Origin of the sequence: Lyngbya sp. PCC 8106 (assembly GCF_000169095.1) — a bacterium.
In the GTDB taxonomy this organism is placed as follows: Bacteria; Cyanobacteriota; Cyanobacteriia; order Cyanobacteriales; family Microcoleaceae; genus Capilliphycus.
Genome location: NZ_AAVU01000048.1, coordinates 1 through 52,818, shown reverse-complemented (window position 1 = coordinate 52,818; position 52,818 = coordinate 1). Strand labels below are relative to the sequence as shown.

48 protein-coding genes and 1 pseudogene are annotated in these 52,818 nt (G+C 40.5%); 25 read left to right on the top strand and 24 right to left on the bottom strand.

Annotated features, from left to right (window positions below; translation table 11 throughout):
• Positions 1-65: 65 nt before the first annotated feature.
• From L8106_RS24485 to L8106_RS24460, 6 genes and pseudogenes are all read right to left on the bottom strand, one after another.
• On the bottom strand, positions 66-629 hold the full coding sequence (locus L8106_RS24485) for a Uma2 family endonuclease (protein WP_009787192.1): 564 nt from the start codon (positions 627-629) through the stop codon (positions 66-68).
• Positions 630-711: 82 nt separating this feature from the next.
• Positions 712-1,947: an LL-diaminopimelate aminotransferase gene (locus L8106_RS24480; RefSeq protein ID WP_009787191.1), complete on the bottom strand. Its 1,236-nt coding sequence runs from the start codon at positions 1,945-1,947 to the stop codon at positions 712-714.
• A 221-nt stretch (positions 1,948-2,168) separates the two neighbouring features.
• Positions 2,169-2,603 (bottom strand): bacterioferritin, encoded by a 435-nt coding sequence (locus L8106_RS24475; protein WP_009787190.1) that lies wholly within the window; start codon positions 2,601-2,603, stop codon positions 2,169-2,171.
• A 211-nt stretch (positions 2,604-2,814) separates the two neighbouring features.
• Positions 2,815-3,105, bottom strand: a pseudogene (locus L8106_RS24470) (adenylate/guanylate cyclase domain-containing protein); the annotation flags it as partial.
• A gap of 129 nt (positions 3,106-3,234) precedes the next feature.
• Positions 3,235-3,756 (bottom strand): response regulator, encoded by a 522-nt coding sequence (locus L8106_RS24465; RefSeq protein ID WP_009787188.1) that lies wholly within the window; start codon positions 3,754-3,756, stop codon positions 3,235-3,237.
• 28 nt (positions 3,757-3,784) lie between these two features.
• Complete coding sequence (locus L8106_RS24460; protein WP_009787187.1) at positions 3,785-6,868, bottom strand: GAF domain-containing hybrid sensor histidine kinase/response regulator; 3,084 nt, start codon at positions 6,866-6,868, stop codon at positions 3,785-3,787.
• 257 nt (positions 6,869-7,125) lie between these two features.
• On the opposite strand from L8106_RS24460, the gene L8106_RS24455 reads away from it, so the two are divergent.
• The 3 genes from L8106_RS24455 to L8106_RS24445 all read left to right on the top strand — a co-directional run bounded on the left by L8106_RS24455 (position 7,126) and on the right by L8106_RS24445 (position 8,901).
• The gene (locus L8106_RS24455) at positions 7,126-7,305 is read left to right on the top strand and encodes a hypothetical protein (protein ID WP_009787186.1); all 180 of its coding nucleotides are present in this window, start codon (positions 7,126-7,128) and stop codon (positions 7,303-7,305) included.
• A gap of 284 nt (positions 7,306-7,589) precedes the next feature.
• A complete protein-coding gene (psbP, locus tag L8106_RS24450) occupies positions 7,590-8,132 on the top strand; it encodes a photosystem II reaction center PsbP (protein ID WP_009787185.1) in 543 nt (180 codons plus the stop codon).
• An 82-nt stretch (positions 8,133-8,214) separates the two neighbouring features.
• Positions 8,215-8,901, top strand: coding sequence for a nucleoside triphosphate pyrophosphatase (locus tag L8106_RS24445; RefSeq protein ID WP_009787184.1), 687 nt, complete (start codon positions 8,215-8,217; stop codon positions 8,899-8,901).
• Between the two features lie 91 nt (positions 8,902-8,992).
• On the opposite strand, the gene L8106_RS24440 is transcribed toward L8106_RS24445, so the two are convergent.
• The 4 genes from L8106_RS24440 to csaB all read right to left on the bottom strand — a co-directional run bounded on the left by L8106_RS24440 (position 8,993) and on the right by csaB (position 12,429).
• Entirely contained in the window at positions 8,993-9,988 is a 996-nt protein-coding gene (locus L8106_RS24440; RefSeq protein ID WP_009787183.1) for a homogentisate phytyltransferase, read from the bottom strand.
• 174 nt (positions 9,989-10,162) lie between these two features.
• On the bottom strand, positions 10,163-10,723 hold the full coding sequence (locus L8106_RS24435; protein WP_009787182.1) for a hypothetical protein: 561 nt from the start codon (positions 10,721-10,723) through the stop codon (positions 10,163-10,165).
• Between the two features lies 1 nt (position 10,724).
• Positions 10,725-11,357 carry a tRNA (guanosine(46)-N7)-methyltransferase TrmB gene (gene trmB, locus L8106_RS24430; protein WP_009787181.1) on the bottom strand — a complete coding sequence of 211 codons (633 nt, stop codon included), beginning with the start codon at positions 11,355-11,357 and terminating at the stop codon, positions 10,725-10,727.
• A 22-nt stretch (positions 11,358-11,379) separates the two neighbouring features.
• The gene (gene csaB, locus L8106_RS24425; protein ID WP_009787180.1) at positions 11,380-12,429 is read right to left on the bottom strand and encodes a polysaccharide pyruvyl transferase CsaB; all 1,050 of its coding nucleotides are present in this window, start codon (positions 12,427-12,429) and stop codon (positions 11,380-11,382) included.
• A 172-nt stretch (positions 12,430-12,601) separates the two neighbouring features.
• Between csaB and L8106_RS24420 the strand changes: the two genes are divergently transcribed.
• The 4 genes from L8106_RS24420 to L8106_RS24405 all read left to right on the top strand — a co-directional run bounded on the left by L8106_RS24420 (position 12,602) and on the right by L8106_RS24405 (position 14,836).
• A complete protein-coding gene (locus tag L8106_RS24420; RefSeq protein WP_009787179.1) occupies positions 12,602-12,907 on the top strand; it encodes a DUF2499 domain-containing protein in 306 nt (101 codons plus the stop codon).
• A gap of 15 nt (positions 12,908-12,922) precedes the next feature.
• Positions 12,923-13,216, top strand: coding sequence for a DUF3593 domain-containing protein (locus L8106_RS24415; RefSeq protein WP_009787178.1), 294 nt, complete (start codon positions 12,923-12,925; stop codon positions 13,214-13,216).
• Entirely contained in the window at positions 13,216-14,130 is a 915-nt protein-coding gene (locus L8106_RS24410) for a WD40 repeat domain-containing protein (RefSeq protein ID WP_009787177.1), read from the top strand. The genes L8106_RS24415 and L8106_RS24410 overlap by 1 nt, the downstream gene beginning before the upstream one ends.
• 205 nt (positions 14,131-14,335) lie before the next feature.
• On the top strand, positions 14,336-14,836 hold the full coding sequence (locus tag L8106_RS24405; RefSeq protein WP_009787176.1) for a GNAT family N-acetyltransferase: 501 nt from the start codon (positions 14,336-14,338) through the stop codon (positions 14,834-14,836).
• Positions 14,837-14,838: 2 nt separating this feature from the next.
• On the opposite strand, the gene L8106_RS24400 is transcribed toward L8106_RS24405, so the two are convergent.
• From L8106_RS24400 to L8106_RS32570, 5 genes are all read right to left on the bottom strand, one after another.
• Positions 14,839-17,496: a PAS domain S-box protein gene (locus L8106_RS24400; protein ID WP_009787175.1), complete on the bottom strand. Its 2,658-nt coding sequence runs from the start codon at positions 17,494-17,496 to the stop codon at positions 14,839-14,841.
• 18 nt (positions 17,497-17,514) lie between these two features.
• A complete protein-coding gene (locus tag L8106_RS24395; RefSeq protein ID WP_009787174.1) occupies positions 17,515-18,648 on the bottom strand; it encodes a response regulator in 1,134 nt (377 codons plus the stop codon).
• 159 nt (positions 18,649-18,807) lie between these two features.
• Entirely contained in the window at positions 18,808-19,656 is an 849-nt protein-coding gene (locus tag L8106_RS24390; RefSeq protein WP_009787173.1) for a M48 family metallopeptidase, read from the bottom strand.
• 158 nt (positions 19,657-19,814) lie between these two features.
• Positions 19,815-20,648, bottom strand: coding sequence for an EAL domain-containing protein (locus L8106_RS24385; RefSeq protein WP_009787172.1), 834 nt, complete (start codon positions 20,646-20,648; stop codon positions 19,815-19,817).
• A 214-nt stretch (positions 20,649-20,862) separates the two neighbouring features.
• Positions 20,863-21,024, bottom strand: coding sequence for a hypothetical protein (locus tag L8106_RS32570; protein WP_009787171.1), 162 nt, complete (start codon positions 21,022-21,024; stop codon positions 20,863-20,865).
• A 318-nt stretch (positions 21,025-21,342) separates the two neighbouring features.
• Here L8106_RS32570 and L8106_RS29970 point away from each other — a divergent pair, with 318 nt between their 5' ends.
• The 3 genes from L8106_RS29970 to L8106_RS24370 all read left to right on the top strand — a co-directional run bounded on the left by L8106_RS29970 (position 21,343) and on the right by L8106_RS24370 (position 23,516).
• Positions 21,343-22,587 carry a Ycf66 family protein gene (locus L8106_RS29970; RefSeq protein WP_009787170.1) on the top strand — a complete coding sequence of 415 codons (1,245 nt, stop codon included), beginning with the start codon at positions 21,343-21,345 and terminating at the stop codon, positions 22,585-22,587.
• 34 nt (positions 22,588-22,621) lie between these two features.
• Entirely contained in the window at positions 22,622-22,999 is a 378-nt protein-coding gene (locus L8106_RS24375; RefSeq protein ID WP_009787169.1) for a YkgJ family cysteine cluster protein, read from the top strand.
• A 79-nt stretch (positions 23,000-23,078) separates the two neighbouring features.
• Positions 23,079-23,516 carry a TMEM165/GDT1 family protein gene (locus L8106_RS24370; RefSeq protein ID WP_009787168.1) on the top strand — a complete coding sequence of 146 codons (438 nt, stop codon included), beginning with the start codon at positions 23,079-23,081 and terminating at the stop codon, positions 23,514-23,516.
• Between the two features lie 74 nt (positions 23,517-23,590).
• Here L8106_RS24370 and L8106_RS24365 read toward each other — a convergent pair whose 3' ends face one another.
• Positions 23,591-25,765 (bottom strand): serine/threonine-protein kinase, encoded by a 2,175-nt coding sequence (locus L8106_RS24365; RefSeq protein ID WP_009787167.1) that lies wholly within the window; start codon positions 25,763-25,765, stop codon positions 23,591-23,593.
• Positions 25,766-26,789: 1,024 nt separating this feature from the next.
• Here L8106_RS24365 and L8106_RS24360 point away from each other — a divergent pair.
• From L8106_RS24360 to L8106_RS24310, 10 genes are all read left to right on the top strand, one after another.
• Positions 26,790-28,232, top strand: a complete 1,443-nt coding sequence (locus L8106_RS24360; RefSeq protein ID WP_039897131.1) for a cytochrome ubiquinol oxidase subunit I — start codon at positions 26,790-26,792, stop codon at positions 28,230-28,232.
• Positions 28,233-28,242: 10 nt separating this feature from the next.
• Positions 28,243-29,256, top strand: coding sequence for a cytochrome d ubiquinol oxidase subunit II (gene cydB / locus L8106_RS24355; RefSeq protein WP_009787165.1), 1,014 nt, complete (start codon positions 28,243-28,245; stop codon positions 29,254-29,256).
• A 491-nt stretch (positions 29,257-29,747) separates the two neighbouring features.
• Entirely contained in the window at positions 29,748-30,248 is a 501-nt protein-coding gene (locus L8106_RS24350; protein WP_009787164.1) for a DUF2231 domain-containing protein, read from the top strand.
• On the top strand, positions 30,248-30,850 hold the full coding sequence (locus tag L8106_RS24345; protein WP_009787163.1) for a DUF2231 domain-containing protein: 603 nt from the start codon (positions 30,248-30,250) through the stop codon (positions 30,848-30,850). The genes L8106_RS24350 and L8106_RS24345 overlap by 1 nt, the downstream gene beginning before the upstream one ends.
• A 236-nt stretch (positions 30,851-31,086) precedes the next feature.
• Positions 31,087-32,028, top strand: a complete 942-nt coding sequence (locus L8106_RS24340) for a cytochrome c oxidase subunit II (RefSeq protein ID WP_009787162.1) — start codon at positions 31,087-31,089, stop codon at positions 32,026-32,028.
• A gap of 140 nt (positions 32,029-32,168) precedes the next feature.
• The gene (locus L8106_RS24335) at positions 32,169-33,863 is read left to right on the top strand and encodes a cbb3-type cytochrome c oxidase subunit I (RefSeq protein WP_009787161.1); all 1,695 of its coding nucleotides are present in this window, start codon (positions 32,169-32,171) and stop codon (positions 33,861-33,863) included.
• 180 nt (positions 33,864-34,043) lie between these two features.
• The gene (locus L8106_RS24330; RefSeq protein WP_009787160.1) at positions 34,044-34,664 is read left to right on the top strand and encodes a heme-copper oxidase subunit III; all 621 of its coding nucleotides are present in this window, start codon (positions 34,044-34,046) and stop codon (positions 34,662-34,664) included.
• 131 nt (positions 34,665-34,795) lie between these two features.
• Positions 34,796-36,292 (top strand): GMC oxidoreductase, encoded by a 1,497-nt coding sequence (locus tag L8106_RS24325; protein ID WP_009787159.1) that lies wholly within the window; start codon positions 34,796-34,798, stop codon positions 36,290-36,292.
• 1,687 nt (positions 36,293-37,979) lie between these two features.
• Positions 37,980-39,947 carry an acetate--CoA ligase gene (acs, locus tag L8106_RS24315; RefSeq protein ID WP_009787157.1) on the top strand — a complete coding sequence of 656 codons (1,968 nt, stop codon included), beginning with the start codon at positions 37,980-37,982 and terminating at the stop codon, positions 39,945-39,947.
• A gap of 306 nt (positions 39,948-40,253) precedes the next feature.
• Positions 40,254-40,766 carry an SH3 domain-containing protein gene (locus L8106_RS24310; RefSeq protein WP_009787156.1) on the top strand — a complete coding sequence of 171 codons (513 nt, stop codon included), beginning with the start codon at positions 40,254-40,256 and terminating at the stop codon, positions 40,764-40,766.
• Positions 40,767-40,791: 25 nt separating this feature from the next.
• Here L8106_RS24310 and L8106_RS24305 read toward each other — a convergent pair whose 3' ends face one another.
• The 3 genes from L8106_RS24305 to L8106_RS24295 are packed head-to-tail and all read right to left on the bottom strand — an operon-like array spanning position 40,792 to position 42,713.
• On the bottom strand, positions 40,792-41,211 hold the full coding sequence (locus L8106_RS24305) for a PIN domain-containing protein (RefSeq protein WP_009787155.1): 420 nt from the start codon (positions 41,209-41,211) through the stop codon (positions 40,792-40,794).
• Positions 41,208-41,498 carry a hypothetical protein gene (locus L8106_RS24300; RefSeq protein WP_009787154.1) on the bottom strand — a complete coding sequence of 97 codons (291 nt, stop codon included), beginning with the start codon at positions 41,496-41,498 and terminating at the stop codon, positions 41,208-41,210. Before L8106_RS24300 ends, L8106_RS24305 begins: the two co-directional genes overlap by 4 nt.
• A gap of 45 nt (positions 41,499-41,543) precedes the next feature.
• On the bottom strand, positions 41,544-42,713 hold the full coding sequence (locus tag L8106_RS24295) for an endonuclease NucS domain-containing protein (protein ID WP_009787153.1): 1,170 nt from the start codon (positions 42,711-42,713) through the stop codon (positions 41,544-41,546).
• 77 nt (positions 42,714-42,790) lie between these two features.
• Between L8106_RS24295 and L8106_RS24290 the strand changes: the two genes are divergently transcribed.
• From L8106_RS24290 to L8106_RS24280, 3 genes are all read left to right on the top strand, one after another.
• Positions 42,791-43,732: a thermonuclease family protein gene (locus L8106_RS24290; RefSeq protein ID WP_009787152.1), complete on the top strand. Its 942-nt coding sequence runs from the start codon at positions 42,791-42,793 to the stop codon at positions 43,730-43,732.
• 45 nt (positions 43,733-43,777) lie between these two features.
• The gene (locus L8106_RS24285; RefSeq protein ID WP_009787151.1) at positions 43,778-44,281 is read left to right on the top strand and encodes a heme-binding protein; all 504 of its coding nucleotides are present in this window, start codon (positions 43,778-43,780) and stop codon (positions 44,279-44,281) included.
• Between the two features lie 262 nt (positions 44,282-44,543).
• Entirely contained in the window at positions 44,544-46,493 is a 1,950-nt protein-coding gene (locus tag L8106_RS24280) for an alpha-amylase family glycosyl hydrolase (protein WP_009787150.1), read from the top strand.
• A gap of 148 nt (positions 46,494-46,641) precedes the next feature.
• Here L8106_RS24280 and L8106_RS24275 read toward each other — a convergent pair whose 3' ends face one another.
• Entirely contained in the window at positions 46,642-47,064 is a 423-nt protein-coding gene (locus L8106_RS24275) for a secondary thiamine-phosphate synthase enzyme YjbQ (protein ID WP_009787149.1), read from the bottom strand.
• Positions 47,065-47,290: 226 nt separating this feature from the next.
• Between L8106_RS24275 and aspS the strand changes: the two genes are divergently transcribed.
• Positions 47,291-49,093 (top strand): aspartate--tRNA ligase, encoded by a 1,803-nt coding sequence (gene aspS / locus L8106_RS24270; RefSeq protein WP_009787148.1) that lies wholly within the window; start codon positions 47,291-47,293, stop codon positions 49,091-49,093.
• 115 nt (positions 49,094-49,208) lie between these two features.
• Here the strand turns inward: aspS and L8106_RS24265 are convergent, their stop codons facing one another.
• Positions 49,209-49,769 carry a hypothetical protein gene (locus L8106_RS24265; RefSeq protein WP_023064592.1) on the bottom strand — a complete coding sequence of 187 codons (561 nt, stop codon included), beginning with the start codon at positions 49,767-49,769 and terminating at the stop codon, positions 49,209-49,211.
• Between the two features lie 778 nt (positions 49,770-50,547).
• Here L8106_RS24265 and L8106_RS24260 point away from each other — a divergent pair.
• A complete protein-coding gene (locus L8106_RS24260) occupies positions 50,548-50,766 on the top strand; it encodes a hypothetical protein (RefSeq protein WP_009787145.1) in 219 nt (72 codons plus the stop codon).
• Here L8106_RS24260 and L8106_RS24255 read toward each other — a convergent pair.
• From L8106_RS24255 to L8106_RS24250, 3 genes are all read right to left on the bottom strand, one after another.
• Positions 50,741-51,676, bottom strand: coding sequence for a phosphoribulokinase (locus L8106_RS24255; protein WP_009787144.1), 936 nt, complete (start codon positions 51,674-51,676; stop codon positions 50,741-50,743). The genes L8106_RS24260 and L8106_RS24255 overlap by 26 nt on opposite strands.
• Positions 51,677-51,796: 120 nt before the next feature.
• On the bottom strand, positions 51,797-52,090 hold the full coding sequence (locus L8106_RS33935; RefSeq protein ID WP_050779173.1) for a helix-turn-helix domain-containing protein: 294 nt from the start codon (positions 52,088-52,090) through the stop codon (positions 51,797-51,799).
• 41 nt (positions 52,091-52,131) lie between these two features.
• On the bottom strand, positions 52,132-52,818 hold a 687-nt coding region (locus tag L8106_RS24250; RefSeq protein WP_009787142.1), incomplete at its 5' end, for an RQC domain-containing protein.

Here is a 52,818-nt window from a genome sequence, read left to right as displayed (position 1 = left end):
TCTATTGTGTCACATTAAGCTACTCTTTTAAAGAAAACCCCGCTACGGATTGAGAAAATAACCTTCTATTCTAACAACCAATCAAAGACTTGACCTAACGTGAGTTGTAGTTCATGTGCAAACTCAGGAACCGGAAGTTGTTGTTCGGGTTCATCAAAGACTGCGGGTGCTTGTGTGGGAAGATAAACGAATATTGTTTTTTCTTCTGGGTCAATTAACCAGCCCATTTGAGTTTCAAATTTAAAACAATTTAATATTTTTTTCGTTACTTTTGTTTGACTTTGATTGGGTGAAAGGATTTCAATAATCCAATCTGGAGCCAATGGAAATATATTAGCTATTTCACCTATTTCATCACGAGCAATTCGACTCTGTATAAATACAGAAATATCTGGTACTATTGATCTTTGACTAAACGTACATCGCAACTCTGAAAAAGCCCGAGCAATTTTTTGGGGTTTTAATACAGTATTAATTGTAGTTGATAATTCGGTTTGAATAGTGCTATGTTTTCCTTGTGGCATTGGTTTTTGAATAATCTCCCCATCAAAATACTCGCTTGCAGGTTCAGTTTCTTCTAACTGGATAAATTCATCTAGCGTTATTTTTTTTGTCTGTGTTTGTACCATTTTTATTATTGATTTAATCTTGAAAAAAGTGTTTTAATTTCAGTCCAAAAATGAGGTGGGCATTGCCCACCCTATCTTAACACTAAACCTTAAACTTCTCCGTAATTCGTTTCATCGCCTCATTGACATTTTCTCGGCTATTAAAAGCAGAAATGCGGAAATATCCTTCGCCCGCAGCCCCAAATCCAGAACCCGGCGTTCCTACAACATTACAAGTTTGGAGTAACTTATCAAAGAAATCCCAACTCGATAAACCATGAGGTGTTTTTACCCAAACATAGGGCGCATTAACACCACCATAAACGGATAGACCTGCTGCTTTTAATTGTTCACAAATAATCGTGGCATTCTTCATGTAGAAATCAATTAAAGCCCTGACTTGTGCTTTGCCATCAGTGCTATAAACCGCTTCTGCACCTCGTTGAACCACATAAGAAACTCCATTAAACTTCGTAGACTGACGACGGTTCCACAACTTCCAAATCTCCACATCTGAACCATCAGAAGCCTTCGCCTTTAAGCTTTTGGGAACCACTGTTAAAGCACAACGAGTTCCGGTAAATCCTGCATTTTTAGAAAAAGATCGAAACTCAATTGCACAATCTCGCGCCCCGTCTATTTCATAGATAGAATGAGGTAAACTGGAATCCGTGATAAATGCTTCATAAGCGGCATCAAAGAAAATAATTGCGCCGTTGGCTTTGGCGTAATCAACCCAAGTTTTTAGATAGTCTTTAGTCGCTGTTGCGCCTGTTGGGTTATTGGGAAAACACAAGTAAATTAAATCAACTTTTTGACTAGGAATTTCTGCCGTAAAGTTATTTTCTGCGGTGATTGGGAGATAAACTAAACCGTCAAATTCACCTCGTTCATTAACCGAACCTGTATGACCCGCCATAACATTTGTATCGACATAAACCGGATATACGGGGTCAGTAACAGCAATGATATTATTTTTGCCAAAAATATCAAGAATGTTGCCTGTATCGCATTTAGAACCATCAGAAATAAAGATTTCTGACCCATCGACTTCACATCCTCTCGCTTGAAAATCCTCTTGGGCAATTTTGTCCCGTAACCACCCATAACCCTGTTCCGGGCCATAACCTTTGAACGTGTTGCGATCGCCCATTTCTTCAACCGCTTTGATCATCGCCGTGCGACAGGCTTCGGGTAAAGGTTCGGTGACATCACCAATTCCAAGTTTGATGATTTTGGCGTCAGGATTTGCTTCGATAAAGGTATTCACCCGTCGGGCGATTTCAGGAAAGAGGTAGCCTGCTTTGAGTTTGAGGTAGTTGTCGTTAATCGTTGCCATTTTGAATTCTTACAAATGCTGTTAAATAGCTTACAACCAACTGTTACCGATTCATCAAAAATCTCGCGTTTTCTGTAACTGGGCGTTCAGTTGGGTGCTGATTTGTACTATTGTGCCATGCCAAGCTACCTCTAGTTTCAGCGATCGCCAATTTTTGTTTAAAATGAGTCATCAAATGAGTCATCAAATTAGCGATCGCCTTCTCTATCAATCTCTAAAAACTAGGCAAAGTCTCGTAACATTTTTTTGATTTCTATGCTATGCAATTCTTCTTGACCAATCAATGTTCGAGCATATTCTTCGATATAAATACTGGAATCTTCTACCACATCAAGCAAGTCTTTATAGAGTGAAAGTGCTTTTTTTTCATGGCTGAGACTTTCCTGTAAAATATCTTTGACTGTATGCTGAAATGTTTCCTCAATGGGAGCAATTTTTTGGCTGGGGTGTCCTTCTAAACCCGTGAGAATTTCTCCCGCTTGTTGAGCATGAAGTAGAGATTCTGTAGCTTGTGCTTGAAAAAATTGTACAATAGACAAACGATTTGGCCCCGTTACCATTAAAGAATAATGTGTGTAGCGGACAACTCCTGCAAGTTCAAATTCCATGATGGTATTGAGCAGGTTGATTGTTTTTTCTGTGTCAAGTTCTTTCATCAGTCTTGTTTAATGTGGGTGTACTGCAAGTTATGGCAAATTTTTTCAATCATAGGCTGAATTTTCCCTCGTAAGCAGTGGTCTATGATACGAGCGGAAAATACGAGCAGTTGAGGCTAAATTTGCTAGACTCTACCTGTGGAAATGGTTTATCATGCTTTGAGATTGTTTGCTCAAAATATAATAAAGTCTTAATGGAATATCTGAACTTTCACCTTTTTTCCAACCAATAAGTCGTCATTTCTCCCCAACCTTTAACTTGAATTTGTCCACGTTTCTCAAATAAATATTTATTTTTTAAGCGTTCGTAGGTTGTTTCTGTCACTTGAATTTTGTTGGGTAAGCCTGATGATTCCATCCTAGAAGCAATATTAACTGCATCTCCCCAAAGGTCATAAATAAACTTTTTCATCCCAATCACACCCGCCACAACTGACCCCGTGTTAATACCAATTCTAAGTTTTAATTCTTCATTGTATTTGGCATTAAAGTGAGTAATTTCTCTTTTTAAATAGGGCGCGAAGTTCGGCTTCGGATGCTTCTAAGTTGGCTTGAGTTATTTGTTTCGATTGGGAAGTTCGGTGAGTGAATCATGTAATGCCATTTTCAACAATTTTGAATGAGAAAATTATCAAGTAGCTTGAATGTGGTTTTTAACCTGTTGTTCTATTTGCTGTTTGAGTTGAAGAATCGTTTGTTGAGCGGTAATAATTTTGATCTGATGTTGAATTCTAGCTAAGACTTCCTCGACATAAAAAGGTTTGGTAATATAATCTGCCCCCCCAACTTTAAAAGCCTTTGCTTTGTCTTCAATCTCATTGGTTGCACTCAAGAAAATAATCGGAATATGAGCAGTTTTAGGATTAGATTTAAGTGTTTTACAGATTTGATAACCACTCATATTTGGCATTCTAATATCAAGTAAAATCAGAGTCGGTTCAATACTTTCAATGGCTCTCAATGCCATCACGCCATTTGTTGCTTTTCGAGTTGGGTATCCATGATCTGCCAAAATACTGGACAACAGACGAATATTTTCAAGTACATCATCCACAATCAAAATATCGACAGTCATTTCGACTAAAAGGTTGTCATCAAACATCTTCATATCATTCGTTACTTTTTCTGAAATTAGTTGAGTTGAATATTGCATGAGTTTTCCTTAAATACATTCTCCAAGTTTACGGATGAATTAATAACATAATTTCGTCAAATTGATAGGATTCCACTAAGGCTGCTAACTCTTGAATCAATACCGAGTGTTCAGAGGGAACTTGCTTAATCAGATTTAAACAGATATCATCACTACCTTGAGCAGCAGCCTGGTAAAATTGATCAATCCATTCTGAGGACATCATCGCTAAATCTATTCTTTTTAACGGGTGATTAGATTGATTTTGGGTAGACTCGATCTGATCTTTTTCAGTCTGCTGATAACAATATTCAGCCCCTAGATAAAGGCTTAAGGTTTCTAACAGTTCTTCTCGCTGAAAGGGCTTACTGATAAAGTCATCACAACCCAGAGTTAAACATTCCTCTCGCTGTTCAGTAAATGCACTGGCGGTAATTGCAATAATGGGGATATGAGGATGATCTGGTGTGAACTCTCGCTCAAATTCTCTGATTTTTTGAGTAGCTTCATAACCATTCATAATAGGCATTTGCATATCCATAAAAATTAAATTTGGATGCCACTCTTGCCAAATCTTAATTCCCTCTTGACCCTGTTCAGCGACTTTGACCTCAAAACCAATTTCACTTAATAAAGTCAATAATAAAAGACGATTGACTGGATGATCTTCAACAATCAAAATCCGATAATTGGGTTGTCCCGGTGCTAAACCTGACACCTGACTAATATCAGGAGATGGAACAGTTGGGGTCGCTTCAACGACAGAAATAGGAAGCGCAAAGCTAAAACAACTCCCTTTTCCGACTTCACTCTCAATGGTGATTTTACCACCCATCATCTGCACAAAATTCTGTGAAATTCGTAACCCTAAACCCGTACCCTCTTGGGATTCTCGCCCAGTTTTTGTTTGTTTAAACGCCTTAAATAAATCCTGAACTTCTTCCGGGGGAATTCCTGGCCCTGTATCTTCGACAGCAAAAATCAGAGTATTTAGCTGTTCTAATTCTTGATTTATAACTCGCAGGGTAACATTGCCTTTGTTTGTAAACTTAATTGCATTACCCAGAAGATTAATCAAAACCTGACGAAGTTTATTTTCATCGTTTTTAATAAATGGCGGAACCTGAGAATCAATCTCAAACCTTAGAGATAAATTTTTGGCTTGAGCTTTAAGTTTCAACAGGGTTTCTAGAGAACACAGCAACTGATAGAGATCAAACTCTGTTTCATTTAAGGTGGTGCGTCCGGCTTCGATTTTAGACAATTCTAATACATCATTAATTAACCCGAGTAAATGTTCACCACTTTTGTTGACAATCTTAATATATTGTTGATGATCGGCTTTCAAAGAAACATCTCGCTGCATCAGTTGAGTGAAGCCCAAAATAGCATTGAGAGGAGTACGCAGTTCGTGACTCATATTGGCTAAAAACTCACTTTTGGCTTTATTAGCCGCATCCGCTGCTTCTTTTGCTTGTTTGAGTTCTTCAGCCTGGTGTTGAGTGTGAGCAAACAGTTCGGCTTGTTGCACTGCTACCCCAAGCTGATTACTAATTTGGGTAATAATCTTTACTTCTTCTTCTTGCCAAGCGCGGGGATGACTATTTTGATAAACCCCTAACAATCCCCAAAGTTTTTTACCACAAAAGATTGGTGTAATGGTATAAGCTCGGGCTTGTAATTGTTCTAAAAATTCTAGATAACAAGAGTCAAAGCCGGCTTGATAAATATCAGGAACCCAGGAATAATTGTTTTTTAGACGATCAATTCCGCCTTGATTGTTTTGTAGATAGGTGTCTTGAATGAGTCCATCAGAACTTTGAAATTTAGCCACTGCACAATCATCTTTATTGACTGTAACCTGAGTTAGTTCAGGGGTATTGGCTTGATCTGAAAATAAGATCTTCCAACCCGGAGCAACCGACTCGGAAACGATATTTCCACTCCAGTCAGTATTAAAGCGATAAATTAACACCCGATCACAGCCAATTGCCTGAAGTAACTCTGCTGTCGTCACCTGAAAGATAGTTTCTAAATCTAGAGTTTGACGCATTTTAGAAATAATACGAGTGGTTGCCTTCTGTCGTTGTACCATTAATTGGATCGCTGCTTCTACTACAATTCTTTCTCTAATTTCGGTTTCGAGAGTTGTATTTGCGGCTACCAGTTCTGCGGTTCGTTCCTCGACTCGAAATTCTAACTGTTCATAAGCACGACGTTTCTCTTCTTCGGCCCATTTGCGTTGCAATTCAGTCGCCGCACGCGCTGCAAAAACAGACATAATGGCTCGGGTTTGTTTATCTGTCTTTAGGGGGTTGACATCAAGAATAGATAGGTTACCAATTACCTTTTGATTCGCATCCAACAAAGGAACACCGATGTAGCTTTCGGCGTTGAGTTGTCTGAGTAGTGAATTATTGGGGAAAAACCGTTGCAAATCTTTTGGATAATAACAAAATTGTTGAGTTTTGATGACAATATTGCAGGGTGTCTCGTTGTTGCATTCAAAATTGCTGGTTAGATGATCTCCAGACCAAAATGCAACGCTACGCAAGCTCTGTGTCGGTTCATTAACTTTCTCACAGACAAACACATAGGGAACATTTAATGCGGTGGCAAGGTTCTCCACCAAAGCCGGAAAGAAATCTTCCCCAGTCACTGAAGCGGTTCCCGATAAGATACTTTGCAGAGTTTCATCAATTCGTTGTCGTTCGGCAATTTCCTGTTCTAACTGTTGATTAACTGCTTCGAGTTGTTCAGGCGATCGCAAAGCGAGAAATTTCGGTAATAATTCAACTAATTGTAAAGCGGTGTATACAGAAACCAACGCCGTCAAAGCCCGTTCTAGCCCCGATATCCAATAATACGGATACCAAAGCGTCAAAATATCGAGTAAATGCCCAACACCGCAAAGAATGATAAAAGCACCGAATAAGACAAAGACGCTGGAAAAAGGCAGATCACTCCGTTTGCGAACAAAGTAGATCAACATCGCCGGAATCGAAAAATACGCAATGGCGATCAGGGCATCACTGACCAAATGCAATCCCACAAGAGGAGTCTGCCAAAGATAACAATGGCCGTGTGGTATGTAAGAATGGGCAGATAACAGATTTTCTAACCCGTGTAACACTGTTGTCTTCTCCTTAAAGATTCTTTAAACTCATATCAAGGCAAACGGCTCAAACGTTTTGATATCCACACCCTTCTATTTCTAGTCTTCATTCTAGCTTGGCATTGAAAAATACTGATGACCATCCCAGATAGAACTTTAAGTCGGAAACTTAAGAATTGAGTCTTGATTATACCGATGGGAGAGACAGAAATTTGTACAATTTATCTCAATGATGATATTGAATGTTATAAACAATTTTGATTTGTATATTGCCTGTGCTTCCTTCTGAAAATATTCCTGAACCCGAACCCAAGCGAAAAAGAGGTGTCATCCTCAGTTCAAAAGGTTGGCAACGTCTACAAGCAGCAGAACATCTATCGTCTGTACGAGAAAATGCAGGTCATGGCTATACTTTAGAACAGTTAAGCACTCACACCGGGCTGAGTACCAAATGAACAACGACGTAATTTAAGACGACAACAGTTATTATTAGGAATCGTTAGTTTAATGATGATCATCGCCGTTGGACTCGGACTCTTTGCCAACCATTGAATCTGACAATGCTAAACTTTGTCAAAGAATGAACAAAAAAGAGTAGGAATTTCTCTCCATCATCTCCCCCTAAATCTCATCTCCCTCTGAACTCTATTAATCATCTGTCGCAAATAATTACCAATTTTCTATACCCTAAGCAGACTTCGTGAGACAATGGTTAGAGACAAAACTGGGAAATGCTCAAATGTTTAAACGAATTACAGCTATACTTTTTGTCATTATCAGCCTTACCCTCGGTGGTTGTGTTTCAATCGGTGCCGCCGGGTTGAATTCTTTTGTCGATACGACAGATGGCTACGAATTTCTGTATCCCAACGGTTGGGTTCAGGTGAACGTTTCTGATGGGCCGGATGTCGTTTTTCACGATATGATCGAACAAACTGAAAATGTGAGTGTCGTCATTAGTCCCATTCCAGATAACAAAACCCTGGATGAAATTGGTACCCCGACTGATGTTGGATACAAACTCAGTAAAAATGCGATCGCACCTCCGGGATCAGGGCGGTCAGCGGAATTAGTCAATGCAGAATCTCGTCAAAAAGGCGAAAAAACTTACTATTTGTTGGAATATGCGGTGACACTTCCGAATCAAAAACGCCATGATTTTGCCAGTGTTACAGTGAGTCGAGATCAACTGTTTACTTTGAATATTTCAACTCCTGAAAAACGTTGGGAAAAAACCCATGAACAACTTGAACAAGTTGCAAGATCCTTTAATGTCTATTAGTGGAGACGTTTTGTGAATGATCAGACGTTCCTTGTGAACGTCTAAACTCTTTATACAATTTAGAATCACAAGTTTTCAGCAGATGGCAACGGAAAATCAGATCACTTTTATTTTAGCCTCTGCTTCCCCTGCCCGTCGTCGTTTATTACAAAATCTTGGCATTCCGGCGAGAGTTTGTCCGAGTGGTTTTGATGAGTCACAAATTCAGTTAAATAATCCGGCTGAACTTGTCAAAACTCTCGCCCGTTGTAAGGCGGAAGCGGTAGCCAATCTACTCACAACAACATTATCAGATTCGATTCCTCATTCAAACTCTGCTGTGATTTTAGGCTGTGATTCGGTTTTAGAAGTAGATGGGGAAATCTACGGAAAACCTGAAAATAAAACAGAAGCGATTGCCCGTTGGAAAGTTATGCGATCGCACTATGGTAGACTATTTACAGGTCATGCGTTGATTGATGTCGGACAACAAAAAACTCTCGTTTATTCTCAGGTGACAACGGTTTATTTTGCGTTAGTTAGTGATGCTGAAATAGAGGCTTATGTCGCCACAGAAGAACCCCTAAATTGTGCGGGATGTTTTGCGATCGAAGGAAAAGGAGGGGTATTTATTGAGAAAATAGAAGGTTGTCATACTAATGTGATTGGGTTGAGTTTGCCTTTACTGCGAAAAATGTTGCAGGAATTAAAACATGATGTGACTGAGTTTTGGCAAGCTGAAAATCCAGAGAAATTCTATACTTCTAACGGTGATCCGAAGTTTGATTGATAACCTTAACAATTCTCCCCTTACCTTTGAGAATTGGGGGTTGGGGGAGATGTTATCGTTCTAGGTTGACTGAAATCTTAACAAGTTTTGACTATCCTAACAAACAAGCGAGGGGAAACAGGAAATATTCTAAGAAAAACAACTTCCAAATAAACTGATAAAAATCAGCAATGGCTTCTTTTTTTTCGAGATCAACTTTTGTACTTCGCCACCACAATAATGCTAATATAACAACATGACTACTGACTAAAAAGATCGAATTCACCCAATTTTGTAAAAAGAGTGGCGAGAGGATGATCCCGAGATAACAGACTGTTAACACCCAACGGGATAAATTAAAAACGGCAACCGTTCCTAAACGGATGGTAAAAGTGGTAATTTTATATTGGCGATCGCCTTCGATATCGGGAATATCTTTGAAAATTGCGATCGCAAAGGTGAAGACTAAAATGAACAGCGTTAATGTTAAAATGGGGGGAGTTAAACGGGGAATTTCTCCGGTGATTCTTCCAGATAAAACCCAACTCAAATGCAAATAAAGCCCTAAGTTGACAATCACACCCCGCACGGTGAAAATGCACAACGCTGCCCAAAACGGAAATCGTTTGAGGCGAATTGGCGGTAAGGAATAAGCAGTTCCCATAGCAAGGCTAATTCCGACTGTTGCTAAGAGAAACTTGCCTTGTAACGCGGCTAAAGTAATCGCGAGTATTCCGGTGGTGATGATGATTGCTTTGGCTTGAAAGGGCGAATATTCACCGGATGCTAAGGGTAAATGAGGCTTATTAATCCGATCTATTTCAACGTCTTCGAGTTGGTTGAGTCCCACAATATAAATATTGCCACACACACAAGCTAACCAACTGAAAATCACACTAACGAGGACAGTGGGTATAAAATCTCCATTATCCCATATTCCATTAATTTTATCACTCCAGGCAACAAGAGTCAATCCCAACACACTAAAAGTTGTCCCCAAAATTGTATGAGGGCGGGAAAATTTCCAAAAGGAATAAAGCCAAGGCGTGTATTTTTGGACTAGATTAACTTTAGAAATAGTCAAGGTTTGCTTAGAACTTTCGGCCATAATTGAGTGATGATTTAAAGAACTGAACCTAGATACTATAGCTTATGTTTTACTTGATGTATAGTAAACTCTACAGAGGATTATAAAGAATAAAAAATACTTAAGATACAGAGATTCGCTTGCTTTGTGTCTTGGTGATGAGTCTCCCCCTCAAAGCAATGTTCTCGTGGACTTTTATTCCGCCACTGCCCCTAAAAACATTTCCTTGACTTGATTATTTTGAAACTCAAAAATCAACCCTCCATAAACCGAACCAGCGACGAAATAATCAGAAGAAATTGGGGCGGCTGCATCTTCTTCTGGGGCGTAGGCTTGTTTAACTTTTGCTGAAGAATCTCCAATACCAACACCTCGCCTAGTTTTGAGTTGAGAAGGGGCTTGAACTCGAATAGAACTAACAATAGCAGAACCTTCTTCGGTTTCGGCTGCCATATTTAAGGTAATTCCTTGTTGGGGATAATTCCAGTTTTGATGATACAAACCATCCGCCCCCCAAAATTGTTGTTCTCCTTTGCTTTCGACTTCTCCGAGGGTTTGCGTGACTTCGGCTGCGGTTAAACCAATTTTCAATTCTCCAAATCCTTCCGAGTTGAATAAATCAAAATTTTGAGAAATTTGAGACTCTAAACGTGAGGATAAAGCAACAGTATTTAAGGCTAAAGCCGTCGATAATCCGAGAAAAAAGGTAGTTTCTGTTAGCAAAAATACAGTCATTAAAGTCGAAAACTTTTTCATGTTAACGCCGTTCAAATAAAACACGATAAACAGGTTCTCCCCGAGATATAGTCGAACGTTCTCGTTCAGAGGGAAGGGGAAGGGGATTTTCATAGAGCCAATCTTTTCCTAAACGTTGAAACCCGGGATGTTCAGAAAATAAATCGCACATTTGTTCAACGACTTCTTTAACATCTGACTGAATAAAGACTTCACCGTTAATTGTCAGATAATCGGCAATTTCTGCAACCAACTCCGGTTGAACAATACGACGGCGTTGATGACGTCTTTTGAACCAAGGATCAGGAAATTGAATACTCACTCGCTGTAAAATCCCCGCAGGTAAAGTTTCGAGGATCGGTTTTAAAGAATTATTAGCATTACAAAATAAATAATGTAAATTCGTTAATCCTTCTTCATCTCGCCATTGATTCGCTTCATCAACTAACGGTTCTCGAATTTCCAGTCCGAGATAGTTCCAACAGGGTTCGATTTGCGCTAAATTCCAAAGTAACCGCCCTCGACCACAACCGAGATCCAGATGTAAAGGCTGATGAACTTTAGCATAAATTTTCGTCCAGTCGGGCGGATGAATTGGAACTTGATATTTTTGAGCTAAGGGATTAACGTGTTCACGAACTCGAACTCTTCCCAATGGTTATACCTCCAGATCAACTTCAGTTAAACGACCAAAAAGCAGAATGCAAAACTTCCTGATGAATTTGCGATCGCTCGACTAAAAATTCTATTTTAGCGGTTGAGAGTGCATCGCCGTTAGCATAACATTCAAGCCAGGTTTTTGTGATCACATTTGCATCTAAGGGGAGTTGGGAGAGTTCCCATCCCGGAAATTCTAATTCTTCCATTAACTGCGTGACTTTGGGATCATAACTGAGGGCAAAACATCGACATTCTTGTGTTGCTGCCATAATTAAACTATGAAATCGCATCCCAATCACCATTTCTACACCCCGAAAAACACCCTTGAGTTGACGTGGATCTTCGAGGATCAAAATTTGACTATGATTTGGAAGAGCGCGATGAAAAAGTTGGGCGATCGCTAAATCTTGACTAGGTTGAAAGGGAAGGAGTAAAATAAAAGCCTGGGTTGCTTTTTGAAACGAAACTAAAGCCTCAGTTAGAAGACTTAAACGTTCAGGAGTCAATTGGGGATGAGGACGCAACGTTAAAGCCACACGAGGAGCAGGTAAATCCCATAAACCAGGAACCGGTTGAGAGTCCAATGCCCAAACCGGATCGGGGGCGATAGTAAACGGAATTTGCCAGTCCGATAATAACTGCGCCGAAGCGCGATCGCGAACGCTAATCGTGGTACATTCAGAAAAACAACGTTGAGCTAATTTACGGGTAATCGAACGTCGTAAAGGGCCGATTCCCTGCGCCCAAGCAATTGTTTTCAAGCCCATTTGTTGCGCCAAACCCATTAATCCACCATAATAAAAAGGGCTAATGGCACTGGTGACATCCTGAATTAAACTTCCACCCCCCCAAATCAAAGCATCTGCCCCTCGCAAAACCTTGAACACTTCCAAAGCATTCATGCGATCGTAGCTAGCCACCTGATAACGTTCTTGGGTTTGGCTGGGGTTTCCCGAAAGTACGAGGGGTTCAACAGAAGGGGGTAACATCTGTAATAGGGATGCAAGTAATGCTTCATCTCCACCGTTTCCTTTGCCATAATACCCACTACAAACGACCCTTTTCATATTGAAATTTATGACTGTGAGATTTTAAACCAGAAGTTAATTCTCAACACCAAACCCGTAACCGATCGGGATGAAACAAAAAAAACAGCAGTTGAGATTTAGATGTTAGACTACCATAAATGAAGCATTGATAGCAGAGTAAATTGGCGATTAACTTAGCTAAAATTATATTATGCACGCACTTTCAATTCCCACCTGGATTATTCACGTTTCCAGTGTTCTCGAGTGGATGGCCGCAATTTGGTTTATTTGGAGGTATGGTGAAGTGACTCAGAATAAAGCGTGGTGGGGACTTTCGGTGGCAATGTTACCCGCCCTCGTCAGCGCCATGTGTGCTTGTACCTGGCATTATTTTGATAACCCCCCTTCCTTTGAGTGGATGGTCACGCTTCAGGCGGCGATGACGGTACTCGGGAATATTACCCTCTGTATTGCGGCTTGGTACATCTGGCGCAGTTTTCGATCCGTTAAAGAGTAATATCAAGCGAGAACAATGTTATCAAAAGACACCCTCTTTGCCCTTTCTTTATTTCCCTATTTAGGTTTTTTGTGGTTTCTGACTCGTTCAGGACAGACACCCCGTTTGGCATTAATTGGATTTTATGGCACATTAGTATTTGTGGGAGTCACGATTCCGGCTGGCATCTATGCCAAGATGGTCTATCACGACAGTTTGGCAAATATTGATTGGTTACATGGGGGTGCAGAGGTTTTCCTGACGCTATCAAATATTCTTGTTGTGTTAGGGTTCAGACAGGCAGTCATCAGCAAACAGTCCTCACGATAATGGAGAATCTTACCTTAAGTGGTCACGCCGACGGTGTAAAATCGGTCGCAGTCAGTCCGGATGGAAAAATCCTGATTAGTGCCTCTGAAGACGGTAAGATTAAAGTCTGGAACTTCAAAACCGGAGAGTGTTTACTCACCTTAGGAGGTCATCCCTTTGGAGTCAAAAATGTCGCCGTCAGTCCCGATGGTGAATTTTTTGCGACAGGCGGGGGAGATGGAACCATCAAAATTTGGAGTCTGAAAAACGGAAAACTGCTGCGAACTTTAGTCACGGGTTATTCTCGCCTCGACTCCGGGTTTATGCCCGTTGCCATTGTTCCCAATGCTAAAACGATTATCAGTCATAGCAGTAGTTATAGTCAAACGGTGCGGTTGTGGGATGTGGAAACCGGACAACTGAAAGGGACGCTAACGGGTCATGCGGGTTCGGTGAAGACTTTTAGTATCTCTCCGCGAGGGGATATCCTAGCGAGTGATGGTGCTGATAATAGCATTCGGTTGTGGAAATTACAAAATGAAGAATTAATTGGCATCCTCGAAGGACATACAGGCGGAGTGTTGACCTTAACTGTTAGTCCAGATGGCGAAACTCTCGTTAGTGGGGGAAAAGACGAAACGATTAGAATTTGGCAAATTCGCACTCAGAAGCTATTGCGAACCCTCTCCGGTCATTCCTATGCAGTGAATTCCGTTAAAATTAGTCCGAATGGTCATATTCTCGCCAGTGGGGGCTACGACAGTTTGATTAAGTTACGGGACTTAAACACCGGAGATTTACTCAATTTGCTTTCTGGACATTCAGGGGCTGTGAATACCGTTACCTTTAGTCCCGATGCCAAAATATTAGTTAGTGGGAGTGAGGATAAAACCATTAAACTCTGGAATTTAGATGATTTGCTGAATTATCATTAAGTGATCGTTAAAACTCAGTTGATTGTTGCTTCTAATCACCGTTCAAGAACGCTTCAGTCAATCGCCATCCTTTAGGACAATTATTAAAAACTCTAGCAGCTTATCCTCCTGTTGCCTTTACTCCTGATAGTCAAACCTTAGTTACAGGTGGAAAAAATGGTGATATTTTAGTTCAAAAATAGAGATAAAATAGAGATAAAAAATAATGCAACTCCAAACTCATCGTCTTATTCTCAGAGAATATAAACCGGATGATTTAGATAACATTATCAGCATTTTATCCGACCCCAAAACCATGAGTTATTGGCCACAACCGTTTAATCAATCCCAAGTCGAAGCTTGGATAAAACGCACTTTAGAGAGTTATCAACTCAACGGATTTGGTCGTTATTTAGTTCTCTTAAAAGAGACAGAAACAATCATCGGAGATGCAGGAATTTTAAAGTCAAAAGTTGCCAATGAATGGGTTAACGATTTGGGTTATATTATTCATTATCCCTATTGGGGAAACGGATATGCAACCGAAATTGCGACAGCACTCAAAGACTATGCTTTTACGGTTTTAAAATTAGATCATCTTCATATTAATATGCCCGCTAATCATCCTGCATCTCGCCGTGTTGCAGAGAAAATAGGCCTGAAATTTATTCGAGAATTTAACAATGAAAAAAATCGTCATATCAAAACATTGTTGTATGGAATTTGAGATTATTTCTGGATTTTTGAAGTCAATTCGATGATCACATCATATCTAAAATCATTCACTAATTGGGTTAATATTTTGGCTAAAGAAGCATGAGTTTCAGGAATTTGATCAATAACTTCAGTCATTAACTTACTATTGAGTTTAGTCGCGGCTTGATGCAAGGCTTGTATCCAGGTTTCAGGCATTATAGCTAACACTTCAGAGGTGAGTTGAGAGGGGTCAGTTATCTCCATTTTTTGAGGAAGTTGAGTATTTCCAGATTCATCAACATCGGGAGTTTCTTCATACAAAAATTTTACCCCTAAATGTTTGGAGATTTTTTCAAACAACACTTCAACTCGGAAAGGTTTGCGAACAAAATCATCACAACCTGCGGATAAAATCACCGTTCTATCTTGTTGAAAAACACTAGCCGTTAAAGCAATAATAACGGTTGCTTGACCTTGCAAATGTTGTTTAATGTATTGAGTCGCTTCATACCCATCCATGACAGGCATTCGCATATCCATAAAAATTAAATGGGGTTGCCATTTTTCCCAGATTGAAATTGCTTCTTGACCATTTTCTGCTTCCTGAACTTCAAATCCGAGCGGTTTCAACAATTTCACTACCAGTTGTCGATTAGTCCAGTTGTCATCAACCACTAAAATTCGATAATTCTGTTTATTTTCGGCTAATCCAATTACTTGTTTAATCGCAGTTTTTGAAGGGATGTGAGAAGTATTAGCGGGTTTAAAATTAATATTAAATCTAAAGCAAGTTCCCTGACCCAATTGACTACTAACCGTAATTTTTCCTCCCATAAGCTTGATAAATTTTTGGCTAATGGATAAACCCAAACCCGTACCCTGTTGAGATTTTCGTCCGGTTTCCGTTTGAATAAAGGGTTTAAAAACATATTGAAGTTCTTCTGGAGAAATACCGTATCCTGTATCTTCCACTTCAAAAATTAGCCTGTTAGCTTTTGAATTTTTAACGGTTTTAGTCCGTAAAATAATACAGCCTGCATCTGTAAATTTAATCGCATTTCCCAATAAATTAATTAAAACTTGACGGAGTTTACTTTCATCAGTTTGAATATACTGAGGAACATCGGAGTCAATCTCAAACAGTAATTTTAATCCTTTTGATTGAGCTTTTAACTCTAACATATCTCGCAGACAATGAAGCAGTTTAAGCAAGTCAAAATGTGCAGAATTGAGCGAAATCTGACCCGCTTCAATTTTAGACATTTCCAAAACATCATTAATCAGATTTAATAAATGTTCGCCACTTCGACCAATAATTTCTAAATGTTCTTGATGATCTTGAAGTAAAACTGATTGTTTCCGTTTCAAATCACGATTCATCAGTTGAGTAAAACCCAAAATTGCATTTAACGGTGTACGAAGTTCGTGACTCATTCGGGCTAAAAATTCACTTTTAGAACGGTTGGCGGCTTCTGCGGCTTCTTTTGCTTGTTGTAAGACAATTTCAGTGTGTTTGCGTTCGCTAATGTCTCGCACCACAGCACAACCATATTCTTTATTATTATATTCTAAATAACTTAAAGTAATTTCAACGCTAATATGTTCACCTGTCTTCATTTTATGAATAGATTCAAAGGTGAATGAACCCTGTTGTCTTAAATTTTCCCAAGAGATAGACCATTGATTTTCAGACGCATTCGGATCAATATCCTTCACTTGCATTTGCAGAAATTCATCCCGAGAATATCCGAGGGTTTTTGTCGCCGCTTCATTGGTATAAAAAAAACGAGCATTGATATCAGTAAACAGCACATAATCCCTTGATTTGTCAATCGAAAACTGAGTCAGTCGTAGCTTTTCATCAATCTCTTTTTGTTCTGTAATATCTTCTAAAACACCAATAATTCCAATTACATATCCATCAGTATCTAGCATCGGTACCCGACTGATATCTAGCCAAATTTGTCTACCATCGGTAGTCGGTTTTTGTTTTGGGGCGATAACATTTAACTCGGGTTCTTTAGAGGTCATAACTCGGCGATCTTGACGGCGATAAAATTCAGCAACTTCCCAATTTTTAAACAGATCATAGTCTGTTTTTCCAATCACAGATTCTGCACTTTCTAACTGAGCATATTCAGCCCATTTTTTATTACATCCTTTAAAGACTAAATTAGTATCTTTCCAAAAAACTTGTTGAGGAATATTATCTAAAACTAAACGTAAATATTCTTTCTGCTGTTTGAGATCTTCTTCAATTTTTTTGTATTCACTAATATCCTGAATTTGTGTAATTACCGAAAATGGATTTCCGACTGTATCGAGTCTCAGATAGCAGTGTAGAATTCCATAAACCCAATGCCCTTCTTTGTGGCGATAGCGTTTTTCGAGGTTATATTGCTTAAATTCTCCCTGAATTAATCGAGAAAAATAGTTCATACTCATATCTCGATCATGGGGGTGTGTAATCTGATTAAATCCCCGTTGCATGAGTTCTTTTCTACTGTACCCAATAAACTCACAAAACGATGAATTGACCTCTAAAAACTGCCCACCTAGCGACACTTCTGCCATGCCAATTGGGGCGAGATGAAACAAATCTCGAAAGCGATTTTCACTTTCTAAAAGAGCAGTTTCTGTTTGTTTTAGTTTTTCAGAGAGGGCTTGAATGGTTAAGTTTTCTGAGTTCATAGTTACTTTTAAGTAAACTTAAATAGGCAGGGTAAAGTAAAAAGTTGTCCCGACACCAAACTCGGATTCAACCCAGACTTTTCCGCCATGACGTTCAACAATTTTCTTACAAATCGCTAATCCGATACCCGTACCTGGATAGTCTTGAACAGTATGTAAGCGTTGAAAGACTTGAAAAATTCGCTCAAAGTAATCGGATTTTATACCAATACCATTATCTTGAATGATAAAGATCCATTCTTGGGGTTTTTGTTCGGTTGTAATCGTGACTTGAGGGATAATACCCGGACGACAATATTTAATCCCATTACTAATCAAGTTTTGTAATAATTGTCCGAGTTGAATTTTATCAGCTTTGACTGTCGGTAAGGTTTTATGAGTAATAATTGCCTGACTTTCTTCAATAGAATGATGAAGATTTTTTAAAGTTTCTGCTAAAATTATATTACAATCAATGGGTTGTAGTTCTTGACGTTTTGTTCCTACTCGACTATATTCTAATAAATTTTTTATCAACCCCTGCATCCGAATTCCTTCTTCTAAAATCGGAGTCACATATTCGTCGGCTTCTTCTTCTAAAATAATTTCTGATTTTAAAGATAGAAGTAATTCAGCAAACCCGGTAATTGTTTGTAGCGGTTGTTGTAAATCGTGAGAAGCAATATAGGCAAATTGTTCAAGTTCTTGGTTAGAATGAGCTAAGTCTTGATTGAGTTGATGGAGCTTTAAGTTTTGGGCGTGTAGTTGTTTCTGTAGCCGACAAATCGTGAGTTGATTTTCGACTCTCGCTAACACTTCTTCAACTTGAAAGGGTTTAGTAATGTAGTCTACTCCTCCCACGCGAAACGCTTTAACCTTATCAAAAACATCATCTAAAGCACTCAAAAAAATCACTGGAATATTTGATGTACTGACTTGAGACTTGAGTTCAGCACAAACTTCATAGCCATCAAGTCCTGGCATTTTAATATCGAGTAAAATCAAATCAGGGGGTGCATTTTGAACAGCCATTAATGCAAGTTTTCCATTAATCGCACACTGAACTTCATAGCCGCGATCACTTAATGTCTCTGACAAAAGACGTAAGTTATCCGGTAAATCGTCAACAATTAAAATATTTCCCTTCTGTTCGCTCGCCAAATCGCTGTTCATAAGATATTTGATATTCAGGTTAGACTCAAAACCCCTCTATTTTACGACCCAGAGTCATTTATGAATCTAACTTATTGTAGCGGACAGAAGACCTCTTTTGCTAATTTTTCTATGTTAAGAAGCTTTTCAGATCTTCTTTATTCTTGACGATTTGGGGAATTACATCAGACGTTGTACAACCTCCTGATAAGCCGCACTATTCATCCCAACTCCTCTTTCAGCTAAACGAGGATCGAGGTATTGTTGCAGGGTATAAATTCGATCTGAAGTCGCCGGATGAGTGCTTAAAATCGTGGGTGGAGAACCACTTCCGAGTAATTTTTCCATAAAATCTAAAGCGGCTTTTTGAACATATCCAGCCTTTCCTAAAGTAATGATTCCTAAGCGATCTGCTTCATACTCTGCCTCTCGACTTTTCGGGCGTCTTAATGCCAACTCTACCCCAATTTGTACAGCTAAATTATTATCTAATCCTGCGGCTGAAGCCACTCCTTGAGCAATCGCAATTTGACGCATTTGTTTGAGAGAATGTTCTCCGACAATATGAGAAATTTCGTGGGCAATAACACTGGCTAGTTCGGCTTCATTATCTGCTGCTAAAATCAACCCTTTATGAACATAGACAAAGCCGCCCATGGTTGCAAAAGCATTCACTTGATCATCATTAACCACTTGAAAAGTATAGGGAATGTCTGGACGTTCACTCGCTTTAACTAATCGCTGACCAATTAAATCAATATACTGAGTTAAAGCTGGACTCGGATACAGTTTAAATTCTCGACCTACCATGCGATCATTAATCTGTTTGCCGAGTGCAACTTCCTGGCGATCAGAAATTGTAGAAAGCTGAAGAATTCTTACACCATGAAAAATAATTTTCTCAATCGGAATTGCTTGTACAGCAGGAAGTGAACTAATCCAAAATGTTAGTGCAGTACAAACAGAAAGTACAGGATAAAACCAGCGACGAGGAAAACATTTAGACTTGAATAACAAGAGTTTAGACATGATCAATCCTTTGATATTAAACTTGTATTTCGGGAAAAGAAAATCGACAAATTATTTTATCAAGGTCGAAAAAAATCACAAAAAATTACAAGTTATTTAGATATTTTTATATATTTTTTATGATTTAAAAACAACATAAATTTGTTGTATTATTCTTTTTAAAACAATCGACTTAAGTTCATCTTTTTAGGTTGAGAAAGGTAATAACCCTGAGCATAATCCAAACCTAATGCTTTTACTTCATTAAAAATTTCTTCGTTTTCAACCCCTTTAGCAATCACCTGTAAGCCCATGCTCTGACCCAGATAGTTAATCAGTTCTACAATTGCTTTATCTGTAATATCTTGACCCATCTTTTTGACAAAGCGTTCGGAAATCTTTAAATAATCAACAGGAAGATATTTCAGATAAGTAAAAGAGGACATATTGCTGCCACAATCGTCTAAAGCACAACAATAACCGCGAGTTTGTAAATCAGTAATGACATCAGAAGCTAGCCTTAAGTTTTCCAGTGCTAAACGCTCGGAAATTTCAAAGCAGATCAGATCAGGAGACAGTTCAAACTCACTCACTTGAGCATGAATATACTCAAATAAGCGATCATCTCTTAAGTAAGCAGGGGATAAGTTGATTGAAAAGCGATGATTCTCTAAAATATGAGTAGGAGCTTGGGCTAACTGTTCAAATAAAGTCGTAATTACCCGTCGTTCAATTTGTGAACTAAGATTATAATGTTCCGCAACACCCAGAAAACGAGCAGGTGAAATGAGTTGATTATTCTCTGTTCTCAAACGAAGCAAAACTTCAGAAAATCGACGATAATCTAATGTTGTTAGTGGAGTAATTTCTTGTAGATATAAACAAAAACGATTCTCAGATAAGGCTTGCTTAATTTGCTTAACCCATTGCCAATCACTTAAAAAATGAACAACATTTTGATGGGTCTGTGGTCGGGAGAAAGTCCGATGTTTTTTCCAGGTTATAGAAACCATTCTTGACACTCCTGCAAATAAAAAAGTATAAACTTTGATCTATTTCCAGATTAACCCTAGACTGTAAGCTACCGATGAACGTTATATGAGAGTTTTCTTAAAAAATAAATCAGGCTTATATGATAGCCTATAAACGATGCAAATCTAAGCCAATCTGCCCTTTCTCAGCGATTGCAATGGTTGTCTATGTCTCTATCTACAAAATCAAACAAGTTTAAGGAATATTAAAGTTTTGAAACATCATAATTCTTAACAGTTCCACTTGATGGGCTTGTACTCGCAATTGTAAGAGATTAACCGGATTAGACCACTCAATCTTTGCATTCAGATAAAGACAAAGGGTGAGGATAGCCGCTAGCAGTAGTTTTTCAAACATAATCAACTCCTCTCAAAAAAGTTCTATTGCACCGAACTTTGGTGTATGCAAAGATAATACAAAATTTCACGAAAACTCTAAATGATTTCACACAATATTCAATATGACCTAATTAACGCATTGATTGTGATGCAGGTCACACCCCTCGCCAATTTAGGGGATTTCAGAGCAAACATAAAGAAATAATATCTAATCAATTCGAGTCTCCACCGTAATTGTTATTAAAAAAACAAAATTATTTCAATCAACCGATCACGGGAGCGACCTCCGCCCTGTAAAATATATCAGTAGAGATTTGTCGATAGGCTGGAGGGTACAATGCTGGCACATATTCTGGCGATTGCTGTTGGTTTGGGGAGCTTCGCCGTTTACATGGCCGCCTTCTTTTTTCCAGAAGTTCATCGCAAAAATGACTTCTTCTGGAGTGGCGTGGGATTCTTTTATGCACTGATTTTGTGGGTCTGTGCCGGACGCATTACGGGAGCCGTCCTCCTGGGTCAAATCGCGAGTGTTGCCTTACTGGGTTGGTTTGGCTTACAAACTCTGTATTTGCGACGAGTCGTAACGCCGATATCACAAAAAACCCCTGTTCCCGCAAAACTGCAAGAACAAGTCGAGGGTTTATTTGCGGTTCAAGCCCAGGAACCCCAGGTCATATCTGCCCCCAAAATTGATAATCTTGACCAAGATGGCGCTCTCCCCGTTGCGCCGCCAACACCCCCCGAGCCTGCTGGTGTTGAATCTCCACCTGAAACTGTTCCAACGGAACCCAACATTCCGGTTTCCTCAGAAATTCCCTCAGAAATTCCCTCAGAAATTCCTGAAGTTATTGAAGAAGTTATTGAAGAAGTTTCACCGTCTGCCGAAACAGAATTGACTTCTGAAACAGCAATTGAATCAGAAGATGAACCTGTCATTTATCAACCCGAACCCGAACCCATTTCGGCAACAAAAATTGAATGGGAAGATGAAGTAGACGAACAAATAGAAGAAGAAACAGAAACAATTTCTCAACCCCAAACCCCATCACCCCCTGCATCTCAGCCTAAACGATTATCACGAGTATTTCGCTCGATTACAGGTTTATTCAATCGGCGTCAAAACAAACCTTCTTCTCCTGTTTCTCCCGTCGAAACTTCAGCAGAAAATCAAACAGAAGAAGCCAAAGTTGAACCGGAAACCGAAGAAACACCAACTCTAGAAACTGTTGTTTCTCAAGAATATATCACCCCAAAAACCGAACAACCAGAACCCACACCCGTAACAGAAACAGAAGCAATCTATGAATCAGAAATAGAGTCTTCCTCGGAATTAGAAACACCATCCGAAGACGATTTTCAAGAAATTACGGTCACGGTTGAACCGGATATTTCTTCAGTCACTCCCTTTGAACAAATGACATCTGCTTCTGAAGATTCTTCCGAAGAAATCGTCTCAGAATCCTCTAACCCAAATCCCTCGCCCCCCGATGAAAATCAAAATCTGAAGCGGCCTAATCCTCCTGATCCTGATTTAAAAGAAGCCGCTAAAAAACAAAACCAATCAACCGACTCCGAACATTAAACGTTGAAAACATCCTTAATTTTAATCAATTATTATGGCAACTTGGCAATGTGTTAAAAACTGTGGGGCTTGCTGTTATCTCGAACCCTCAGAACGTCCAGAATTAGATGAATATCTCGGCTCAGAGGAGTTAGAATTGTATTTGAGTTTAGTCGGAGAAGATGGATGGTGCATTCACTATGATTCCCAAAACCGAGAATGTAGCATCTACTCTAACCGTCCTCGCTTCTGTCGAGTTCAGCCGGAAGTGTTTACAGAAATGTTCGGCATAGAACCTCCAGAGTTGAACGACTTTGCGATCGATTGTTGTCAGCAGCAAATTGAAGGGGTTTATGGGGCTGACTCAACTGAAATGAAGCAGTATAATGATCAGGTGGGCTTTTGTGAAGACCCCGAAAATATCACCTCTTGAACCGATAGGCTTGCATCTTTGGGGCCAATATGAAAAGATTATGATTGAATCAGTAGAACAGACTATTTTTTGATAAACTGTGACACCATCTTCTGAGTTATTCCCTTCGTCTAAGCCACCCTCAAACTTCTCTAATGAGAGTTCTCCTGAACTCCCGATCAAGGAAACAACCGAACCAACATCATCTCTTGTTCAAGACTCTCCGATTCCCCAACCGAATCAGCCTCGCAAACCTAAAAATGCTTGGGCAATTTTTGCGTCTACTTTTGTAACAATTTTTCTTGCAGAAATTGGTGATAAAACTCAATTGACAACGCTGTTAATGACAGCAGAATCTCATCAGCCTTGGGTTGTTTTTGCAGGTGCCGGAAGCGCCTTGGTTCTCACCAGTTTACTCGGGGTTTTAGTCGGGCGATGGTTAGCCAGTCGTATTGAACCCAAAACCCTCGAACGGGCAGCCGGAATCAGTTTACTGGTGATTTCAGGTTTGTTGTTTTGGGAAGTTTTTAACTTCTGATGATCAGAACCATCCGGATCGGGATTTGTGATCAATTTCCCGATTGAACATCACAAAAGCATCAGTTTATCCGTTTATTGTAACTGTTGAATTTGATATTGAGCATCTCGATATCCTCCAGTTAATCCCTGTTCTAAATAAAGTTGTCCGGCAGTACGAAAATCATTAATTGCACCGCTTTTATCCCCTAAAGCAACTCGCACAATTCCTCGTCCGTAGTAGGCATTGGGATAATCGGGTTTGAGACGAATAGCTTGAACATAATCTGCGATCGCCTGATTATAATCTTGAAGTTCATAGTAGGTAGTCGCGCGATTGCTGTAAGATTGAGCATCATTTGGGTTCAGTTCAATCGCTTTTGTATAGTCGGCAATTGCTGCTTGAAAATCTTGTTGGGCAACTTGAACCATACCCCGATTACTATAAGCTTTGTGATCGGTTGGTGTGAGTTCAATGGCTTTGGTACAGTCCGCTAAAGCCTTGTCAAGTTCAGATATATTCAAATAAGCAACACAGCGATTATTATAAGCTACAGCGTTCGGTTCGAGTTGTATTGCTTTGGTACAATCATCGATAGCAGCTTGATGTTTGCTTAAATTAATTTGGGTACTACAGCGATTTCCGTAAACAAAACTGTTATCAGGTTGCAGTTCAATCACCCGATCATAATCTGCCAGGGCGCCTTGATAATCCCCTAAATGAAAGCGTGTTCGACCGCGATCATAGTAGGCTAAAATATTTTTAGAATCAAGTCGAATAGCTTGGGTATAATCGGCTAATCCCCCTTGTAAATCCCCTGAATTAACTCGGGCTATTCCTCGGGAACGATAAGCCAGAGGATGATCGGATTGTATCCGAATGACTTCGCTATAGTCTTCGATAGCCTTTTGATAATCTTCGAGGGCGTAGTGAGCAAGTCCTCGTTTATAATAAGCATCAACATCAGTCGGTTCTAACTCGATGACTTTAGAATAGTCAGCGATCGCGCCTGATAAATCTTGAGCATCATAACGGGCTAGTCCGCGATTAAAATAAGCATTAGTGTAGTTGGGATTGAGTTGAATGGCTTGAGTATAATCTTCGATCGCGTTTTGATATTGTTCGAGATCATAGTAGGCATTTCCCCGTTGATGGTAGGCTTCAGGATTGTCTGAATTATAGTTGATGGCTTGAGTTAGGGTTCTCACTGCTGCTTTAGGATTCCCTTTTTCTAGCTTTTCTACGCCTTGAGAGAAAGCAACTTGTGCTTTGATAGGGTCTGGACGATTAAAGACTTTAATTAATCCAAAAATTACTAATAATCCGACTAAGCTCGTTGCTGTCAATCCGACAATTTTTCCCCAATTAGTAATTTTTTGATCGGGATTTAAAGAAACTGAATTGGGAATATAAGTAAAATCAGATCGTCCGGTTATTTTCCTTAAATCTGAGATTACATCACTACAAGCTAGATAACGTTTTCCATGATAATGATGCACCATTTTATCAATAATTTTTGCTAAACCTGCACTGACCCGAGCGCGATTTCGCCACGTTATATCATCTGGGTTAGAAAGATTTGGATCTTGAAGTTTGGGTAAATCTGAAGCTTCTAACCCGGTAATGGCTTGAATAGCAATCATTCCCACTGCATACAGATCACTATTATATTGAGGATTACCTTGAAACTGTTCAATCGGCATATAAGACGGGGTTCCAGTCGCAATCGTCCGCATGGATTGATTGTTCCCATTTAAGAATTGATGACTCACTTCTTTGACTGAACCAAAGTCAATTAAAACTAATTTTTTATCTGAACGACGACGAATAATATTAGAAGGATTAACATCTCGATGAATGACTCCTTGTTCATGAACAAAGAGCATAATTTCTAATATTTGTTCTAATAACTTGATTACTCTTTCTTCTGGCCAAGGAGTACCCGGAACCAGTTCTTTTGAAAGAGAATGTCCTTCGATATATTCTTCTACTAAGTAGAAATGATTGTTTTCTTTAAAGTAGGCTAAAAGTAAAGGAATTTGATCGTGTCGTCCTAATTTTTCTAAAATTTCTGCTTCTTTTTCAAATAATCGTAACGCGGTTTTCAGAATTTTAGAATTATTATTCGGAGGACGAAGCTGTTTAACCACACATTGAGGATGACCTGGGCGACGAGTATCAGCCGCAAGATAAGTTTGTCCAAATGCCCCTGAACTTAGTATTTGAACAATGCGATACCGTCTATCTAAAAGTTGACCAATCATTTGCATAGGAGGGTTTAGCGTCTAAAATAATCGGTTTTATCAAATTCAACAGCAGTCAATGGGAATAAGGTTCTGATTTTAAATTCACATTTTTCCCATTTAAGAGAATGATTCTCTCAGGAAAAAACAGAGGTTTTTGATAAAAAAATAAGAATGAGATTGAGAGTCTATAGATATATTTTAAATTAGTTTCTGGTACTTTTCTCACTTCTTATCCAATTGATGTAACCTTGTCAAAATCAAGCTTAGTGTCGCAGAACCTAGTCATTGATCACTATGCACTAGACATAGACTGTGCTTTAGCACAACAGAGCGTTTAAGTTAATTGTGGCACAGAATCCGGATCTACGAACGAGTCTGGCTAAAAATTCATTCACAGAGGATAGGTTCTGACTCGCCCCTGACCCCATTCGAGAAGATTGAGTCGGCTTTGACGAACGATAAACTTCTGAAAACGATAGAATTTTGTTGAAGTTGTTTCTATTGAATAGAATATGGGGATCATTTTAACTTGAAGCTGATCTAAATTGAGTTCTAAAATCCAATCCCTAAACAGATTTTAATTGAACCTGTTGTTTTTTGGCAATTGAATCAAACCCCCTCAAGTTATTCAAATACACAATTCAATTTTAATTGAACTTAAAACCCCCAAAATTATTCCTCGGGTTAAATAAGTCGTTAATGGAGACTGCTGCAAACTCACCCTTAACTTCAGAGAAACCCCTCAAAATCAACAGCAAGACTCTATATACAAACTTCAGTCTAAATATACTCAGGACTGTGCAGGTACAGTTTCCTCAAGTGCTTCTATAGCAAAGCTTTTCAGCAATTAAACTAAAATCAATTTACTCAAAATCTGAAGAAAAACTAAAGTCACCCCGGACAATAAGTCATAGAGTTAATGGTAAAAATGTAGCCATTCATGGCCTGTTTTCGACCAATCTTGCTATCTAGGTCACTAGAGTTCACAAACAGGGTCGGTTGTGGCTACCCTAAAATAGCTATTCAGTCCTCACCGATTAAGGTCTTTATGGAATTTTTGTCGAATACACTGGTTCTTTCACGAATGCAGTTTGCGTTAACTGCAATCTTCCATATGCTGTGGCCTATCTTGACTACAGGAATGGGAGTTTATCTGGTTATTGTAGAAGGACTTTGGCTGAAAACTCGCAATCCTCAATATTATTATCATGCCCGTTTTTGGGCAAAACTCTACATTCTCAATTTTGGTATTGGTGTCGCCAGTGGAATTCCGATGGAGTTTCAATTCGGAACTAACTGGGCGCCCCTTTCTGAAGCCATTGGCAACTTTTTTGGGAGTATTATCGGCTTTGAAGCGTCAATGGCATTTATGTTAGAAGCCGCTTTTTTAGGAATTATGGTGTTTGGTTGGCAACGAGTTAACCCCTACATTCACTACATGGCAACAATTCTAGTTGCATTTGGGGCAAATTTATCCAGTTTTTGGATTTTAGTGGCGAATTCTTGGTTACAAAATCCCACAGGGGTTGAATTTATTGAGGGTGAATTTGTTGTCAAAGATTATTTTCAAGCCATTTTTAACCCCTATATGCCCAATAGTGTTTTACACATGGTATTCGCAACTTGGGAAACCACATTATTTGTAATTGGAGGAATTAGTGCTTGGTATATTCTCAAAAAACGCCATGAAGCGTTCTTCGGAACATCCCTCAAAATTGCCTTAGCCGCAGCCATTATTATCGCCCCGCTACAACTCTATATCGGACACCTTAGTGGTGAACAGGTTTATCATTTTCAACCCACAAAATTAGCGGCAATGGAAGCCCAATGGGAAACGATTCCCGCAGGGGTTTCAGCCGACTGGAGTATGCTTGCCATTCCCAATGAAAAAACGCAACAAAATGATTGGGAAGTCAAGTTTCCGAATGCTTTAGGCTACATTCTTGAATTCAAAAAAGAACTCTCTGAACCCGTGCAAGGGTTAAAAGAATGGCCGCCAGAAAATCGCCCCCATTTATTGGGATTAATTTATTACAGTTTCCGCATAATGATTGCCATTGGCTTCTATTTTGCGGGCTTAATGTTAGTCAGTGTAATTCAATGGCTACGGGGTCAATTTTCCCCTGAAAAGATAACTCAACAACCTTGGTTAATGTGGGGCTGGATATTAGCGGCACCGTTAGGATATATTGCTGTAGAATGTGGCTGGACAGTGCGTTGTGTTGGGCGTCAACCCTGGACAGTTTATAACTATATTCGCACAGAAGATGCAGTTTCTAATTTACCGCCCGGAGATGTTTTAACCACATTAACACTCTTTGCAACGGTCTACGCTATTCTATTATTTGCGGCGTTTTATTTTGGCAGTCGAATTATTAGAAAAGGGCCTGATTTTAACCTGCCACTTCCGGGAATGGAAGAACAACCCCCATTAAAGACTGAACCCGGAGAATTTATGCCCGATGAACGTCCTGTAGAAGCCCAACAATAAAGGAGAGTAAATGGAAACTTTAACGTATTTTCTCCCTCAAGTTTGGTTTGGAATTTTAGCCCTGTTTTTGTTGCTTTATGTAATGCTGGATGGGTTTGACTTGGGAGTTGGAATTTTATCTTTGACATCTTCAACCGAAGAACGTCGGGGTATCCTGATGACGAGTTTGAGTAATATTTGGGATGCCAATGAAACCTGGTTAGTATTAATGGGTGGGGCGTTATTTGGGGCGTTTCCGTTGGCTTATGCGACGATTTTGAGTGCGTTGTATATCCCGATTTTTATCATGATTTTTGGGTTTATTTTTCGGGGGGTGGCGTTTGAATTTCGGGAACAAGCCCGCAACAAGTTGATCTGGAATGTGTCTTTTGGAGTGGGAAGTTTTCTCGCCACTTTAGGTCAAGGATTTGCCCTGGGAGGAGTGTTAAAAGGGATTAAGGTTGATGCGTCCGGTCATTTTATTGGCGGTCATTTTGATTGGTTGACCTGGCAAACAATATTAGTGGCATTAACGTTAATTCAAGGGTATGTTTTGATTGGTTCGACCTATCTGATTTGGAAGACGGAAGGAGAACTGCAAAAAACTCATTATGCGACGGCTAAATTGGCAGCAGTTACAACTTTAGTGGGTGCGGTAATTATTACTGTTGCCACTCCCATTTTCTCCATTTTTGCCCGTGAACGCTTGTTTTCTAAGCCGATGGTTTATCTTTTCGCAGTAATTCCGGTGTTGGGGGTTGTGTTGATTTGGCAGTTAATTCGTAGCCTGAACAATAAAGCAGAAAAAACACCGTTTATTTGGACTATTTTGCTGTTTGTCCTCACGTTTTTTGGGTTAGGATTAGTTGTCTTTCCCTACATTATTCCAACTGAAATCACGATTTATGAGGCGGCGGCTGACCCGAGTTCCCTGGTGTTTATGTTGATTTTTATCGGGGCTTTAATTCCGGTGATGTTGTTCTACAACGTTTACCAGTATTTTGTGTTTCGAGGAAAAGTGACAAACGCCCATTACGGTGAATAGAATCCTAGTATGTGGGAGAATAGGAAACCCGAAAAATCAGTCGCGATAGAGAGACTAAGAGACAAAGATGCGCTTTTAGTGTCTCTGCGGTTCGTGTCTCCCTGAGACGGAGAAGCATAAGTTTGAGACTATTGAAGAAAAAATTAAGAATTAGGCAGTTTAATTCTTTTCGTAAAAATCAAAAATTTTTGCGGTAGAATATGGAAGCTGATTATCTCTGTCAACTGAGGAGAAGTCGTCAAAAACCCCATGTAGTCAAGAGGATAGCAGCTTCTGTTTCAATTGTTACAGTTTATCAATTCTCATCTCATCAAAATATTGACAGCCTGTCAATATTGCAGAATGTTAACGTTGATACTGTCAAAAGTCCAGATTGTCCTTAAAAATTTGTAATAGAAATATTCAAGCATTAGTTGTGTCTCGATACATTATTGCAAGCCTTTACTTGTGAGGTGTGACCGAGGTTTAGTACGGATGCCGAGGAGAATACCATGTTCGAGTCTCTATTTACCTCATTGAACGATCACAATTTACCCTATCCCGACACGATGCACCCTATCGTTGTGCATTTTGTGATTGCGATGGTATTGTTTGCGGTTTTGTGCGATGTGATTGGCTATTTCACACGCAGTACTCGTCTGTATGAGGTGAGTTGGTGGAATCTGTTTTTCGCTACAATTTCTATCTTTATCGCCATTATTTTTGGTCAGGCGGAAGCCGGGTTAGCATTACCGTACAACGCAGTCGAACAGACTCTCAATTTACATACCTTAATTGGCTGGTCGTTAGCGGGAATACTAGCTGCAATTACAGGTTGGCGGTATGTGATTCGCCTGAAAAATCCCCAAAAGTTACCAATATCTTATCTTGCACTGGGACTGTCGCTCTGTGTGTTAGTCGGCTTTCAGGTCTATCTCGGCGATGAACTGGTTTGGGTATACGGACTACATACCGTTCCCGTTGTTGAAGCGATTAAGGAGGGTATTCTTTAATGGATGCTGAACTGATTAACCAATTACAATCGCTAGGAGCAAATGGCTTACCCTATGCGATTCCCATTCACCCCAACTTAGTGCATCTTACCTTAGGTTTATTCATTATTGCGATCGCCTTTGATTTTGTTGGAGTTTTGTATCCATTTGAAAAACCCGTCTTCAAATTTTTAGCGATTCCGGCCGCTCGGGCAAGCTTCTTTGATGTTGGTTGGTACAATATGCTAGCATCGGCTATTATTACCGTGTTTACGGTAGCAGCAGGCTTTTATGAAATCATGCTCGCCAACCCCTATACTGATGTTAAAAGTGCTTGGGGAATGCAAGCAATGGAAACCATGCTGTGGCATGGTGTTGGGGGTGTTTTCCTGTTTGCGTTTATGGTTGGAATGACGATTTGGCGAGGATTTCAACGGTTTTACTGGCGCAAAGACAGAACCCGCCAAGTCCAGTGGAGTTATTTGATGGCAGGAGTCGCTATCTTATTGGTGATGTTTGTTCACGGAACATTAGGGGCGCAACTGGCGGCTGAATTCGGAGTTCACAATACCGCTGACCAATTATTGCGAATGGGTGAAAATCCGAATATTGTGCTGCGATAATTACAGTGAACAGTTAACAGTTAACAGCTTTTACAGCAAACAGTAGACAGTGAGAAGTTAACAGTTAACAGAGAATAGGTGAAATGATAACTGATAACTGAAAGAACTGATAACTGAAAGAACTGATAACTGATAACTGATAACTGGTGAAGCAGTACAGTCTTGGCAGTTTCCGTCGAGTCTTAACTGCCTCACCCGAAAGGTCACTGTCTACTGTATTAAAGAGGTTTATTGCTATGTCTGGTGATTTAACAGGAGGGTCAACCCCTCAAAATTCGATTCGCAAGTGGTTAATTTTAACGGGAATTGCGATTGTTTTAGCCGTTATTAGTATAGGAATTGGAAAACTTTCCTATTCTTGGCTACCCCCACAAGCGGCAGCAGAATCGATTCTGGTCGATGATTTATTTAGTTTCTTAGTAACTCTCGGTGCCTTCATCTTTCTAGGAGTAACCGGAACTCTAATCTATTCAATCATCTTCCATCGTGCTGCTAAATATGACATGAGCGACGGCCCTCATATTGAAGGGAACGTTACCTTAGAAATAGTTTGGACTGCTATTCCAATTTTATTAGTCTTTTGGATTGCCGGATATAGCTACCAAGTCTACCAAAAAATGGCAATCAAAGGGCCGATGGAAGTGGTTCATCTACATATGCCGGTGGGGATGGAATCGGCTTATGCCGCACCAATCGCCTCAACAGGCGAACCCATAGAAGATATCGAAGTGATTGGGAAACAATGGGCTTGGGTGTTTCGTTATCCGGAAGACAACATCACCAGTACCGAACTTCACTTACCCACCAATAAACGAGTTCGACTGGCATTAAAATCAGAAGACGTTTTGCATGGATTTTACATTCCGGCATTTCGTCTCAAACAAGATATCATTCCTAGCAAGACCATCAACTTTGAATTTACCCCAATTCGTGAGGGGACTTATCAACTGACTGATTCTCAATTTAGCGGCACCTATTTCGCCACAATGACAGCAAACGTGGTGGTAGAATCTCCTGAAACCTATCAGCAATGGTTAGCAAATGCGGGGAGTCAACCCCCCACAGCAGCCCCCAACCAAGCGGCAACTGAATACGCCGAAGAACAAAAGGAAACCATTAAAGTTGGTTGGCCGACGATTAAACCTGCCCCTGCCCCTCTCGTTAACTATCACAACTAAATTACAGGTGACAGGAAACAGACAAAAAGCATTCATGTCATTCTTTTTTCCTCAACTTCTAAATTTCTGTATGGGTAATTCATAAATTACCCCAACTAAACTTCTGAACTCCTGTGAATATACATTAGGAAATTTCATCGATGAGTAGTACCCCGATAGAAAGCAAAAGTACGACGGGTCATTCCCATGCCGAAGCGGTAACAACGTGGAAAACTTACTTTAGCTTTAGTACAGACCATAAGGTAATTGGCATTCAATACCTGGTCACTTCTTTTTTCTTCTTTCTGATTGGCGGCATCTTTGCCATGATTATTCGGGGTGAATTAATGACCCCCGAATCCGATTTAATCGAACGCAGCTTCTATAACGGAATGTTCACAATGCACGGCACCATCATGCTGTTTTTGTGGACGTTTCCCGCCTTAGCCGGGATGGCAAATTATCTCGTCCCGTTGATGATTGGGGCGCGAGATATGGCGTTTCCGAGGCTGAATGCGGCGGCATTTTGGATGATTCCCGTTGTCGGTATTTTAACGATGGCGAGTTTCTTCCTGCCTTCGGGTTCAGCACAATCAGGTTGGTGGTCTTATCCTCCTGTCAGTACCCAAGTTCCGTTAGGATTTTGGCTGAATGGTCAGGCGGTGTGGATTCTTGCCGTTGCCATTTCGGGGGTTTCCTCGATTATGGGTGCTTTGAATATTGTCACCACCATTGTCAAAATGCGGGCGCCGGGAATGACCTATTTTCGGATGCCTGCCTATGTTTGGACGGTATGGGCGGCACAAATTATTCAACTGTTTGGACTGCCTGCCTTAACAGCCGGGGCGGTAATGTTGCTGTTTGATGTGACAGTAGGCACCAGCTTTTTTGACCCGGCAGATGGCGGAAATCCGATTATCTTCCAACACTTGTTTTGGTTCTATTCTCACCCGGCGGTTTATGTAATTATTCTGCCTGTCTTTGGTATTTTTTCCGAGATTTTCCCCGTTTATGCGCGGAAGCCCTTATTTGGCTATAAAGTGGTTGTCGTTTCCTCGATGATTATTGCCGGGGTTAGCGGTTTGGTTTGGGTGCATCATATGTATGCCAGTGGAACTCCGGGCTGGATGCGGTTGATTTTCATGCTGTCAACCATGTGTGTTTCAGTACCAACGGGAATTAAAGTCTTTGCTTGGGTGGCAACCATCTGGGGCGGTAAACTGCGTATGAATACACCGATGCTGTTTGCTTCCGGGGCGCTGATTTTATTTGTATTTGCTGGAATTACAGGCATTATGTTGTCGTCGGTTCCTGTCGATATTCACGTTAACAATACTTACTTCGTGGTGGGTCATTTCCATTACGTTCTGTTTGGGACGGTGACGATGGGGCTGTATGCTGGCATCTATCACTGGTTCCCGAAAATGACCGGGCGGATGTATTACGAAGGTTTAGGTCAATTACACTTCTGGTTAACCTTTATCGGTACAAACCTCAACTTTTTACCGATGCACCCGTTAGGCTTAAATGGAATGCTGCGTCGGGTGTCTTCCTATGACCCTGAATATACCTTCTGGAACGTGATTGCCAGTTTAGGGGGGTTTTTACTCGGGATGTCAACCTTGCCGTTTATTCTGAATATGGTGAGTTCTTGGAGTCAGGGTAAACCCGCTCCCGATAACCCTTGGCGGGCGATAGGTTTAGAATGGTTAGTGCCTTCTCCGCCTCCGGTTGAGAACTTTGAATCTCTCCCCATTGTGATTAGTGAACCCTACGGTTATGGGAAGTCTGAACCCTTAACCGCCAATGACCCCAATGTGAAATTACCCTCTCCTGCACCTCAACCTGTTGAGTAGGGGAATTGTTATAGTAACCCGTTTTTACAGTGACCCGTGAATTTTGAGAATTGAGAACAGGTATGGGCAATTCTTGAATCTTCCCTACACTGCTGACGGGTTACTGTCAAACGGTTAACTGTCAAAGACGACAAATCAACAATAAGGGCATATACCATAGGCCCCAACGGAGAAAGAATTATGACAACGAATAGTTCCTTAACTTCTGAACAGCTAGAAGAATATTTGCACGAAGCCGTTGGTGAACACGTTCACGACGAAGAAGCCAATAGTATGTTTGGCTTTGTGGTGTTCCTGCTGTCAGAAAGTATTATTTTCTTGAGTTTCTTTGCCGCTTATATCGCCTACAAAACAACGACAGTAAACTGGCTACCCGCTGGAGTTGAGGGGTTAGAAGTTAGAGAACCTGCCATTAATACTGTCGTTCTGGTTTCCAGTAGTTTTGTCATTTACTTCGCAGAACTCGCCCTCAAACGCCATAATTTAACCATCTTTCGTCTGTTTCTCGCCACAACAATGGTGATGGGAAGTTACTTTTTGGCCGGACAAGCGATTGAATGGAGTGCCTTAGAATTTGGCTTTACCAGTGGCGTTTATGGCGGAATGTTTTACCTGTTAACGGGTTTTCACGGCTTACACGTTTTAACAGGCGTCTTGTTACAAGGGATTATGTTAGGGCGGTCTTTCTATCCCGGTAACTATGATAAAGGTCATTTCGGTTTTGAAGCGACTTCGTTATTTTGGCACTTTGTTGATGTGATTTGGATTGTCTTATTTCTCCTCATCTACATCTGGCAATAATTAGGGTATAGGGGACAGGTTACAGGGGAGAGTAAAAACCAATCATCCAAGAGTTTTTTTCTAACTCCTAAGTTATAATTCCTGTTCCCTCTTCCCTGTTCCGGTGTTCCCTATTTACTGTAATTACTGCTATGATTATCGACGACCAACACTACGACGTTATTATTATTGGTACAGGCGCAGGTGGTGGCACTTTAGCCCAAAAACTTGCACCGACAGGAAAGAAAATTCTCATCCTTGAACGGGGCGATTTTATGGCTTTAGAGGAGCAGAATAGAGCCGAAGTTGATATTTTCAAAAAAGCTCGATATCGTGCGCCTGAACGCTGGTACGACCCGGAGGGTGAATCTTTTTCTCCCTTAATGAACTATGCAGTTGGTGGCAATACCAAGATTTACGGTGCCGCATTACTGAGAATGCGTGAACGGGATTTTGAAGAAGTCAAACACCAAGAAGGAATTTCTCCTGAATGGCCTGTAAAATATAATGACTTTGAACCCTATTACACAGAAGCTGAAAAGCTTTATCAGGTTCATGGTCAAGTCACAAACGACCCCACAGAACCGCCTCACAGTGCAGACTATCCTTATCCCGCGATTGGTCACGACCCTTGTATTCAAAAGTTGGTTGATGCTGTTGCGGAAAAAGGTCTACATCCGACTTCTCTACCGATGGGATGGACGCGCCAAGAAGATGACCCCACAAGTGATTCTCAGGTTTATGGGATTGATTTAGCCCTCAAACATCCGAACGTGACGCTGAAAACGGGTGCGAAGGCGGTTCGCTTATTGACGAATGGTTCAGGGACGGAAGTTAAAGCCGTAGAAGTAGAAATTAACGGACAATCCTGTTTGATTTTTGCTAATATCGTCGTCCTGGCTTGTGGCGCGATTAACTCAGCCGCATTATTGTTGCAGTCTGCGAATGAAAAATACCCCACAGGACTCGCCAATCGTTCTGACCAGGTGGGCCGGAATTTAATGAAACAACAAATGACTGCAATTGTCCAATTGGATGCCGCCCCGAATTCGGGTCAGTTTCCTCGGTCTGTTGCAGTGAATGATTTCTATTGGGGAGATGAGAATTATTCCTATCCCATGGGTCACATTTACAATACAGGTGGATTGTTACAAGATGTTATTTTTGCAGAGTCTCCCCCGATTTTTTCTGTGTTGACAAAAGCAATACCCCAGTCTGGACTAAGACAGTTAGCCATGCGTTCTATTGGCTGGTGGGCGCAAACAGAGACGTTACCCGATGCCAATAATAGAGTGCGGGTGTTCGATAATAAGCTTTATCTTGACTATACTTCTAATAATGCAGAAGCCCATGACCGTCTTGTTTATCGCTGGCTAGAGGTGTTGAAATCTATTGACAAACAACGGGCGACTGTTTACCCTCGGGGTGAAGTTCCGGTTCAGGTGATGGCAAATCAGTGTGGAACTTGTCGGTTTGGCGAAGACCCCAAGACTTCTGTTTTGAACTCCAATTGTCGGACTCACGATGTTGAGAATTTATATGTGGTTGATAGCAGTTTCTTTCCCTCTAGTTCGGGTGTGATGCCTGCTTTAACGGTGATTGCCAATGCCCTGCGGGTGGGAGATCATCTCATTAGTTTACTCCATTAAGGGGAAGTTTTAGCGATCGCAAAGGATTTGTTAATTGTTGAAAAACTAAAAACGATTACTAGGGTAGGCAGTGCTTACCCTATTTTAATGATGTTTAAAGAATTGCTGAAATGTTATATCAAATACCGAAGCACCGATGCTACATATCTTTTTTCTCCCTATCTCCCTATCTCCCTATCTCCCCATCACCCTATCAATCCAATCGTATGTAGCAAATATTTAAGTATTGGATGTCATTCTGAAGACTAATAATTCAGTAAAATCACCGAAGATTCTATCTAGCTTGCTGATTATTAGTCTCTACTGTGGTCTAGGACGGAGTTGAAGTTGACTTTTCTCGATTGATGGTGTAAAGGTAAAATCTATGGAAATTGATGATCTAGTCCTGATCCTAGACCCCTTCAATTCAACTCAAAATTTTGTTGCTCCCTTTACATAAACCCCCCGGATATAAAGATCAAAGGGATTGTTATTGCCAATATTGTAAAGCTTCTGTTAAAACAGAGTAAATGTGTTGCTGCATATATTCTAGCTAGACTACCATTTTCAGTATAAACTTTATAAATCTTCACTGACTTAGGTCGGGATTGATGGTTAAAGTTTATACAATGGGGGAAGCAATCACAAATTATGGAGCCTTTCAAACTGAAATTGACCTTTTTTTAGGAAAAACTTGTGAATTGTCAAAGCATCTTCCGAAAAATTTATCTGATTACAGCTACATTTATCTATATGGTCGCTGTTGCTCTAGTTCTGGTTGGTATCGTTGTATTTGCAATATTCAATGAAACCTCCAAACTAATTCAACCCTACAAAACATCTAGACAACCCATACAAAAAAAGTTAGAGTATACTAAATTCAAACCCATGAAAGCTTCTGCTGTATCTTCAAAAGAAAAGCATTTATGGAGCTAGTTGATAATACAAGCAAATCACAGTATTGACCCGTATTTAGAGTAAACTCGAATTCTAGACATTGATCTATTTTAGGAGTTGAGAGTGGTGAAGTCCCCTGAAATTGCTGTGCTGAAGTTGGGGTTTCACTCTAAATTAGGAGACAAAGATAATCTTATTCTTCCTCACTTTCAGGTCATTAATTGATAATTGATAATTGATCACCTTTTTTGACCGAAAAAATTGGGATACAAGCCCCGTCCGTGATTGACGGCTTTATGTTAAACTTTCTTTTGTGGAAAGGGTAATCAACCACACTAAAAACCCAGTCACCGAAAGGCAACGCACCTTGACGCACTGAAGTTATGGGGTTCCGTACAGGAAAGCTTGTACGCTTATTAGCGCGCAACGCAACAAGTACAGAGAAACCAAGATTTTAGGTTTTGAACTGTAGGGTAGGGCATACCCAAACAGGTTTCTGAAATGGAGCAAAACGCTTGGGGAGAATTCATCTCTGGTGCAGATAGGGCAGCCTATCTGTATTAAATGGACTCGCTGAACCAAGAATCCCCGCCGTTTACGGCGTGGGAGTGTCAAGTAGTTTGAACGGGATCAGAGGAAATCTCTCAAACGGGTAGGATCACAGCCGCCCCGCAATTTTGTTCTCACTTTACGGTAAAATTAACCCTATTCATTCAACGATCTAAAAAAAATTATCAAACGATCGCGTATTGTGTTCCCCTATAGGCAAACAATAGAATAGGAACCGTAACCAGAGTTACAATTATTCAAAATGTCACAACCCACGATCGAATCGATACTACAGGAAAAACGCCTCTTTCATCCCTCGGCAGAATTTTCCCAAAATGCCCACATTAAAAGCTTAGACGAGTATAAACAACTCTACGAAAAAGCCAAAGCTGATCCCGAAGGATTTTGGGCAGAACTCGCCGAAAAAGAACTACACTGGTTTGAGAAATGGAACCAAGTCTTAGACTGGCAGCCTCCCTTTGCCAAATGGTTTGTCGGCGGTAAAATCAATATCTCCTACAACTGCCTAGACCGTCATTTAACCACACCACGCCGCAACAAAGCCGCTTTAATTTGGGAAGGTGAACCCGGAGACTCTCGTACTCTGACTTACGCTGAACTGCATCGAGAAGTCTGTCAGATGGCGAACGTGATCAAACAACTGGGTGTCAAAAAAGGCGATTGTGTGGGAATCTATATGCCCATGATACCGGAATCAGCGATCGCCATGCTCGCCTGTGCCAGAATTGGGGCAGCCCATACTGTGGTTTTTGGGGGATTTAGTGCCGAAGCGTTAAAAGATCGTTTAGAAGACGCCGAAGCTAAACTGGTGATTACCGCAGACGGCGGATGGCGAAAAGATGCCATTGTCCCCTTAAAAGAACAAGTCGATAAAGCCTTACAAACTGGTGCATCCAGTGTGGATAACGTTTTAGTCGTCAAACGCACCGCCCAAAATCTCCACATGGAACCCGGACGAGATCATTGGTGGCATGATCTCCAACAAGGCGCTTCGGGTAAATGTCCGGCTGAACCGATGGATAGTGAAGATATGCTATTCATCCTCTACACCAGTGGCACCACCGGAAAACCCAAAGGTGTTGTTCATACCACAGGCGGTTATAACCTCTACAGCCACGTTACCCTAAAATGGGCGTTTGATCTCCAAGAAACCGATATTTACTGGTGTACGGCTGATGTGGGCTGGATTACAGGTCATAGTTATATTGTCTACGGGCCGTTATCGAATGGGGCAACCACGTTAATGTATGAAGGGGTTCCCCGTCCATCCAACCCGGGCTGTTTGTGGGATGTGGTGGAAAAATACGGCGTTAACATCTTTTATACTGCCCCAACTGCCATTCGCGCTTTAATGAAGATGGGCGAACATCATCCGAATTCCCGTGACTTATCTTCGTTGCGACTGTTGGGAACAGTAGGCGAACCGATTAACCCGGAAGCTTGGATCTGGTATCATCGGGTGATTGGCGGGAGTCGTTGTCCGATTGTGGATACCTGGTGGCAAACGGAGACGGGTGGGTTTATGATTACGCCATTACCAGGGGCGACTCCAACAAAACCGGGTTCGGCAACCTTACCCTTTCCCGGAATTATTGCTGATATTGTCGATGCTGAAGGTGAAGCGGTTACGAACCAAAGTGGCGGATATTTGGTGGTCAAGCATCCCTGGCCTGGAATGATGCGGACGGTGTATAAAGATCCTGAACGCTTCAAACGAACCTATTGGGAACATATTCGACCCAAAAACGGCGAATATATTTATTTTGCCGGAGATGGCGCCCACAAAGACGAGGATGGCTATTTCTGGGTGATGGGTCGAGTGGATGATGTGATTAATGTTTCTGGCCACCGTCTGGGTTCGATGGAGATTGAGTCGGCGTTGGTTTCTCATCCTAGCGTTGCAGAAGCCGCAGTGGTGGGTAAACCGGATGAGGTCAAAGGTGAGGATATTGTTGCTTTTGTGACCCTAGAAGGGGAACATCAACCCAGTGAAGCGTTAGCCAAGGAGTTGAAACAACACGTCGTTAATGAAATTGGGGCGATCGCCCGTCCCGGTGAAATTCGCTTTACTGATGATTTGCCCAAAACGCGATCAGGTAAGATTATGCGGCGTCTGTTGCGAAATTTGGCCGCAGGTCAAGAAATTAGTGGCGATACTTCCACCTTACAAGATCGCAGTGTACTCGAAAAATTACGAGGTGGTGCATAGAGTTTTGCCCCCACCAACTTCCTGATCCCCCCGGCTTCGCCACCCCCCTTAACAAGGCAGGGCTGTTTCATTCTAAGTTAAAAATTGCCGGGGTTGATGGGGTGAAAGGGTGATGGGGTGATGGGGAGAGGAGTTTTTTCCGAGGAAAAATAGCTTTTTATTAATAAAAATCCTCCCTACCTCCCTACCTCCCTACCTCCCCACCTCCCCACAAATCAAGTTTTCGGGCAACGAAACGGCCCTGCCCTTAACAAGGGGGGCAGGGGGGATTGAGAGGTCAAAATAACTTTATTTCTAAAAAATACGATGAAACTTTTTAGATTTATTCCTCTTATTTTGATGACGACCTTAACTGCAACTCCGGCTTTAAGTCAACAACAATGTAATATTTATGTGATTTACGATCGCAATGATACTTTTGTTAACGTGAGAACCGCACCGAATGGTAATATTATTCGAGGAATTCCTAACGGGTCTAAAACTTCTGTAATTGGCGAAGAAAGTGGCTGGTATAAAGTGAATTTTGATAGTCGCTTTGATGATATTACCGGGTTTATGAAAAAGGAATTATTGTGGCGAAGTACAAGAGATTATGCGATGGACTCGAAAGATACTTATGTGAATTTGCGAGAGTCTCCCAATGGATCTGTTATTCGTCAAGTTCGTAATGGAACTCCTTTGACTTTTATAGAAGGAAACAGAAACCAATGGTTAAAAGTTCGTTTGGAAGATGGTAGCGCTACGGTAGGATATATGTATGCTCCGATGGTTGCTGATCCCTCTTGTAACTCAGATGGAAGTTTCATGCAGCCTCGATGAAGTGATTGGAATTGTTGATGTATGATCAGGTTTCTGAAGATAAACGGGTTAACAATTCACCTGCGGTTAAAATCTCAACAGAAGCATCTAAAAATCCCTGCATATTCCGAGTTACAATAGCATCCAAACCTTCCGAAACCGCACAGGCTAACTGCACCGCATCCTCAAAATCATCTGAATTTGATGCAATAGCAGCTTCTAGAATAGCACGATTAACAGCACATATTTCCAAGGAAGTGAGAATTCTTTGAACAGCTTGTTTAGCAATTGACGTACCTTTCGCTTTTTTGGAAATATAGAAGATATCAGTTACAGTTGTTGCTGAAACATAACCTTGAACTTCCCCGGATTCTATCAACTCAAATAAAGTACGAGCATCATTTGAAAAAGGCTTTCTGTCAAGAAAAGCATCTAAAAAAATATTCGTATCAATTAAAACTCTCATTGGAGATATTTTTCCTGGAGTCTTTTATCCAAAATTGCCTCAATTTCTTCATCTGTCGGGGGTGGATTATCTGTTTTTAGAATTCCGATTAATTCTGTTAATCCTCCTTTTGTTGGTGAAGCTTTATCCGTTTTGAGTCCGCCTCGCAAACGTTCCCAGACTTCATCGGGTATGGGTTCTTTGGGTCGAAGTTCATTAGAAAGTGAACGAATAATGGCTTCAACCAATAACAGGCGTTCATACACGGGTAAATTATCAGCTTCTTTCCGTAATTCCTGCCAATTCATATTTTTAACTCCTAATCTTTTATCCTATAATAGCGCACATTAAATTTAAACTCGTTCTAGCCATTTTTCTAAGGCTAAGTCAATTAAGGAGTCTAAACTTTTATAAGGTGAAGGTATTATCTTTATTGCTTTTCCTTTATCTTCTTCATAGAATTTTGAATAATCTTCTAATAACTTGACATCTTCATAGGTTAGGGCTTGTAATTGTTTTAACTTTTTATAATTATTCCAAAATTCTTTTTCATATTTTGCTATTGTTTTACTCTTAAGCGGTGAATAGTTATATCTAAACTGAGTTGGATCTTCTAATTGAAGCTTCTTCAACTCTCTCCCCGTTCTTATTGTGCCATTTAAATCCATTATCGCCTTTTTCCTTTTATTAATTTGCAGCCCTATTCCACTCGAAATATAACCCTCAACTAACGCTTTATCATTCCAATCTGTCCAAATCCTAGCCCGTCCAATACGGCTACTTTCACCGCCTTTAAACGGTATCCACAAAAATAACACCAGAGAATATCTTTTATTGAAAAGAAACTCGGCACAATATTTACTATTTTTAGAAGTACCATTTCCATATTTAATACTTCCTACACTTGAAAACTCTTGTATACTAGAATCAAAACTAAGAATCTTCTCTCTTATTCTCAAAATCGTCTCTTTTTTACTCGGTGGAAAATCCGTCATAAACTTCCGAAGTCTTTGAGGTTGACAGGGAAGATTACTCTCTCTCGCATCTTCATAAACAATTTGAATTTGTGAAGTTTTCTCGCTATCAATATCTTTCAAAATGAGATAAAATTTGTTATCCTCTTGAACAATAGAAAACTGAAAAAACTCAAATTCAAGTTGATGATATTTGCGATCGGTTAAATTATCTCGGTGAAAACTGGGTGCGATCGCCACTAAATTCACAGGTTTGTCATAATCAATGCGATCGCGAAAGGGCTGTTCTTCTAACAAGGCATGGTAATATCGAGTCAGTTGTTGAACAATGCCTCTATCTTCAACATTTTTTAACTCGATTACCACCAAGCGTCCGGTTTTGTCTGTAGCCAAAAGATCACAACGTTGACCGTTAACAATGTATTGACGTTGGATAACCGTCCATGAGAGTATTTCCTCAAGATGAGAAAAGAGAAAATCCTCTAAGGCTTCTTCACTCTCAAATTCCCAACATGAGCCAGTTTTCCTTAAAGTGACAAAACTTTGCATAGAAAGGGAAGGGTTCAGATTAAAATTATGATATCATAGCCATCACTTAAACCTAGAATTTTTGTATTTAAAGAACAGTGGGAACTTGGATTAAAGACTTACAAGTTACGAAAGTTGTTGATGGAGATACCCTCAAAGTATTGTTGAATGGTAAACGAGAATTTTTGAGGCTGCACTGTGTTGACACCGAAGAATCGTTTCCCTGTGGAACAAAACCCGTTACAAATGCGGGAATTGCATCTTCAGAAATGGCAATCCAATACTTTACGAATGCTGATGGTGAATTGACGCAGGTTGATGTAGAATTTGATGGGGACGAACCCGTTGAAGTCTGTCTAGAAAAATATAGAGACAGTCACGGTCGGATTATCTGCTATATTCATAAAGACGGTGAAAACTATAATACTTGGTTAATTAGAGAAGGTTGGAGTCCGTATTTTATTAAATATGGTCGTTCTATATTTTATCATCAACAAATGATGGAAGCCGAAGCGGAAGCCCAAGCTTATCACCGGATTATTTGGGATCATCATACCAATCAAAATGGTGCCTTTCGGAACTACGAATTATTAATGTCTTGGTGGACAGTACGAGACTCTATTATTCAAGATTATCGCCTGAATGGAATTCGGGCGGGAGTGCTTTCGGTTCGTTTAGATTATCCTAAAATTCTCGCCGCAGCAGCAAACGAGGAATGGATTACCATCTTTTGTGATTTACAAGATGGCGTGACAAAATGGATTGGAAGCGGGGCTTTAATTCATACAGGTTCAAAAGATCATATCTTAAAATTGTGGATTCCCGAAGCTAAAAACGATAAAAATGCACCCCTAGCTCAACTCATTCAAAAACGTTATTCAGGTTTAGGACGAGGTTATGTTTATGTGAGTGGACAAGCGGTAATGTATCGTGACAAACCAGAAATTACCTTGACAGATATCAAACAGATCTCCGATTTTTGTCCGATTTTTCCCCTTGAAAAACAGAGGCTTGTCAAAACCCGAGAAAAAAGTCAATAAAGCTGCTAAACTATAAATATGATTCTTGAAAATAGAGTACAAGCCATGCCGACTTCTTTACCGGAAGGATTTCCTGAACCCACTCAAGCAGGTGTAATTGAAATCAAGTATTATCCGGCTTATCGGGGAGTAACCTATTCTCATCGCGGAGATTTAACCCAAGCCACCAAAGCAGCATTTAACCCCTTATTTCAGCATATTAGCAGTAATAATATTGCCATGACAACACCTGTAGAAGCCCGTTATCAAGATGCTTCTCGGGCGGAGGTTTCGTTTTTGTATTCAAGTCCTCAAATTTCTCCTCAACAGGTTCAATCTGATGTTCAAGTTCTAGATACTGAAGCGATGATGGTTGTCAGTATTGGAATTCAAGGGGCTTATACTTGGGAAAGTTACGAAACTCATCTTCAGAAACTTCAGAGTTGGTTACAACAAAATCCTCAATATCAAGCAGTTGATTCGCCTCGAAGGTTGTTTTACAACTCACCCATGACACCCGAATCTCTCAAATATAGTGAAGTGCAAATACCCATTCAAAAAGTCTCTTGATTATAATCAGATTAAGGTGAAGTTTTACATCTATCTAAAGATAGATTTTATGACTTGCTAAAAATGTTAAATTGAGAGGATAGCTTAATTTTTAACTCAAGAAGATCACTCTAGATTAATATTAGCTCAAAGTCGTCAAAACTGATTTGACTTTTCACTTAAATTTAGGTATCCTCACAAAAATCATCATTCAGGGTCTAGGAGAATACCCGCTTAGAAAACTCACATATTTTCCTCGAACAAATCTAAAGTATTGTCAACTATGACTTCACAACTGCCCACAGAAAAACCTGGAAAAATTGACCGCATCAGCCAAGATGAAGCGATTGAAAAAATAGAAGAAACGATAGACTCCTCAACCGAACAAGATATTGATTTAGAGTTTCTCTACACCCGAGATATCGAATTTCGTCAAGAAACCATTTATTTTATTGTTGTAGATCGATTTTGTGATGGAGATCCTGATAATAATGAAGGCCCGAATCCTGAACTTTATGATCCCCAAAAACAAGATTGGGGAAAGTATTGGGGCGGAGATTTACAAGGAGTTATTGATCAGTTAGATTATCTCAAAAATTTAGGCGTAACCGCCCTCTGGTTAACCCCTTTATTTGAACAAGTTGAAGGATTATTCTTTGAAAGTGCAGCCGTTCATGGCTATTGGACAAAAGACTTTAAACGGATTAATCCTCGCTTTATTGGAGTTGATGAAAACCCCTCACTCAACCAAACCCAAGATACAAAAGATACTGTATTTGATCGGTTGATTGAAGAATTAGACAAACGAGGTATGAAGTTAATTCTAGATATCGTTTGTAACCACAGTAGTCCTGATGTCGCCGGAGAAAAAGGCGCCCTTTATGATGATGGTGTCAAAATTGCCGATTTCCATGAAGACGCTAATCACTGGTATCATCATTACGGAGAGGTCACAGACTGGGAAGATGAATGGCAAGTTAAAAACTGTGAATTAGCAGGACTAGCTTCATTTAATGAAAATAATACCGAGTATCGAACTTATATCAAATCAGCGATTAAACAATGGATAGATCGCGGGGTTGATGCGTTACGAATCGATACCGTCAAGCATATGCCAATCTGGTTTTGGCAAGAATTTATTGCGGATATTACAACCTATAGACCCGATATTTTTATCTTAGGAGAATGGATTTATTCTAGCCCAGATGACGGACTTTCTGTTGAATTTGCCAATAATTCTGGAATGTCAATCTTAGACTTTGGACTCTCTATCGCGATTCGACGGGCATTAGGAAACTGTGAAGAAGAGGGATTTTATTTAATTAAAGACGTTCTTGATAAAGATCATTATTATGACAGCGCAACCGAATTAATTACCTTCATCGATAACCATGATCTGCACCGTTTTCAGACCTTAAATTCTGATCCCGGTTATCTGCATATGGCGGTTGCCTTAATCATGACATCCCGAGGAATTCCCTGTCTATATTACGGGACTGAACAGTATCTTCACGATGATACCAATGGCGATTACAATCCTTACGGAAATAATGATCCTTATAACCGTCCGATGATGGAAAAATGGGATAAAAATAGCCCTCTCTATCGTGAAATTCGACTGCTTTCAGGGGTGCGACGACTCAATCCTGCGGCTTCAATGGGAGGTCAATGGCAAAAATATATTACCCCTGATATTTATTGCTATACCCGTCGTTATCGCGATTCTAGAGTGTTTGTGGCGATGAACCGAGGTGAAGATGTTGTTTTAGAAGCGGTAGAAACAGGTTTACCCGATGGAGAACATACCGATGTGATGTCACCGAATAAATATGAAGTTGAAGAGGGGAAAATACACAATCTTCAGCTTGATTCTAAACAAATTATAGTCCTTTCTCATGTGGGAGAACGTCTAAAAGCCCAAACCATTGTCCGAGTTCAGTTAAATGGAGTGCAAACCCTTCCGGGTGAAAGTATTGTTGTGATTGGAGATTGTCCAGAACTCGGAAATTGGGATATTGGCAAATCTTATCCCCTAGAATACATTAATAGTAATACTTGGTTTGCAGAAATTCCCTTCAATGAAAGTGCCGGAAAACTAATCAATTATAAGTATACCATGCTCCGTCAAGGACAATCTCCTCTGCGAGAAAATTTAGTTTCTCGTCGTTGGGTAATTGCCAGTGAAGGGATTGTAAAATGGCGAGATCGATGGGCTTCTGGTCGAGAATCTTAACAAGAAAGAGGGAACAGGGAACGACGGATCAGGGAACAGGAAGAAGGCAAAAGGCACTCATGCAAAAGTAAAGACTGTTCCTTGTTACTTTAAAACTGTTTTTACGGGTGACGGGTGACTGAAAATCCCCGCCTCTACAGATATTCAATTAATAAGAATCTCCCGAAAGATGAACGATCAATTCACGATTATGTCGATGATTGCGATGTTCCCAAACATAAAGACCTTGCCAAGTTCCTAATACCAATCGTCCTTGAGAAACCGGAATTTGTTCAGAAGTATGAGTCAAAACACTGCGAATATGAGCGGGCATATCATCAGGCCCTTCAGCATCGTGAATATAATAATTGCCTTCAGGAACTAATTTTGACAAGAAATTTTCTAGATCTACCAATACATCTGGATCAGCATTTTCTTGGATAATTAAACTGGCTGAAGTATGGCGCAAAAACACACTACATAAACCTGTTTTAATCCCAGATTTGGAGACAATATCCTCAACCTGATGGGTGACTCGGACGAGAGACTTGGGAGTTGTAGAAACTCGAATTAATTGTTGATAGTGAGTCATAACCGTTAATCGTAAATAATGGACAATCTTTTCAGAGAACAGCGTCACACACTTTTAACACTATATCTACATCTAACAGAGTTGTGTCTGTCCTCAAAGACCCATGCAGACTTGTGACTGACCCTCAAAAAATAAAAATAAAATTAAGTCAGCAATTTTGCTCACCTATTATATACTGGTATTTTGCTAATCTTGTATGTGAATCCAGATCGAAAAATCGATAGCCATGCGAACCCATTACTGTGGACAACTCAGAAGTACCGATATCGGAAAAACCGTCACTCTCTGCGGATGGGTGGATCGTCGTCGAGATCATGGCGGAGTGATCTTTCTGGATTTGCGCGATCGCCACGGCTTAGTTCAAATCGTCAGCGATCCTCAACGCACTCCAGACTCCTACCACATCGCTGAAAGTCTGCGAAATGAATATGTCGTCAGAATTACAGGTCGAGTCTCTCAACGTCCAGATGAGTCTCTAAACCCCAAACTCGCCACCGGAGAAGTCGAAATTTACGCCGATAAAATTGAACTTCTCAACGCCCTGGGAAAACAACTTCCCTTTCAAATTTCCACCGCTGAACCTGAATCTGTTAAAGAAGAATTACGCTTAAGATATCGCTATTTAGATATCAGGCGCGATCGCATGACTCGCAACCTTCAACTCCGTCATGCGGTTGTGAAAGCAATGCGTCGGTTCCTCGAGGATCAAGAACACTTTATTGAGATTGAAACCCCAATTCTGACTCGTTCCACCCCAGAAGGGGCCAGAGACTATGTTCTCCCCAGTCGGGTTAACCCCGGAGAATGGTTTGCTTTACCGCAGTCTCCGCAATTATTTAAACAATTGTTGATGGTATCGGGAATGGATCGATATTATCAGATTGCTCATTGTTTTCGCGATGAAGATTTACGGGCTGATCGTCAACCGGAATTCACTCAATTGGATATGGAAATGAGTTTCATGTCTCAAGAGGAAATTCTAGCTTTAAATGAAGCGTTAGTGGCTCATATTTTTAAAGCAGTTAAAGGGATAGATTTACCCCTTCCTTTTCCCCGTTTAACCTATGCTGAAGCCTTAAATCGTTATGGTAGTGATAAGCCAGACACCCGCTTTGGTTTGGAATTAGTTGATGTTTCTGATCTGGTTAAAGACTGTGGTTTTAAAGTCTTTTCAGGAGCGGTTAAATCGGGCGGAATTGTGAAAATATTACCGATTCCGGGTGGGAATGAAGCGTTTTCTAATGTGAGAATTAAACCCGGTGGTGATTTATTTAAAGAAGCCAGTGAAGCCGGGGCGAAAGGCTTGGCTTATATTCGGGTGAAAGAAGGTGGAAAACTTGATACAATTGGGGCAATTAAAGATAATCTGAGTGAAGACCAAAAGCAAGAAATCCTCAAACGAACTCAAGCTAAACCTGGTTTCCTGTTGTTATTTGGGGCGGGAGAAACAAACACGGTTAATAAAACGTTAGATCGGTTGCGGTTAGTGGTTGGGGAAGAATTGGGATTAATCGCTAAAGATCAGACAAATTTCCTCTGGGTGACTGATTTTCCGATGTTTGAATGGAATGCAGATGAAAAGCGTTTAGAAGCCTTACATCACCCGTTTACTGCACCTCATCCTGATGATTTAGCGGACTTAAAAACTGCTCGGGCTTTGGCTTATGACTTGGTTTTAAATGGGTATGAAATTGGCGGTGGAAGTCTGCGAATTTATCAGCGAGATGTTCAAGAAAAGGTATTTGAAACGATTGGATTATCCATAGAGGAAGCGTTTAATAAGTTTGGATTTTTATTAGAAGCTTTTGAATATGGTACACCTCCCCACGGCGGAATTGCTTATGGTTTAGATCGGTTGGTGATGTTGTTAGCTGGAGAAGAATCCATTCGCGATGTGATTGCCTTTCCGAAGACTCAACAAGCCCGTTGTTTGTTAACGAATGCACCGTCTAAGGTAGAGGATAAACAGTTAAAAGAATTACACGTTGCCTCGACCTATAAACCGAAGAAGTCAGAAGAAAAGAGTTAGTTTACAGTGAAATTGTAGGGTGGGCAATGCCCATTCTACCTGATTTATGATCCTTAACCGAGAAAAAAATAATTACCCCAGAATAATATTGCCGGGGTATATCCTGCTGATGTTCTTAATCGTCTACAATATTTGCCCAGGCGGAGAAAGAGGGCGGAAAGAAATCGATTTCATATTCAGATTCTTCCCATTCTTTAACCCAAAGCGGAACTTTTCCTTTCTCTAGTGTCAGAGCAAACTGTCGTTCTCCAACTTCTGTGATGTGAAAAATTTGTTTGAGAGTATCGCCTTGATCTAAAGCTTCACTGAGGATTTCATCAAGTTCAGGAGCAACCCGTTTAACCCGGCTTTTGTTATCTTCATCAACCCAAAGTAACTTCAGAGATTTGAGATTACGCGGACTGAGTTCACTCCTAAAATAGACTCGTTTAAGCGTTGCTACGGGTTCTAAACTCCGTTCAATGCGGCGAATTTGTTGGAGTCGTAAGTTGTGATGTTCGGCGAGACTTTTGCGTTCAGGTGCTGAGATAATCCCCTTAGTATTGGCGTGTTCCATCCCATATCTCACCAACGAACAGCCCAAGTTAGCTAACAGGTGAATAAGCTGTCGCTCTTTGGGAGTGGCTTGGCGTCGAACGAGGGTGTTAGTGGCTCTCCTTGGTCTTCTTGCTGTCATCTGGACTTACTCTATTCGTCTTGTACTTGAGGACTTTCCCTTGAATTACAACCCCTTTATCCTGCACAAGATCGACAAAATCCGCCAGAGTCTGGGGAAAATTTGTTATGGTCTTGACCTTTATGGGAAGGCGATTAGTGAATCAACAGGAGTAAGTGCAGCCCTGGGTTGGCAACCCATCGGTTAGCTGTAGGCGAGGTTCATTCAACGGGATAAGGTATTCTATTAAAACACTTAATGGCGGATATGATCAAAATTGAGATCATCCTTAACAACGGGAAAAGAGACAAGGTAGAAATTTTTGTCTGATCATTCGGGGGTTTAACCCTCTATTGTTACCTGACATTATTGATAGCTTTTTGAAAAAGTGGGTAATTGCAATAGACCTCTTGCATTAATCAAAAGCCAACTGCAATAATATCAATATAGACTCGCACACCTTAATTGGTCAAAAGCATTCAATCTGACTTGTCCGTAGTGTCCAAAGTTGTCCACAGATTCCCTATTTTGGGGTAAAATGCTTAACCAATTGATCGATTTGGGTGTTCTACCATCAGGGCGCATCTCCTTTTCTTAGAATACTAGGTGATCCTATTATATCCCAGATGAGGAGATATTTAGAGAGGGGGTACTTCCCCCTCTTTCAGTATGTTTGTTCGCAAATGGACAGTATTTTTAGAGTTAGCATCGATAGAAAGCAGGCTAAACTCCCTTGAGAAATGGTCAGGGATTTGTTAATTTTAGAAAGACAAAACTTAATTAAATGTAAACAATCCCTATGGAACGCTCCAAACTCGTTGCCTATCTCACGGGTGCAATTTCTATCATTTTAGCGATCGCTTACCTGTTATTAGTCTCTCTGCTGGATCTTCGAGGCGAAATGATTCCGGCACCTCAAGACCCGTTAATGATTCCATCTGGGATCAAATCTTTGTCATTAACTGCGGAGAGTCGGCGATCTCAAACTGCATTTACTGCACCATTTTTGTCGCCTTAATCATGTGATAAGCAATCAATAATTGGGTGATCGCCAACGGATAACTTTGCAGAATTTCTCCTGTCGTTCCAGTCAGTTTACCCAGTTCTTGATTTCCCACACTACAAAAATCCTTCAAGTGAGGAAACTCATTACATAACATCATCTCCAAAGAATTCACCTGTTCGAGAGTCGCATGACTATCAATTTCTAACACATCCACAGGCTTACCCATATCTCGATCCAATCCTAAACGGACAGCCGAGAGGGGATAGCGATCATTTTGATCTAGAATCTCTGTAAAATCGGGATGAGGAATTGTCGGACGCAACACCAAACGCACATTCAAATTAGAACTGTTAGTTTCTTCATTATCGGGTGGATAAAACGTCACCACCACATCAGCCCATTTGCGTTGGGGACGAATAAACGACTCGGAGTCGGGTTCTCGTTGACGCAAGGCGGCTAATACATCCTCTTCTGAGTAGCTTCGTTTCATGGTATCCCGCTTCACTTTCCACTGAGTTCGCAGAGACTCTGGCGGGGCGAGATACACCCGTACATCGTAGCAATCCCGGGCGCCGCGAGTTGAATATCCCAGTAATCCCTCTACAATCACAAAGCGGTTAGGCTTGACATACTCAGGTGGTTCAAACGTACCCGTGTGATGACTGTAAATCGGTTTGAGAATAGGTTGTCCAGTCCGCAACAGGGTGAGATGCTGCTGCATAACATCAAGATAGTTTGCATCTGGATGCAGCGCGGTCACTCCTAATGCTTTTCGTTGTGTACGATCATAGCGATGATAGTCATCTGTACAGATTACAGTCACGTTTTCTGGACCCACAACCTGGGCAATACCCCGTGTTAGTGTCGTTTTTCCGGCTGCACTATCCCCAACAATACCTAAAATAATCGGACGATTGCTCATCTTGCTCCCTTTGCCGAACGGTAGCCTAATGGGATCATTTTAGGGGGGAAGGTCGGCCAAATCAAGTCTAATCAAGAGTCAGCAATATTTTAAATCTAGATTCGTATTCAATCAATTCTGCTAAAATTCCATACGATACTGGCGTAAAGCCGCTCTAACTAAGCAAATTTCATCATAACTATATTGCTCACCTAAATACTCATAAATAATTTGAAGTCTTGTATCTCCAACTGCTCCTATGGCTTCAGTAATGGCTTGCTGGCGAGGTAATGAAACCAAACGATTAATATCGACAGATTGGCTCGTTCCAATTAACTTGATTAAATGCCCACTAACCACACTTTCAGATACATTTCGGCGATGGGCAATCTCCTGAATACTCAACCCTTGCTGATGCAATTGTAAAGTATACATTTGACTATTTATTGATGAATTAAAATTGGGAATCATAAATTTTAGGGAGATGTTGATCCCCCAGAAAGACCTTGTTCTTCACAATAGTTACGAATAGCACTCACAAACCGTTCTCCATAGCGACTCAACTTATGGTTTCCAACCCCTGAAATCTCTAAAAAAGCCTCTAATGTTACCGGACGTTGTTGTGCCATAGCTCGTAGTGTAGAATCGGGAAACACCATGTAGGGGGGAATCAATTGCTCATCGGCGATCGTTTTGCGAAGTTGACGTAAGTGATCAAATAACATCTCAACTTCTGCTGCCAGTGAACGGGTTTGAATATCTAAATTCCGTTTCTGAGCAATCGCAATTTTAACTTGTCGTTGACGCTGCATCACTTCCCAACTACAAGCATTTAGTTTCAAGATACCATAACCATCTGTTGTCCGGTCAAGCAACCCTTGATGAAGAAGCGATCGCCCTAAGCTTTTCCACTCATCAACGGTGTGATCTTTTCCGATCCCATAGGTTGAAAGTTTATGATGTCCTCGTTCCAGAATTTTATGACTTTTTGAACCTCGTAAAATATCAATAATATAACTAATTCCGTAACGTTCCTTACAGCGAGCGACACAAGATAAAAACTTCATCGCTTCAATCGTCCAATCTTCAATCGGCTTACTTTCACGACAATTATCACATTGCCCACAATTCCCCGGAAATTTCTCCCCAAAATAACCTAAAAT

Bases quoted from the DNA above. Each gene is read 5' to 3' on its own strand.
- L8106_RS24485 (WP_009787192.1), bottom strand. From the start codon at position 629: ATGGTACAAACACAGACAAAAAAAATAACGCTAGATGAATTTATCCAG.
- L8106_RS24480 (WP_009787191.1), bottom strand. From the start codon at position 1,947: ATGGCAACGATTAACGACAACTACCTCAAACTCAAAGCAGGCTACCTC.
- L8106_RS24475 (WP_009787190.1), bottom strand. From the start codon at position 2,603: ATGAAAGAACTTGACACAGAAAAAACAATCAACCTGCTCAATACCATC.
- L8106_RS24465 (WP_009787188.1), bottom strand. From the start codon at position 3,756: ATGCAATATTCAACTCAACTAATTTCAGAAAAAGTAACGAATGATATG.
- psbP (WP_009787185.1), top strand. From the start codon at position 7,590: ATGTTTAAACGAATTACAGCTATACTTTTTGTCATTATCAGCCTTACC.
- L8106_RS24445 (WP_009787184.1), top strand. From the start codon at position 8,215: ATGGCAACGGAAAATCAGATCACTTTTATTTTAGCCTCTGCTTCCCCT.
- L8106_RS24440 (WP_009787183.1), bottom strand. From the start codon at position 9,988: ATGGCCGAAAGTTCTAAGCAAACCTTGACTATTTCTAAAGTTAATCTA.
- L8106_RS24435 (WP_009787182.1), bottom strand. From the start codon at position 10,723: ATGAAAAAGTTTTCGACTTTAATGACTGTATTTTTGCTAACAGAAACT.
- csaB (WP_009787180.1), bottom strand. From the start codon at position 12,429: ATGAAAAGGGTCGTTTGTAGTGGGTATTATGGCAAAGGAAACGGTGGA.
- L8106_RS24420 (WP_009787179.1), top strand. From the start codon at position 12,602: ATGCACGCACTTTCAATTCCCACCTGGATTATTCACGTTTCCAGTGTT.
- L8106_RS24415 (WP_009787178.1), top strand. From the start codon at position 12,923: ATGTTATCAAAAGACACCCTCTTTGCCCTTTCTTTATTTCCCTATTTA.
- L8106_RS24410 (WP_009787177.1), top strand. From the start codon at position 13,216: ATGGAGAATCTTACCTTAAGTGGTCACGCCGACGGTGTAAAATCGGTC.
- L8106_RS24405 (WP_009787176.1), top strand. From the start codon at position 14,336: ATGCAACTCCAAACTCATCGTCTTATTCTCAGAGAATATAAACCGGAT.
- L8106_RS24400 (WP_009787175.1), bottom strand. From the start codon at position 17,496: ATGAACTCAGAAAACTTAACCATTCAAGCCCTCTCTGAAAAACTAAAA.
- L8106_RS24395 (WP_009787174.1), bottom strand. From the start codon at position 18,648: ATGAACAGCGATTTGGCGAGCGAACAGAAGGGAAATATTTTAATTGTT.
- L8106_RS24390 (WP_009787173.1), bottom strand. From the start codon at position 19,656: ATGTCTAAACTCTTGTTATTCAAGTCTAAATGTTTTCCTCGTCGCTGG.
- L8106_RS24385 (WP_009787172.1), bottom strand. From the start codon at position 20,648: ATGGTTTCTATAACCTGGAAAAAACATCGGACTTTCTCCCGACCACAG.
- L8106_RS32570 (WP_009787171.1), bottom strand. From the start codon at position 21,024: ATGTTTGAAAAACTACTGCTAGCGGCTATCCTCACCCTTTGTCTTTAT.
- L8106_RS29970 (WP_009787170.1), top strand. From the start codon at position 21,343: ATGCTGGCACATATTCTGGCGATTGCTGTTGGTTTGGGGAGCTTCGCC.
- L8106_RS24375 (WP_009787169.1), top strand. From the start codon at position 22,622: ATGGCAACTTGGCAATGTGTTAAAAACTGTGGGGCTTGCTGTTATCTC.
- L8106_RS24365 (WP_009787167.1), bottom strand. From the start codon at position 25,765: ATGCAAATGATTGGTCAACTTTTAGATAGACGGTATCGCATTGTTCAA.
- L8106_RS24360 (WP_039897131.1), top strand. From the start codon at position 26,790: ATGGAATTTTTGTCGAATACACTGGTTCTTTCACGAATGCAGTTTGCG.
- cydB (WP_009787165.1), top strand. From the start codon at position 28,243: ATGGAAACTTTAACGTATTTTCTCCCTCAAGTTTGGTTTGGAATTTTA.
- L8106_RS24350 (WP_009787164.1), top strand. From the start codon at position 29,748: ATGTTCGAGTCTCTATTTACCTCATTGAACGATCACAATTTACCCTAT.
- L8106_RS24345 (WP_009787163.1), top strand. From the start codon at position 30,248: ATGGATGCTGAACTGATTAACCAATTACAATCGCTAGGAGCAAATGGC.
- L8106_RS24340 (WP_009787162.1), top strand. From the start codon at position 31,087: ATGTCTGGTGATTTAACAGGAGGGTCAACCCCTCAAAATTCGATTCGC.
- L8106_RS24335 (WP_009787161.1), top strand. From the start codon at position 32,169: ATGAGTAGTACCCCGATAGAAAGCAAAAGTACGACGGGTCATTCCCAT.
- L8106_RS24330 (WP_009787160.1), top strand. From the start codon at position 34,044: ATGACAACGAATAGTTCCTTAACTTCTGAACAGCTAGAAGAATATTTG.
- L8106_RS24325 (WP_009787159.1), top strand. From the start codon at position 34,796: ATGATTATCGACGACCAACACTACGACGTTATTATTATTGGTACAGGC.
- acs (WP_009787157.1), top strand. From the start codon at position 37,980: ATGTCACAACCCACGATCGAATCGATACTACAGGAAAAACGCCTCTTT.
- L8106_RS24310 (WP_009787156.1), top strand. From the start codon at position 40,254: ATGAAACTTTTTAGATTTATTCCTCTTATTTTGATGACGACCTTAACT.
- L8106_RS24305 (WP_009787155.1), bottom strand. From the start codon at position 41,211: ATGAGAGTTTTAATTGATACGAATATTTTTTTAGATGCTTTTCTTGAC.
- L8106_RS24300 (WP_009787154.1), bottom strand. From the start codon at position 41,498: ATGAATTGGCAGGAATTACGGAAAGAAGCTGATAATTTACCCGTGTAT.
- L8106_RS24295 (WP_009787153.1), bottom strand. From the start codon at position 42,713: ATGCAAAGTTTTGTCACTTTAAGGAAAACTGGCTCATGTTGGGAATTT.
- L8106_RS24285 (WP_009787151.1), top strand. From the start codon at position 43,778: ATGCCGACTTCTTTACCGGAAGGATTTCCTGAACCCACTCAAGCAGGT.
- L8106_RS24280 (WP_009787150.1), top strand. From the start codon at position 44,544: ATGACTTCACAACTGCCCACAGAAAAACCTGGAAAAATTGACCGCATC.
- L8106_RS24275 (WP_009787149.1), bottom strand. From the start codon at position 47,064: ATGACTCACTATCAACAATTAATTCGAGTTTCTACAACTCCCAAGTCT.
- aspS (WP_009787148.1), top strand. From the start codon at position 47,291: ATGCGAACCCATTACTGTGGACAACTCAGAAGTACCGATATCGGAAAA.
- L8106_RS24265 (WP_023064592.1), bottom strand. From the start codon at position 49,769: ATGACAGCAAGAAGACCAAGGAGAGCCACTAACACCCTCGTTCGACGC.
- L8106_RS24260 (WP_009787145.1), top strand. From the start codon at position 50,548: ATGGAACGCTCCAAACTCGTTGCCTATCTCACGGGTGCAATTTCTATC.
- L8106_RS24255 (WP_009787144.1), bottom strand. From the start codon at position 51,676: ATGAGCAATCGTCCGATTATTTTAGGTATTGTTGGGGATAGTGCAGCC.
- L8106_RS33935 (WP_050779173.1), bottom strand. From the start codon at position 52,090: ATGTATACTTTACAATTGCATCAGCAAGGGTTGAGTATTCAGGAGATT.